The following is a 53,392-nucleotide window of genomic DNA, read 5'->3' as shown; positions in this document are numbered from 1 at the left end:
GTTCAGCGGACGCTTACGTTAATAGTAACTTTACGGAGAAGGTTAACATTCCTCAAATGCCTTTGAACATCTTGATAAGCTTTATTAGATATGGTTTCTCTTTGCTGATTCCTTTGAGCTGCTGGAAATTTAGCAATTTCTGAGTTTAAAAAATATTTACTCAAATTATCTTTTGAATAGGAATGATCGTATGCCATTTGAATTCATTATCATTAGAGATATAAAATAAATTATATTATAATTTCATATGTTTAGTTGAAAAATATATTTCTTTAGACCTTCTTGAAGATATAAAAATTATAAAGGTGATAAACATGAATCTTCAAAAATAGCAATTTTTATATCCTGTCTAATCTTCGGTATAGGTTTATTAGTCATCCGCATTGGTGAAACACGAAATATAGACCCACTATGTGGTTATGAAGAGGGCACGGAACTCTGTAATGGGCATCTATACGCAAAGGTTAATGAGCTAAAGTCAGTTGATAACTGCGATGATGAAGCCAATGATCCGGAAATGAATATTAATGATGAGTTCTTAAAAGGTTGTAGAAAATTTTTTACTCATGAAAAAGATTAGTAATTAGCATCTATACATCAATCTATCGAATAAGTCATAACTATTCGTTAAAACAAGAGAAATTATAGGCAACTTTTTGAAACTTATTGGGGAAATATAAGATCTTTCAAATCTGTTCAAAATTTACGAATAGTCTCCATAGAGTAGAACGCTTTTATTCTAAGACTTCGCTCATTTTAATCCATCTAACGAGACGTACCCGCTAGATGGATTGTTCCTGTTAAGAACAACGGCGTTCATACTCGTAGTCAATTTTATTTAATACACCTTGAGCGTTACCTTGGAAAAGTAATTGATCAAGCGGACTTCTTAAGTCAGTTTCCCAAGCATTTAGATCTTTATAAGGTGCTGTCCATCTTGCCATTGGACCGCAGAAATCCCCATTAGCTTTAGATGGATATTTCGAACGTGTAATAGCAATAGTTAAGCTACAGTGAGTATCACTAGAGAAGCAGTCTAAAGAAGCCATAGTAAACTTAAGATTATTCTCTCTCATGAATTTTTCTAGGTTACTCTTACCGTAGTTGACAGGTAAAAAATGGGCACCTTTTAAATTATTGTTTTGCATTCTTATGACATCATCACCGAGCTTTGCACGTTCTGGACTTGCATCGAATTCATCCCAACTGAAAGCTTTTTCTTTAATTGTTTTAATCTCAGTTTTTACAGTAGGTGAGACAGCTTTATCTGCGGAATTTACTTGAGGTTTTTCTATTGAATTTTGACTACTTGATTCACTCGCAATAGATTGGCTAGCTTGCGTAGAGACTTCCTTATCAATGTAAGATCTAGTGATTTCTCGACTAACTAAAGGTAATAATCCAATCATAAATAGGGTGATACCATATTTTTTAAGCTTGGTGAGCTTTATTACCTTAAAACCGATAATAAACAGTAGACATCCTAAAAGCATTAAAAGTGTGAAAAAACCCGCCATTTCAATCTCATTCATAGTTAGAAAGTACAACGGCGAGCATTTTATTTTGTGTGAAAAGTAAAATAAATTCAACCAAAGCTCTAAGTACAAAGCTTTGAGTATCTTCTAATGCTTTTAATATGAATATATAGCTCAATAGGTATTAGAGGAGTGTTCGTAAGAAAACCTATTTAATTTTATAAAAAATAAATACTTAAATAGGTTTTGTGCACTGCAATTATGAGGTGATTTTGACGACCTTAAAACTTCCTGCATAAATTGAATATCGCTTTAGAAACGATGCTATTCAACTCCGCATGAGTCTTAATTCCATATTCTAAGTTCCTTCTATTTCGGTTTACACTTCTCACTGCTCGTTCTTGCCCATAAGGCTTGATGCTTTCCTCATAGCTTGATCTAAATGTCTCATTTGCTTTCTGATCAAGCTCTGTAAATGTCAAAAATTTGAATCCTTGCTTAATGATGGTTTGCAGATTTTCGATTGAGCAATTGTTCTCTTTGAGAATAGATTGATCCAAAGTTACTTCAACTCGTAACCGATGTTCCTCTTTTGGTAAAGGTTGTTTATTGCTATCAGTCGTCTTTACATAAAGCCGATAACATAGTGGTGAGCCTTTTGGATTTACACCCAGACACCAGTCATGATTAAACCGTTTAAGAAGCATCAATGGCGAATGAGGAACAGGATTAAACTTATTTCTAATATCTACTTTTACATATTTGTAAATGCGAAAGTTATTTGCCGTTGCTTGGTATCGAAGAGATTTATGCAAAGCAGATAGTAAGCCTCTATTGTTCGCATTATAGAAATCTAGCGAAAGCTCAATATTGCGGATCTTCATTCTGAAAATTTCTGCACCGTATTGTTTCTCAAGTAGATCAGCAATCATCAGCAAGTCGGCTTTACTTTTGATGTCGTGAAGACGGACGGTAAAGATCAAGCCATCTTGATTGATATCACTCTCATCATGTTTCACATAATGCTTTTTCCCTGTCTTCATAGTTAGAAAGCTTTTAATATAGCTTCGGGCATTAGGCTTATGTGCGAAACTACAACGGCTTGGATCTACTTCAAAAGAAAGATCAAGCCAATCGATAACGGCTTTGATTTGGATTGGCTTAAAATGAATTGAATAACCGTTTTCCTGAAGCTCAGGATTTTTAAAGTCCATGTGTTTTTCAAAACTATAGCTAGAAATGTTGCTGTAAATTTCAGCTTCAATGGTTTCCGCAACATCAGCATTGATTTCTAAACGCCGTTGGTAAGCATCTAAGAAAGTATGAAGTTCGGTCGTTCCTGTTCTTTCTGAAAATGTTAAAGGTCTTCCTGATGAGTTCTGAAGCATATCCATCACAAGAAAGTTAAATAGCTTATCACCCTCGATATTGATTGCTCGTTCATCGCATGTTGCCATTGCTTCATAGAAGGATTCAAAGAGAATATTGCAGTATTGGTCTTGATTCATAGTTATTCCATGTTGCTCAACGGCGTATCTTTGAGCCGAGGAGACTTATTTGTAGCGGATCAGATGGAAAAGGGGATGCTTAGCATCCCCTTTGTTATTGGTTTGTTTGACAGGGCTTAGCTGACTTTCAATTGTTTTTGGAATTCATCGGTAACTTGTTTGGGATGAATATAGATACCAGTACTGATTTCTAGGTAATAAGCGATCATTTCACTTAAGGTCATGATGTCTTTAGCGTTGCTGAGATCATATTCATGAGTGATTTGAGCAATGGTATTTGTGACTTCAGAGCTAATAAGTGTATCTAGTACATCGACCGCAAGGGCTGTAGAGCCATCTTTCATGATGACTTCTGTTTTACTTAATGAACTCATGCTTTAACGTCCTGTTGTAACGAAGTAATTTTCAATGGCTGTATTAATCAGTACAGCCTCCTGACCCTGAAAAATTAAAAAGTAGGTTGTAGAAGCTGTGGATTCATATTTGTGAAGAATCTCATTGTCTTCTAACAATTCAGCCGACTGCTCATGAGAAATAATAGAAGACAGCATTAGATAATTTCTCCGTTATCTACTGGATGGTCTTCTACAGCGGTAATATGATATTGACCGCTCTCAAGTCCCTGTTGAAAGTGATATTCAATGAAGTAGTGAACTGCATGCTTAATTCCATCTACTGTAGTGAGATCAAATAAGCTTTGACCCTCATTCAGTAATGAGTTCAGTGTGTTTTGAACCAATGTATCTTTGAGCTGAGTCATTGTTTGTGTCATTTTTTCCATGTTGTATGTTCCTTGTTTGGCTCATTTGGTTTTGTTGAAATGAGCATTTACGAAAGCTGTAAGAACAGCAGTTGAGTATCGTCTCTCGCCGTTGATGACTTTGACATTGAGTTTGTATCCATCTTGATATCGATATTGAGAGGGATTAATCATCAGATACCGATACCAAGCCTTTTGAGAGCGTAGAGGTAGCCATTGGGCTAAAAACCTTGCGGATTCCCAAGTTGTAAATAATTCGTTTTGCATTACTGTTTCGACTCAAGCCATTCGATTAGGTCAGTGGTACGCCACGCACTCACACGTTCGCTCAAGCGTACAGGCGCAGGCATATCGCCTTTACGAACTAGGTCATAGATAGTTGAGCGACCTAACGGCAAGATGCCGACTGAAGGAGGGCGAGCTTTGATCCGTCGTTCCAAGCCTTTTGAGGTTTTATAGATACGTTCTTTGTGTTCGGCTGTTGTGGCGAGTTGGCAGATTCGCCAATAGTCACGCTCAAGTAAGCGTTTATAGATGTTTGGATCTTGTGGGGACATGAATTGCTCCTCATCGTTACGGTAGTGCTTCGTAGTGATAAGAAGATTAAAAAAGTGAAGATGTATAATCATCCTAACTAAGATTAATAAAATCTTAGTTAGGATTTTATTTATTTTAAATAATTGATTTTTTAAGTGTTTTTAAATAGGTATTTCTTAATTGATTTATTTGCCTGCGCAAAAATAGGTTCTACTGTATCGCTACTTAATCCTGCTTTTTCAATATCAATAGATTGAGCCATTAGGTCATATAAAGTATTTTGCTTTAAGCTTTTATATCTTTCGGAATTTTTCATACCTGCGAGCATTCCTCCAATGATTCTTAATAACTTTTGATTTTCTAAAGTTAAAGATTTTTCTGTTCTTGCTTCAATTAATTCATCTGTATTGAAAATACTTTCAAACTTTTCTTTTTCAATCAAAAAATCGAAACTATTGTATAACTGAGCATAAAATTCAATATCCAAAAAATCTAGGTTTGTTGGTAGATTTCTTAAGAGTGTGTAAGTTTCATCATTGATAGTTACATAGCTAATAGTAATAGGCTTCCCTTGAAGTAGTGAAACCACATCTTGATTGGTAATGTCATCTAAAGGTTCAACAAGTCCACGGAAAGGTTTAACAGAATCAACATAGTAGCCTTTGATTAAATTGGTATTTGAATCGATAGAGTTTCTTACGATAAAACCGCTATGCTTTAAATAAATTTTGATCTCTTTTGATGAATAAGCATCAATGAAATCATTCATATCAAATGATTTATGAGTGGTGAGCCTTTGCTGTACGTCTTTAAAAGTTAAATATTTCATTTAGATTAAGCCGCGCTATATTGAGTAAATTTGATTATGTTTCCGTCATTTGCAGGTTTAAATACAGATACGTCCCCACCTTGACGTAAAGTGTCCAAATAGTCCGCCCATAACTGTATAAGCTCACGTCTACGGCGTAAAAACTTAGTACGGTTGTAAGCTGTACCATTGGGATCACGTACCGTATGTGCTAATTGATGCTCAATAATATCGACTCGATATTCAAGCTCTTCACCTAAGATTGTGCGCGCCGTTGCTCGGAAGCCATGCGCCGTGTGCTTGCCTTTATAGCCAAGTCTATTGAGTGCTTGACGAATCGTATCCTCACTCATGCTTTCATGAGGTGACTTCACACTCGGAAAGACAAATGCTGAGGTTGTCCGCATATCTTCAAGCTGTTTCAAAATGTCAAAAGCTTGACGAGAGAGGGGAACGATGTGTTCTTGATGTGTCTTAGATGCACGAAAGCAAAGACGCTGATTCTCAAAATCGACGTGCTCCCATAGCAATTCACGGATCTCATTTGGACGTTGATAGATGTATGCTGAAAGCTTCAACGCAAGCTCTGTTCTTAAACGTGCACGAGGACTCTCCGCATGATATCGCCAAATCTTTTGGAGCAGTGTTTTAAGCTCTGATTCGCTTACTACGGCGTTATGATTACCTTTAATAGGTTTGGGTAAGGTAATGTCATAAGCTGGGTTATACGTGATCAGACGGCGTTTAAACGGAAGTTTTAAAACCATACCCATAATAGATTTAACACGGCGAGCCGACTCGAGTGCACCACGTTCTACAAGGCTATTCGTTACATCACGCTCAAGCTGTTCGACACTTAAATCAGTCACAGGTAATTTGCCAATGAACGGCAAAATATCACGATTGAGTTTGCGGATTGTTTCTCGGTCTACTTTGCCTTCAAGCTCACGAATCTTAAGCCACTCAAGGGCAAACTTTTCAAACGTATTCTCTAGCTTGGCTCTAAGTTCATCCCTATGGTGATTACGTTCCTCTGCGGGATCAATACCATCAGCAAGCATGCGCTTTACTTCATCACGTTTTAGACGTGCTTTCTCTAGGGTGACTTCATCATAGACGCCCAAGGCTAAGGTATTTCGTTTTTGACTGATTGGACGGCGGTAATCTAAACGCCAATATTTTGAGCCGTTCTTATGAATGAAAAGATACAGCCCACCACCATCAGCATGCTTATTACTGCTTTCAGGATCGTAAGCTAGATTCTTAACGGTTTTAGCTGTCAGTTTGTTGGATTGCTTAGCCAATTTTTAACCTCATTTGACGGTATAAATTTCAGGAAAAAACGAAACTCCCCTCATTAATAGTCGTTTTTAATGAGATACCGTCAAAAGTACCGACAAATATGTCGGGATACTACTGGACTGCGCCGTAGTGTACAGGCGTAAAAAAAAGGCTTAAACCCTTTAGATTTAAGCCTTTCGCACTACGGTAAAGTCCCGTAGAAATCAAATTTGGCGGTGAGAGAGGGATTCGAACCCTCGATACGCTATAAACGTATACACACTTTCCAGGCGTGCTCCTTCAGCCACTCGGACACCTCACCATGGCCGTGGATGATATAGAAAAAAAGCCAGTCTGCCAAGCTTGAAACAATTGATTTGCGGAAAAACTTTGAGCGCAATGCTATGATTCGCAAAAATGTTTGTTAAAAACGAAGACGATATATGCAAAGCACTGCACAGAAAGCAGCTCTCCCGGTAATTACGCTGGCTGCGCTTGGGGTTGTTTTTGGAGATATTGGAACCAGTCCATTGTATGCACTACGCCAATGTTTCCTGACGTCGCACCTTGCCATTAGTGAAGCTTCGGTGTTGGGCATTTTGTCCTTGATCTTCTGGTGCATCATGCTGACGGTGAGCTTCAAATACGTCACTATTATCATGCGTGCCGATAACAACGGTGAGGGCGGGATCATGTCCTTGCTGGCTCTCAACTTGCGAACCACACGCATTTCTGATGACAAGAAAATTTACCTGATTGCGCTCGGCTTTATTGGGGCATCGCTGTTTTTTGGTGACGGGATCATTACCCCGGCGATTTCCGTATTATCTGCAATTGAAGGGCTGAGTATTGCCACACCTGTGTTTAATCAATGGTTAGAGCCTTTATCGATCGGGATTATTGCGGGACTCTTTCTGGTACAACGTCATGGCACTGGAACCATGGGCAAATTTTTTGGTCCGTTGACTTTACTGTGGTTCCTGTCAATTGGTGGTTTCGGTTTGTGGAGTATTATCCAGACCCCGACAGTACTGGCCATGGTGAATCCATACTGGGCCTATCATTTTGTGGTCGATCAGCCTTTTGTAGCCTTCTTGACCATGGGCGCCGTGATTCTGACTATGACTGGTGGTGAAGCCATTTATGCCGATATGGGGCATTTTGGTCGCCTGCCGATTCGTCTGGCCTGGTTTATTATTGTGTTGCCCTGTCTGTTACTAAATTATGCTGGGCAGGGCGCGTTGTTGCTGCGCCGTCCTGAAGCACTGGAAAATCCTTTCTATATGCTGCTTCCGGAATGGAGCCTATATCCAATGATTGGTTTGGCAACGGCAGCTGCTGTGATTGCCTCACAGGCGGTGATTACCGGGGTCTTCTCCATGGTGAATCAGGCCATTCAACTGCGTTATTTGCCACGCCTGAGCGTAAAACATACCTCAGCCGAAGAGCGTGGTCAGATTTATCTACCCTTCATTAACTGGATGCTGTTTATTTCCGTGGTGATTCTGATTTTACTCTTTGAAAATAGCGCCCGCTTAGCAAGTGCTTATGGGGTCGCAGTCACTATGACCATGCTCTGTGGCACCATTTTAATCAGCATTCTGGCTTATGGTTTCTGGCGCTGGCCAATCTGGAAAGTGGTGTTATTTGCCACGCCATTCCTGATGCTGGATCTGGTTTTTGTAGCCTCAACGTCTTTAAAAATTGCCTCAGGTGGCTGGGTGCCGATCCTGCTCGGGGCGGCATTATTTACGATTCTGATGACCTGGAAAGATGGTCGTGCACTGGTCCTGAACCGTCTGGAAAAAGATGCACTACCAATTGACCTGTTTATTAAGAGTATTTCAATTGGAGGAGGCACCAAGTTTGTGCCGGGTGAAGCGATTTTCCTGACCGGAACTCCGACCATTGTGCCGCATGCGATGTTGCACAATATTAAGCACAACAAGGTGCTACATGAGCGCAATATTCTGGTAACAGTCATTACCCGGGATATTCCTTTTGTAGGCGATGAAGAACGGATTAAACTGGAAAAACTCAGTGAGCATTTTTATCGAGTGACAATGTATTACGGGTTTAAGGATCAGCCCAATATTCCGGAAGCATTGCAGCATGCGTATGCAGAATGGGGCTTTGAATATGACCTGATGCAGATTAGTTTCTTTATCTCCCGGGAACGGATTATGCATACGGTGGGAGAGGGAATGGCACCCTGGCGGGAAAAACTGTTTGTTTCCATGCAGCGTAATACCAGTCCGGTCAGCGACTTCTACCAGATTCCGACCAACCGGGTAGTTGAACTGGGTAGCCAGATCGAGATGTAAAAATAAAAAAACCAGAGCTAGGCTCTGGTTTTTTTAGGGGAGAGAATTTAGAAAGCTTTATAACAAATTATTGTTCTGTTGCTTCTGTCTCAACCGGCATTTCAGGGGCGGCGTTTAAAGGTGCATCTACCGCAGGATCAGCTTCAGCTTCTACTGCAATTTCAGTTTGCTCAGTCATCGCAGCCGCTTCAGGTGCAGCAGCTTGCTGTTCTTCAAGAGCTGGTTGCTCTACAGCTTCACCCATAGTCATTTCCTGTTCTGTAGCAGGGGCTGCTGGTTCAGACTCAAGATTGGCTGGAGCTGGATTGGTATCCGGCATTTCTGGTTGTGCAACAGGTGCATCAGGCATGCCTGGTGTTGGCATTGGCTGATTTGGCATTGATTGTTGTGGCTGCTGGCCTGGCTGAGCAGGTGCAGACATTGGCTGGTTTACCAGACGAATCTGTCCAGAGTTCACCAGGCTTTCCAGTGAGGCTTGCTGACCATTTACAGTGGTACTAATTTTAGCTTTAGATAAGCTTTCAAGTGTTTCACCCGCTTGTACAGGAGGCTCAGCGAATGCGCCGGCACTGATCACACTTGTAAATATTCCGAGACCTAATAACTTAGATAGTTTGGAATTCATAAATTAACTCCATTGCTAATAATTGTACGTAATTTGAGTAGTCAAATAGCTTTGCACACTCAAGACGAGGTCACAATCAAAGCTACTTAAAGGTTAAAAAACCGCGCTGAAAGCTCACTAAAAAAACGACACTTTGTTACAAGATTTAAGAATACAGGGGTGGATTGTGTAATTATTAGGCAAATAAAGAGGGTAAGATATACTTCATATACATGGCTTGTTAAGCTCGCAAAACCCCCGATTTTGATCTTAAAAGCACGTGTAGCATGGTAAAGAAGCAGCGTAAGTCGAAGAATTCAGTTTTTCAGTTTTTTAATGAAAATAGCGTGAAAGTGATCCTGGCAATGGTCGCTTCCGGGAGTTTTGCGATTGCGTTTGGCCAGGAAAAAATCAGTCAGTGGATTTCTCTGCCGTCTACATCGAATTCGAGCTGTCTGGAACAGTTTTACCGGGACATCCCGCCTTACTTAATGAAAGACAGCCTGAAAAAAGACAGTTATTCACTGTGTTTTAATGGCTTTAATGTGGGTTATTCTGGGGTATCCAAAACGCCACTTTGGGTGGCGGAGGCCTTAACACCGAAGCGTCTGAGCCAGAAAATTCCACGTGAAGACAACTTCCATGAAGAAACACGACTAAATGCTGCTCATCGTGCGACTTTGGCTGACTACCGGGGTTCAGGCTATGACCGAGGCCATATGGCGCCAAATGCGGATATGCCAAATAAAGCTGCACAGTCTGACAGTTTCTCGCTGGCCAATATGGTCCCGCAGGCACCAAAGAACAATCAGCAGGTCTGGCGCGAGCTGGAAGAAGCGACCCGTGCCATTGTGACCAAGCAGAAGCAGGACGTGTATGTAGTGACCGGGCCAGTCTTTGCTGCCAAAAAGCTGAAAACTATTGGCAAGGGTGTAATTGTACCAACTGCCGTGTATAAAGCGATCTACATGCCGAAAACTGGTGCCATTGGTGCCTACTATGCACCTAATGATAATTCGCTCAAGGTTCGCATTGTCAGTGTCTGCTATCTGGAAGAGCAGCTCGGCATTAACCTGTTTCCTCAGTTAACTGAAGAACAGAAACGCAATACCTATCATCTGCCGTTGACTGCAAATGCTGTGAAGGCCAACCAGAAAATTGCCTATTCGAATTGGGATGCAGAAAGCCAGTGTGCTGAAGATGTGCCTAAAGAAGATCTAGAAAAACTGCAGCGTGAGTTCAAACCGTTAGCCTCAAGTTCAGCCAGTACAAGCAATACCAGCTCATCAGTTAATAAGAACGGGATCGATCATGATACCCAGGACACGATTGTTAAACAGCTGATTGAGGCCTTACTGCAATACATCCTACAGCTGCTGAAATAGTGAAAAGGAGCTTGCTGTAAAAAGCAGGCTTCAGGTAGCATGCTGAAGACAGGTGAGTAAAAATAATAAAACAGAGTAGAAATTAATGTTTAAAGCATTTGAAAATGGAACCGAATCGCATGCGATTCATGATCTGACAGTTGAGAATGATCTGGACTGTGTCAGTCTGTATGGCAATCTGCAAATTACCAAAGACCAGGCTGGTCTCAAGGCAGCCAAAGTCTTGCAGGCACTGTTAAATGATATTGTGCAGCAGCTCGAAGAAACACCGGATCTGCCAGAAAAAATTGAACGCAATGATGCAGATGAAATTGAAAATCCATTTTTATAGAAATTTCTTAAATCACTATTCCGGCTAGAAAAAAGCTTCTTTAATGAGGAGCTTTTTTATTTTATTCAAATTTTTAAATCTGATATGGGACATTAATCTCTGCAGTAGCAGGATAGTCCAGAAATTTTTCCTGCACCTGGGTTTCCAGGTATTCTGAGCGCCATTGTTGTGGGGTCTGAACCGTCCACTGCTTGAAGGCACGCTGAAATGCGCTCTGCTCAGAATAGCCAAGCAGCATGCTGATTTCCTGCAGACTCAGATTAGGGTCTTTCAGATATTGCATGGCCATCATGCAGCGGATTTCCTGTATACGCTGCTGATAGGTCTGACCCTGTTTTTGCAGGTAACGTTGTAGCTGACGTACAGAAAAATTCATCTGTTTGGCGATATGTTCAATCTGGAACATATTTTTCTGCAGACCCACCAGAATCGCCTGTTGCAAGCGCTGATCAATCTGGGTGGAGTTCGGAAGTTTTTCCAGCACCGCTTCTGCCTGTTGCATCAGTAATTTCTGTAAGGTCTGATCACCTTTCTTTAAAGGCGTAGACATTTCACTCACAGGAATCAGTACCTGGTTTCTGGCCTGACCAAAACGGACCTTGCAGCGGAAATACTGTTCATAGACCGCAATATTTTTATTGACCGGATGTTGAAAATGGACTTCATGCAGATGCAGTTGATGCTGGTCAAGAATGCTTGAGCGAATAAATTCTGTCATGAGCGCGATAGCAATCTCATCTGTGAGTTGCGTACTCACTTTAAACGGAATCTCGCTCCAGGAAATGGACAGGTAATCTCGATCCAGACTGACCTGTAAAGGACTGCCATCATAGATCAGGCGATGATAGTCATGATAACGCATAAAGGCTTCGCCCAGCGTTTCACTGGATAATGCCAGATAGCCAATAATACCCAGATGTTTGGCCTGCACCAGTTGCGCGATTTCCAGGCCGAGTGCCGGCCGCTGCAACTCCTGGTCCAGCTGGCTGAGCAGATCACGCCAGAGAATATAATCAAAACGCTCCAGGTTCTGGATCGCAAACAATTTCTTGGGAATGTCCAGTTGTTTGAGCTGGTAATAGTCCAAAAGCAAATGTCCTAAACCACCATATACCGAACCGACATAATCTTGGGGAACGTGCATTTTTTAATTCTTTTGTTCTGTCGTTTTTTGTCAATGATATTGAAATTATCGGTCAATATCTAGCCCTTTGTTTGACCTATAGTGTAAACAAACAGGGAGGAAAAGATCATGTGGAAAGGCTTTCTAGCAGGACTGGTCGTAGCCAATGGCTTTGAATGGTTTGCGCATAAATATGTGCTGCATGGTACGCATCGAGCAGGGCAGACGCGTTATAGCCCAGTGCCGGACAGCATGCGTTCACATTGGGAACATCATCGTGAAGTTCGCAAGACCAGATTTTCTGATTATGCCTATGTGGAAGGTTTGAAAAACTGGCGAATCCGCAATGAAATCGGTTCACTGGCCGTCGCAGCAAGCGTATTCGGGCTGGCTTTTTATCCCTTGTCCAAAGGTATGTTTTTGGCCACGCTGTATAGTGCAGGCAATTATTTCTATATGCATCGGCGAGCACATCTGGAGCCAGAATGGGCCAGAAAAAAAATTCCCTGGCATTATGATCACCATATGAATAGTAACCAAGACGCCAACTGGTGTGTAACCAAGCCCTGGTTTGATTATTTAATGGGAACCCGGGTGATTTCCTCAGCAGATTTACAGGAGAAAAATCCCCTTGGTATTGTCTTGCCGGAACAGATCTCTATGCGCTTAACCCACTTAGCCCAGCGTTATTTCCCGGCTAAATGGGCTAAAGATCGTGATTAAATAACTTAAATTTCGAGTAATCTGCCACATAAAATGTTAACCATTTCTCACTTTGGTTAACCCTGTCGTGATTTGTCAATAAATTCTGCATATATTGTCAATATTGTGCTCAGGATTTCACCTATATTTGCGTCTGTTGATGATTGAAAGTCTTATCAACCTGCATACAGATTGAGTTATATTGTAAATGTCAAAGATACCAAGTGCTGTAGTTCTTCTTGGTTTTTATAGGGAGTCGCAAGACTCCTTTTTTTGTCCAGAATTTAAATGATTTCTAAGAATAATGCATAAAAAAAGAGCGTGATATTCACGCTCTTTTTCATTTGAAGGCTGTCGTTTAAAGACGCATTTCAATACCTTGAGCAGCTAGATAAGCCTTGGCCTCAGGAATGGTATGCTGGCCAAAGTGGAAAATAGAGGCGGCAAGTACTGCATCGGCACCACCATGGATAATCCCGTCAGCCAGATGCTGCAAGTTGCCTACGCCACCAGAGGCAATCGTTGGTACAGTGACGCGGTCATTGATAGCACGCATGAGTGGAATGTCATAACCTGCTTTGGTGCCATCGGCATCCATAGAGGTAATTAACAGTTCGCCTGCGCCGTAGCTGGCCATTTTTTCTGCCCATTCCAGGGCATCAATGCCGGTCGGTTTGCGTCCGCCGTGGGTAAAGATTTCCCATTTATTCTCGCCAGTTTTTTTGGCATCAATCGCTACCACGATACATTGCGCGCCAAAACGCTGTGAGGCTTCCTGTACAAACTCAGGGTTGAAGACGGCTGCCGAGTTGATGCTGACTTTATCCGCACCTGCATTTAATAGTAGACGAATATCTTCGACTTTACGCACGCCACCGCCTACGGTAAGCGGTACGAATACAGATTCAGCCATACGCTCAACGGTACGGTAAGTGGTGTCGCGTCCATGATGTGTAGCGGTAATATCAAGGAAAGTAATTTCATCGGCACCTTGTTCATTATAACGGCGTGCCACTTCTACCGGGTCACCCGCATCACGAATATCAAGGAACTGAACACCCTTGACTACGCGACCGTTGTCGACGTCCAGACAAGGAATAATACGTTTAGCTAGCATAAATTTTTCCAATTATTACAGCCGATTATGAAACTCACCCACGCAAGCGCTACACCTTGGTAGATGGAAACGGTATTCTAGCAAAAATATGTAAGTTTTTTCGCAGGTTTTCTATGTCGGTTTATACCACTTTGACTTTAAAGGAAGTTCAGGATTTCGCAGCACCCTATGGACTTGAGGTGATTGATCTGATTCCCATTCAAGGAGGTATCCAGAATACAAACTATTTTCTGGTCTGCGAAAACCAGCAATATGTGCTGACCGTTTTTGAAGATATGGATGAACAGGCCGCCGGAGAACTGGTGCCGGTCTTGCAGCATCTGGGGCAGGCAGGTCTGGCCGTACCGGTGCCTTTATCCCATTCAGGCAAAGCCATTCATACGCTAAAAAATAAGCCGGCACAAATTGCACCACGCATGATGGGCGAGCATCCGATGCCATCTACCGTTGCGCAGGCGGAAGCGATTGCCATTGCTCAGGCCAAAATGCATGTCGCACTGAAAGATTTTAAACTTGAGCGCGCCTTTGTCCGTGACCATGCCTACTGGTATAACGTAGCACAGGAAATTAAACCGAGTCTGAACGCAGCAGATAAAGTCTTACTGGGTAAACTTCTGGGCCTGTATGAAGCTTTAACCGCAGTATATCCGGATCGTCCACGTGGCTTTATCCATTCGGATCTGTTCCGTGACAATACCCTGTTTGAGGGTGACCAACTGAAAGGTATTCTGGACTTTTACGAGCTGAATAAAGATGAATTCCTGTTTGATATTGCAATTACTTTAAATGACTTCTGTACCAATTATCCGGAAGTTACTTTAAATGAAGAAAAGGCCAATGCCTTTTTAAAAGCCTATGAAACTGTGCGTCCATTGACTGAGGATGAAAAATCATGTCTGGAGCTTTACCTGGCAATGGCTGCGGGCCGTTTCTGGATGATGCGTTTACAGGTGGCACAGAAAAATGCTGCTGAAGGCCGCACCGGTGAAGATATTCTGCAAAAAAATCCGGAAGAGATGCGTAACATGCTGATTGAACGTTTAAAATTTGTGACAGCTTAAATTAAAAATAAACAGGAACAGGCAAAATGCGCGATCAGGGACGTTTGGTAGAATGGTTTGATGACAAAGGCTATGGCTTTATTCAGCCCAATGATCCGGCCAAAGATCGCGTGTTTTTGCATATCAAAGATTTTGCCCGTCCCGGTCCACGGCCAATTGTTGGTTGTGCGCTAGATTATCTGGTGATTCTAGATGAGCAGGGACGTTATCGTGCCCAGCAGGTTATGTACCTGAAAGCATCACAAACCAAAACGGCAAAAACAAAAACTAAAACATCAGGCCGAAGCCAGCCAGAAAAACTACAGCCGATGCAGGTTGCTTCTGTGGCCTATATTTTGGTACTGGCGGGACTCAGTTTAGCCGGATTGTTGAGTGGAATGATCCTGTTACTGGTGAGCCTGATGAATGTTCTCAGTTACTGGCTATATGCCCAGGATAAGGAAGCGGTACAACTGGGCAATCGCCGTATTCCTGAAAACACCCTGCATTTGGTAGCTTTTCTAGGAGGATGGCCGGCAGCCTGGCTGGCACAGCAAAAATTACAGCATAAAACACAAAAACAACCCTTCCGGCAAATTTATTTTTGTACTATAGCTTTTAACATCATTTTGATTATATGGCTGATTTCTCCCTTTAACAGCCTGAATATCTAGAAACAACCACAGGAGCGTAGATGAACTATTCAATTGATAAAGACTCAAATCGCACGCTAACCCTGATTCTTTATATCTTATATATTGTGGCCATTTTTAGTGGTGGCTTGCTGGCAGTGATTGCGCTGATTATTAACTATGTGAAGCGCTCGGATGTACGAGGCTCGATTTTTGAAAGTCACTTTACCTGGCAAATCCGCAGTTTCTGGTGGTATCTGTTCTGGAATATTGTGGCCTTTGTACCATTCCTATTCCTGTTCTTTACCCATGAAGATCCGGACCTGTTTGCAGGCGTCGCTTTTGGTGCATCTACTTTCTGTCTGATTGTAGTTTTTGTTTCCTGGATCTGGATTGTCTATCGCGCGATTCGCGGCATTATGCGTCTGAATGACAATCGACCGATGTATACCAAATAAGATTAGCTATATTTCTCTAGATAAAAAACTCCCCCTTTTCTAAGAGGGGGAGCTCATAAGCTTAGGAAAGATCTTCCTTCAACTCTTCTATTTTTTCTTTTCTGAAAAATTTTGGTTTCCATTCGCTGGCAATTACCCCAAGTACGACCATTAAGCCTCCCATAAGTGCTAAAGCAGGTAAGCGTTCTCCCGCCATATGTCCAAATAAACTTGCCCAGATCGGTTCACCGGCATAAATGATCGCAGCTTGAGAGGGATCTACCATTTCCTGTGCCCAATTCATCACCAGCTGAATACAGGCACTGGCAATACCGAGACCGACCAAAATACCTGCCAGATGCCAGTGAAAGTCAGGTAACTGAGATTCACCCAGTATCGGTGCCATCAGAAAACAAAATAGCGAGGCAAAAATGAGTTGTAGTACGGTGACACGCCGGGTATTCACCTTTGGAGCAAAATGACTGATAAAAATAATCTCAAGTGCAATGGCAATCGAGCCGAGCAAAGTCAAAGCTTGACCAAAATTCAGCTGGATGGCACCAAAGCCATTACCGGTTAAAAAGACCAGACCAAGAAAGGCAAACAGGGCACCGACCCAGGTCATGAAGTGCGGTTTCTTACGAAATAGCAGCCATAGCAGTAGCGGCACTAAGGGAACATACAGCGCAGTCAGAAAGGCTGATTCACTGCTACTAATCGTTTGCAGACCCACCGTTTGTGTTCCATAACCGATTGCAATCACCGCCCCGATGAGGGCACCCGCTGCCACTTCTTTAAGTGTCATGCCTTTCAAGTGCTTCAGCGACAGCAGAGTTACGGCAATTGCCGCCGCTGCAAAGCGTAATCCGACAAAGATCACCGGACTACTGAAATTCAGGCCATATTGTACAGTGATAAAGCTGCCACCCCAGATGATGGTAATCAGGATCAGAGCAAGTTGAGGAACTTTAGTTCTCCAGGTAGAGGATGTTTGGGAAACAGATGTCGACATGGGAGAGAGGATCAAAAAATTGAACAATAAAAAAAGAGGTCCACAGACCTCTTTTTCAGCAGACGCTATTATAGCGCTTCTTGTTCATCCAGCAATAATTGTGCTTCACGTAGATTTAAAGTGCCTTCATAGATCGCACGACCGGTAATCGCACCTAAAATGCCAGGCTGATCTTTCAGGTTACGCACGTCATCCATATTGGTTACACCACCTGAAGCAATTACAGGCAGACCTGAATATTGTGCCAGATGTACAGTTTGCTCAATGTTGACACCCTGCATCATGCCATCACGGGCAATATCGGTATAAACAATACTAGACACGCCTGCATCTGCAAAACGTTTTGCCAGATCAGTCGCTTTTACATCAGTCACATTCGCCCAGCCATCCGTTGCTACCATGCCGTTCATGGCATCGATACCCACAATAATGTGGCCTGCAAATTTTTTGCATGCTTCTTCTACAAATTCAGGATTTTGCACTGCTTTTGTACCAATAATCACAAAAGATACACCTGCTTCCAGATAATGCTCAATGGTTTCCAGTGAGCGGATCCCGCCACCAATCTGTATCGGCAATTCTGGCTGTGATTTGGCAATCGCCTCTACTACTGGCTTATGAATCGGTGTACCTGCGAAAGCACCATTTAAATCTACTAAATGCAAGCGGCGAGCGCCTTCATTTACCCAATGCTGTGCTGTTGCCACCGGATCGTCAGAAAATACGGTATCGTCTTCCATACGACCTTGTTTTAAACGGACACATTTGCCATCTTTCAGGTCAATTGCAGGGATGATCAGCATGCTTTCGCTCCTTGCTCAATCTTTAGAATGAATTTCAGTGAGTTCATCTTAGCAAATAAAGTCGAAATTTCTAACTCTTAAACGGTATGAAAAAAGAAAACCTGTCTGAAGATATGCTGGAATGACAGGATTTTATTCTTCAATTTTTTTATTCTTTGTAATACTCCTGAGGGGGTCTGATATCAAAATGATATTTCGCTAGAAAACTGATCTTCTGTTTGTTCAAATTTTTGAATGCGGGCGAATTTTCAATTTTAGTGAAGTATTGGGAACTTCCTTAGGACCCAAGCCACGGTGCAGCAATTCTTCAAAGACCAGTAAAGGTGCATAGGCATCTGCAGCCGCATATTCAATTTGTGCCTGACTGAGATGTTTTTTCGCCCAGTTCGATGTCGTAACCCGTTTTGATTTAGGAAAATTCACCTGAAATAGCAAAGCCATCGCATTTTTTAATCCAAGAGGATTTTTAATGCCGAACGCACCAAAGCACTTTGACAGTTCAATCACACTGTTCAGCTCAATGCCTCTTTTACGGAAAAGATGCGCATCATTTTTCAGGCCAAAACCAACTTTAATCTGGTCTCGATTGGCAAAAATCGGTTTCAGAAAATCCCAAATGGCAGTATTCATCTGAAACAGGTAGGCCTTTTCCAGAGTGGCCAGCTGAATCAGATGCGGACCAGTGGACACTTCACCAACCTTGAAGGTCGGTTTAGACTCAGTGTCCAGACCAAAGACTGCGATCTGCCCAAGTTCTTCGCGTAGAGCTTCACATTGCTGAATGCTGTTAATCACCACAATATTTTCAGGCGCGATATTTTGAAAAGGTGGAAAATTTGCTATTGCCTCTTTACTCGGCAGAATATCGTTAAGCTGGGTATCCATGATTAAAGCATCTTCCATTGATGAATATTCAGGTTGAATAGAGCATACCTTAGAGAAGGAAGCTTGGATGTGAATTATTTTTCAAAAATAAAATTTTAAGCTGTAGCCCATAAAAAAGCCCGCATGATGCGAGCTTTTTGAATGTATTGGATTAGATATTCCAATCCACAAAGTTTTTTAGCAATTGAAGGCCTGCAGTATGGCTCTTTTCCGGATGGAACTGAGTCGCAAACAGGTTGTCTTTATGCAGGGCAGTACAGAAATCAATACCATAGTTACAGGTCGCTGCCACGATACTTGGATCTTGCGGTTCCACATAGTAACTGTGCACGAAATAGAAACGTGCATCCTGAGCAATGTCTTTCCACATTGGATGGCTTGGATCGGCCTGATGTACTTGGTTCCAGCCCATATGCGGCACTTTTAAACCTGCCATTTCCGGGAAGTGTTTCACTTCACCTGCAAAAATGCCCAGTGCATCCGCACCGCCATTTTCTTCAGAGCGTTGCATCAGGGCCTGCATACCGACACAGATGGCCAATACCGGTTTGTTAAACACGGCATTACGTACCACTTCATCAATTCCGGCTTCATGCATGCCTTGCATGCAGTCACGCATTGCACCCACACCCGGAAAAACGATTTTGTCGGCTTGGGCAATCAGTTTTGGATCATTAGTCACATCTACCGTTGCACCGACGTGTTCAAGTGCTTTGGCTGCTGAGTGTAGGTTTCCCATGCCATAGTCAAGAAGGGCAATACGGGTCATTACAAGGTACCTTTGGTTGAAGCAACAGTATTCGCAGCACGTGGATCAACTTCACATGCCATACGCAGTGCACGGGCAAATGCCTTAAATACACTTTCGATCTGGTGGTGACTGTTTTTACCTTTCAGGTTGTCAATGTGTACAGTCATCAGCGAGTGGTTGACAAAGCCCTGGAAAAACTCAGAAAACAGGTCTACATCAAAACGGCCAATCATGGCACGGGTAAATGGAATGTCCATAAACAGACCCGGACGGCCAGACAGATCCACCACGACACGGCTTAAAGATTCATCAAGCGGCGCATAGAAGTGTCCATAACGGCGTAGGCCCTTTTTATCACCCAAAGCCTGAGCGAAGGCTTGACCTAAGGTAATACCACAGTCTTCTACGGTATGATGGTCATCAATTTCCAGATCTCCATCACAATGAATATCAATATCAAACAGACCATGTCGCTTGATTTGATCAATCATATGATCTAAAAATGGAATACCAGTGTTTAAAGTGCCTTGACCAGTACCATCGAGGTTCAAACGAACTCGAATTTTGGTTTCGTTGGTATTTCTTACCACTTCACTGATACGATCTGTCATAGACACGTTCCTCAAATACGTCAAAATGATTGATGTAGAAAATATTTTCGCCGTGACGACGTCACCGCATATTAGATTGCTCAGGAGGGTTTATCAATGCCTATTACCGTACATGCTTATACTTCTCTAGAAAACGACGAAGTGCGCAGCCAGCTTGAGCGACTGTATGACACTAGCCCTGAATTTAGTGATGGGGCAGATGCCATTGAACATCTAGAGCAAAACCTTGCACAGTATACCTTACTTTATACCGCAGAATTTAACACCAAAATCATCGGCGCCATCTGGTGCACGGGACAAGGCGAAAGCCGAACCCTGGAAAATATTGTGGTGCATCCGGCCAACCGTGGACGCGGGGTTGCAGAAAGGCTGGTGAGTGAGGCATGCCGTATGGAAGAGGAAAAAGGAGTAAAAGCATTCGTACCGGGATGCGGAGCCATTCACCGTTGTCTGGCAAATCTTGAAAAAATTTAGATACAGATAAATTCCAAGCAGCCTTCGGGCTGCTTTTTTTGTAAATACCGGATTCAATTTGTTTTATTAGTCAGGTATTTGCTGAGAATAGTGAAAATATTGCTGTATAAGCATGTAAATCGATGGAAAAGTAAACATTTGATGATTTTTATACGTTATGTACTTGACGATTAAGAGCTGAAACTGTTTAATACGCGACATCGGCGTGATAGCTCAGTTGGTAGAGCAACGGATTGAAAATCCGTGTGTCCCCAGTTCGATCCTGGGTCTCGCCACCATATTCAAAACGATTTTAAAGTTTTCAATCCCTGATCCCATCAGGGATTTTTTTTAGGCCAAAATTCAGACACTCAATCTTTTTTTTCATAATTTCGATTGACTAATGTGTCTAGATACGGCTTAATACACCGCATCGGCGTGATAGCTCAGTTGGTAGAGCAACGGATTGAAAATCCGTGTGTCCCCAGTTCGATCCTGGGTCTCGCCACCATATTCGAAAAAACCTCAAACAATGTTTGAGGTTTTTTTTCGCCTGTGATTTTTGATTCAGCCTAAGAATTAACTTGTTTTGCCATTCATCTGAGCAGGAATGAGTTCTCAAAATAATCAAGGTAATCTAATAGATAATTAAATACAGACTTTAGCAACCGATGAAGGCATTCAGGTTGTGAAATTTGAAGTAGGGGGAAAGCCCATGAATAGTATAAAAACATCTTTATTTGGGATTCTGTTAGGTACATTGAGCATAGCAGTACATGCAGAAGAACAGAAACCGGTACTTACCTTACCGACGATGACCATTATGGCTGAACCTGAAATGAGTAATGAGACTGGCTATGTCCCGTTTATTGAGAATGAAGCCAATCGTCTTGCCTTGCAGCATCAGGTAATCCGGGGAACTAAGGATGCAGAAAATTTTATGGTCAATCCAAATGTGCTGGCAAATCTCGATATCAAGCCGACCCAAGCTCCAGATTTGAGTTTACTGTCACCTGCACTGCAACAGTATGTGATGACCATTGCCCAGGGCTTACAATCTAGTGATCCAACCCAGGGGCTGTATACACTGCTGGAGAATGTCGGGATCGATCGAAGCAGCAGCATGCAGCCAGGGCGTGGTCTTCAACTACAGATTAATCTGGACAAGGTGAATCTGGGCTTATTAGAAAACTACAACAATCCATCTCCTGTAGCGCAATTTCCAAGATCTCCTTAAAGGACGAGCCAGTAATGCAAATCAATCCCCGTAAATCGGGGGTTTTTGCTTTTTTAAACTTAGCATCTGATTAATTTATATTTTTTAGGAGCTTTGTTCCTGATTTGCTGGTTGGCTTTATGAGGGTGTAATGGGTCCGATTGACCGTTTATCAAACTTAACAATAAGAAGCTGTATTACTTGTAAGATTTAATCTGACGCTTTCCCTTTTCCAACCGAGGGGTAATAAGATGAATCTCCTAAAATCCATTCAAAGCTTGGGCCTGATGCTGACCTGTACTGCTTTTACTCTCCCTGTACTGAGTCATGCAGCTCCTGCTCATTCTGAAGCAACGGTACTTCCCACCTTAACTGTCATGGCAGAGCCTGAAATGCGTGCTGTGACGGAAATAACGCCTTATCAGGAAGGTGCCAGCCAGCGTAAGGCTTTGCAGATGCGCCTGATGAAAATTGAACGCGATATCCAGGCTTATAGTGTCGATGGTGATGTCGTTGTAAATATTGACATGGGGGCAGCAGCGCCTAATCCAGATCTGGACAGTCTGCCTACTGTGTTCCGGGAATATGTACTGGCAGTAGCGCAAGGCTTGCAGTCCTCAGATCCAAGAAATGGAATCTATGTGATTTTGCAACCTTTTGGCATTGACCGGAATGCCACCAATGTCCAGATCGTCAGGGAGCAGTTTGATCCGAATCGGCTTGAGCTCAGTCTGCCTTTTGGTTCGCGCTAGCACACAATCCGATGGGTCAGGCTGATCAGGTCAGTCAGTTTCGGTATAGCCAGATCACGTCATGAAGAAAGGAAGTCTGAAAACTTATTTCCTTTCTTCAGGCTTTTTACTGGATTCATTTTTTCAGTATTGAGGAAGCACGTTCACAAATGTGAAAAGCTCTATGTCTTGAATTATGCTGGAAAAATAAGCATAGTGTAAAAAATCAACAAGATCTGGATGACAGACCTGGAGCGTGTAGATGCCCCGTGTTTTTATGATTATCGCTGGAGTGGTACTGGCAATTTTGATCTGGTTATTTTATCAAAATTCTGTAGAGCAGAAACAGCAGGCCGATTTGCAAGAATATGAAACGGTACTGGAAGAAAAAACTGGATCTATTTTGCAACAGGCACAGGATTGGTCTAAACCGATTCAGATTGATCTGGAAGATGATCGTCTGGATGGGGATTATGCCGTGATGGCCCAATTTATTCTGGGTCAGATGCGTGATCGTGCCGAGGCTCGCAATCAGTATTTACGTGACCTCAAAGCAGCGGACTGGGATCGTTTTCTGGACATTGACCGTTTAGCCAAAGATCAAGCCCAAGACTATAAAGAAACCGAAGCCATGCTGAAGCGTGTGCATGAAATTGTCGATGGTTATGAACAGACAATTCAACAGCGGGCAACCCAGCAGTTAGAGCAGGTGAAACAGCTGGACATTAAAAACCGCTATCGTCAGCAGCTGGCAGATAATCTGAAAGCCAATCAGCAGCAGGATAATGCCCATGCAATTTTTGAAATTGAAAAACAGAGTCTGGCCAAAGCAGACCAGCTATTTCTGGTGCTGAAAAACAATAAATGGGAAAAGAAAAACCAGACCTTTATGTTCTATGAAGATGCACCCTTAAAGCAATTCAATAAGCTGTATCAGGAAATAGTGCAGCTCAATCAGCAAATGACTCAAGTGGATCAGCAGGCACTTAAAGAGGCAGAGAACAAACTCTAAGTATAAGGATCTTATGATTTCTTATCTCTAAATGACATGATGTTTTTCTGTCAGAATTAGTCTTGTTGCATTGCTTACATCAAAGATGTGCCAGTTCTCATTGGTAAGAGAACCAGCTATGCTTAAGAAAAATGAATATCCAGAAGCATGTTTGCAGACGGAAAGCGAGAATAGGGAGCACAATCTTTTATGCAACAATTGAAATGTTATAAAGAATTTCCGGTCTGGATGCAGCAAGCTATCCCACAAGGGTTCAAGCAGCCACACAATACCAAAGCGGGCACTTGGGCAAAGCTGACTGTGCTCAAAGGTGAGCTGCATTTTGCCATGCTGGATCCGTCAGGTCATATACAGTCTGAACATGTATTTACGCCAGAGCAGCAACCACCGTTCATTGAGCCACAGGCATGGCATAAGATTATTTCTGCCAGTGAAGATGCAGAATGTCAGCTGCGTTTTTACTGCAAACCTGAGGATTACTTTAACAAGAAATATCAGCTAAGCCCGACCCATTCGGAAATTCTGGCAGCTATGCCGTATTTAAAGGGTGGTCGTGTGCTGGATGTCGGTTGTGGTTCAGGCCGCAATTCGTTGTATTTGAGTCAGAACGGTTTTGAAGTCGACGCCTGGGATGTGAATGAAAATAGTCTACAGACCTTAAGGCAGATCATTCAGAATGAAGAAATCGGGAATATTCAGGTTCAGCAACGGGATTTAAATCTTGACCCCAGTATTCAGGGTCAATATGACTTCATTTGCTGTACAGTGGTGATGATGTTCCTGCAGGCCGATACCATTCCACCACTTATTGCACAGATGCAGCAGGCGACAGTGCCGGGCGGTTATAACCTGATTGTCTGTGCGATGGATACCGATGATATTCCGGTACAGCCAGACTTTCCGTTTAGTTTTAAGCCGGGACAGCTTAGTGCCTATTATGAAGGCTGGAATCTGGTGAAATATAATGAAAATGTCGGTGAATTACACCGAGTAGATGAGCAGGGCAACCGGATCAAGCAGCATTTTGCGACTATGCTAGCCCGAAAGGTCTAATAAGAGATTTATAGGTCTTTATATTTTTGACTTTAAATCTGAAAGAGCCAAAAAACAAAAAAAATGTCACTCGGACATCTTTTTTTATGGATTTAAAATATCTTAAGCAGATTTTTTAAACCAAGAGAACCACCCTTTTTTCTCGGCTTTTACAGCTGCTTCGGCAGGTGCTGCTTTTACTTCTTCAGCTTTTGCTACAGTTGCTTCTTTTACTTCAGCAGTTTTTACAGCTGCATCAGTTTTCACGGCTTCTACTTTAGAATCCGCTACTTTTTTCATATCTGCAGGTGCAGCTTTTGCAGCTTCTACTTTTTGAGCCGCTTCAGTTTTTGCTGCTTCTTTAGTTTGAGCAGCTTGTTGTTGAGTTGCTTCTACTTTAGCGACAGCCGCTTGTTTCTCAGCAGTAGCTGTGGCAGCAGAGTCTTGTGCTTTAACAGTCGCAGTCGCTACTTTTGCTTGTGCAGGCGCAGTTGCTTGTTGAGCAGTTTGAGCGGCAACAGTTTTTGCTTGTTCTTTCATTGCAGCAACAGGAGAAACTGTTGCAGAAGCCATAGCAGAAGCTGAAGTTGCAACGATTGCAGTTGCTAGAAGTGTTTTAAGCATTTTCATGCATAACCCCATAAATAAAGGAGAGAAATGTGGGGTTATGATACGCCTGTCAAATATAAGTGGCTGATGGATAAGTTTTTATTGGTTGAATATTCAACTAAATTTACAAAGGGATAACATTCTTTTAAATAAAAAACCCTGTTATTAAACAGGGTTTTTTATTTATTTCTATTTTAAAGACCCAAAGGTTTTAGCATATTTGGTGTCGTTACGCTAACTGGGTCGGTCTGATAAAGTTTTCCATCGAATTTTTGATGCTTAGACCATAAAATTTGTTTCTTATCCAAATCAACATAAGAAAGTACATAGTATTGGCCTTCTGTAGGTACTGGATCATCTGCTACAACTACACCCATTGTTAAAACTGCGAAAGCAGCTGTGCCGGCAATATTACCAATCCGTTTTCCTAAAGAAGGCTGTTGTCCTAAGACCTGGATGATCAGAACCTTAGATGTGCCTAACACAGGCTTGAGATGGTCAGTTAGGCGATCTGTAATATCAATATCTACAGGTTGATAGTTATTGCTTAACGCATAACGCCCATGGCTGGCTTTAAAACTCTTTTGAAGCAGCAGTTGGATACTTGCACCATCCAGATCAGTAATTGCAGGTTGGTTGGCTGCCAAAACAGGATAAGTGCCTAAATATTCAGGTTGCGACTCTAAAGTATTACGTTTTTTATAAGTCTGAATGGTACGCTTTTCAAAGAAACCGCAATGTATTGGCTGGAAGGTTTTGGTCACTTGAACCGCATTCTGGTTTAACTGTTTTACCAATGATTGAGATATTGCTTCGGCAGTACGATTAGATTGATCCAGTAAAATATGACTGTCACCAAGTTCTTTACGTAGTAGGCAGGCATCTGTCAAGATAGCCACAGGTTGGGTTTTAAATTCTTTTTGAATTCTTGCAAAGTAATCAGATTGTGGTGCTTTTGGTGTGCTGGCACATCCTACCAAGCTTAGACTCAGAACTGTAAATGCTAAATATTTTTTCATAATTATTTTAAATTTATATTTAATATTCAACTTTATCATAAATAAGGCTATGTGTATTTTACAAAACTTTGAATGAATAGTTCGCAATAAAGAAACCCCGCAATAAGCGGGGTTTTTTGTCTCGAAGTATTTAAGAATTAAACACGTTCGATAATGGTCGCGATACCTTGACCCAGACCGATACACATGGTCGCAAGACCGATTTGAGTATCTTGCTGTTCCATGATGTTCAGTAGGGAAGTGGTAATACGCGCACCAGAACAGCCCAATGGGTGACCCAATGCAATCGCACCACCGCTCAAGTTCACAATGTCCTGTTTCTCGTATAGACCTAAGCCTTTAAGAACAGATAGACCTTGTGCAGCAAATGCTTCGTTTAACTCAACAGTTTGCATATCTTCAATGGTCAGACCAGCACGTTTCAATGCTTTTTGAGTTGCTGGAACAGGGCCATAACCCATGATTGCAGCGTCACAACCTGCAACCGCCATAGAGCGAATCACAGCACGTGGTTTCAAACCAAGCGCTTGAGCACGTTCAGCAGACATTAACAGCATTGCAGATGCACCGTCAGACAATGCTGAAGATGTTGCAGCAGTCACTGTCCCGCCTTTAGGGTCAAATACTGGACGTAAAGCACGGAAAGTTTCGATGTTGGCATCCGGACGGATCACTTCATCGATATCGCACAGAACTTTGTAACCGTCAGCATTATGACCTTCAATGCCTACGATCTCGTTCTGGAACAGACCATTTTCAGTTGCAGCCCAGGCACGGCGGTGAGATTCAACACCAAACGCATCCTGTTCTTCACGAGTAATGCCGTTCATGCGACCCAGCATTTCAGCCGTCAGGCCCATCATGTTTGATGCTTTTGCATAGTGCTTAGATGCAGCAGGGTTCAGGTCGATGCCGTGCATCATGCCTACGTGGCCCATGTGCTCTACACCACCGATGATGAAGATATCACCCTGGTTAGTCGCAATCTGTGCAGCCGCAGTGTGGATTGCCTGCATAGAAGAACCACACAGACGGTTAACCGTTTGACCTGCAACAGTCTTAGGAAGGTCAGCTAACAATGCGATGTTACGTGCAATGTTCATACCTTGTTCCAGAGTCTGGTTCACACAGCCCCAGATCACATCTTCGACTTCATTCGGGTCGAATTCGTTACGAATCATCAACGCACGGATAAGTTCAGCTGACATGCTGTCGGCACGTACATTGCGGAACATACCGTTTTTCGATTTGCCCATGGCAGTACGTACGCCATCAACAATCACAACGTCACGTGGATTTAAAGTAGCCATTCACGTCACTCCTTAACCGTAGAATTTTTTGTTGTTAGCAGCCATGTCGCGCAATGATTGCGGCGCTTCATAAGCCTTACCTAAGTGCGCGTATTTGTCGCAAAGTGCAACATACTCAGCTACACCAGTTTGGTCGATATAACGGCATGGACCACCACGGAATGGAGGGAAGCCTACACCCATGATCATCGCCATATCTGCTTCAGCCGGAGTTGCAACAATGTTGTCTTCCAGGCAACGAACAGTTTCGTTACAGAAAGCCAGCATCATACGGTCAATGATCTCTTGAGGATCAAATTCACGTTTTTCAGCAGTTGCAACAGATGCCACAAGCTCGTATGCAGTTGGATCAACCACTTTGGCTTTTTTGCCTTTACGGTCAAGTTCGTATTTGTAGAAACCAACATCATTCTTTTGACCCAGACGGTTGTTTTCGTACATCACTTGGATTGAACCTTTGAAATCAGGTTTCATACGATCCGGGAAGCCTTCAGCCATGACTTCTGCACCGTGAACGCCAGTATCGATACCGACCACGTCCATCAGGTAAGCAGGGCCCATAGGCCAGCCGAATTTTTCCATCACTTTGTCGATTTGCTGGAAGTCAGCACCATCTTTCAGTAACAGGTCAAATGCACCGAAGTAAGGGAACAGTACACGGTTTACCAGGAAGCCCGGGCAGTCATTCACTACGATTGGTGTTTTACCCATTTTCTGAGCAAGAACAACAGTCGTTGCAATTGCTTCAGCAGAAGTCTTCTCACCACGAATCACTTCCACCAATGGCATCATGTGTACCGGGTTAAAGAAGTGCATACCGACGAAGTTTTCAGGACGTTCCAGATTTTCAGCCAGACGCGTGATTGAAATCGTAGAGGTGTTTGACGCAATGATCGTGTTTTCACGTACTTTAGATTCAGTTTCTTTCAGTACGATACCTTTCACTTTCGGGTTTTCGGTTACCGCTTCGATCACGATGTCGACTTCTTTAAACTCGTCATAGCTTAAAGTAGGACGGATGCGAGCAAGGGTTTCACCCATTTGCGCCGGTTTCATTTTCTTGCGTTCAACCTGCTTGGTCAGCAGTTTATTCGCTTCAGACATACCCAGTGCAAGTTGCTGGTTACCGATGTCTTTCATGATGATTGGAGTGCCTTTGCTTGCCGCCTGGTAAGCAATACCACCACCCATGATCCCTGCGCCTAGAACGGCAGCCTGGTTCACTGGATGTGCACCTTGTTCATATTTTTTAGAAGTTTTCTTCACCACCTGGTCGTTCAGGAACAGACCGATTAACGCACCCGCTTGTGGAGTTACCGCTGCTTTCGCAAAGCCTTGAGCTTCAACTTTTAACGCTTCATCGCGGTGTAAGCTTGCACCTGCCTGAAGAGAATCAAGCAATAGTTTTGGCGCCGGGTATTGAGCAGGGTTTGCTTTTGCAAGAACCGCACCTTTCGCCGTATTGAACGCCATCATTTGCTCAAGCATGTTCAGCTTGATTGGATCCAGTTTTTCCTGGCGTTTTGCCTGCCAGTCTAAACGGCCATGGATCGCCTGTTTCACCAGGTCAATCGCAGCATCTTTCAGTTTGTCTGCAGCCACAACCGCATCAACAGCACCATCTTTCAGTGCAGCAGCCGGTTTTTTCGGAGTAGCCATGGCCATCCATTCAACTGCATTGTCGATACCGATCAGACGGCTTAAACGAACCGTACCACCGAAACCAGGGAAGATACCAAGTTTGATTTCAGGCAGGCCGACTTGCGCCTGTTCTGACATCACACGGTAGTCACAGACTAAGCACATCTCGAAACCGCCACCCAGCGCCATACCGTTAATCGCGGCAACTTTAGGAATGTCCAGGTCTTCGAAGCTGTTAAAAATTTCATGAACTGGTAGTGCCCAGTCAACAATTGCCTGTTCGCCTTGAGCAAAGTTATCGCCGAATTCAGTAATGTCAGCACCTACAATAAATGTAGACTTGCCTGAAGTCACGATTAAACCCTGAATGTCAGCAGCGGAAACTGCGTCAATCGCAGCCTTGAAATCTTCAATCGTTGCACGGTTGAATTTGTTAACCGACTCACCTTGTAAGTCAAAGCGGAATTCTGCAATTCCGTCCTCAAGCATTTGGACGGTAATGGCATTGCCAGCGTGGATCATGCCCTGATCTCCTTTATTTTGGAGGACTTCTAAGTTGATGTTGTGAAGCAAGCGCGCATTTCCCGCGCACTTTTTTACTTCGCTAATCTTACGATAACTATATCCAAAAAGAACAACACAAGTTGTATCAAGCCGTGACGCAAGGGTCATCAATTTTCATCGCTCAATCAAGGTGTTGTCATATCCGGAATACAGTGAACCGTTATCGCAGTGTAATGAAGTTATTGTTTCAATTTCACTTTTTTATTGCTGTCGCGCTGTTTTTATAACGCAAATTGACCAGATAGGGAATGTTTGCTGTGTGGTGTTTTGGTCAAAATAGTCAATTGAGATTCAAATTATTCGATACGGATGTAAGAAAATGTATGCAACGCTGTGTTCTACAAGCGGGTAGGGAGAGCAAAAGCAGCTTTGTTATAATGCGGCCCAGATGTGACTTTTTTATTTTTCCCCGTTCTTTTTTAGGGCTAGGATTTTTTGGGTATTGATATGCTTAAGTGGATTATTTTGGCCATCTTTGTCATCTCAGCGTTATATATTCAGCGACGTGGCACAGTTCGGCATTCTTTTTATCGCCAGTTTTTTGACCATTCGACCCTGTTTGCACCGATCAATTTTCTGATGTACGCCTTTTCACGTGTACCGAATCAGCCTTATATCGATACGCAGCATTTTAAAGACCTAAAAGTGCTGGATGAAAACTGGGAAATGATTCGTGATGAAGCACAGGCGCTCTATCAGAAAGGCGGCATCAAGGCATCGAGCAAATATGATGACCTGGGGTTTAACTCATTTTTTAAGACTGGCTGGAAACGCTTCTATTTAAAATGGTATGACTCGGCGCATCCATCTGCAGCAGAACTCTGCCCAAAAACTACGGCTTTGCTCAAAACCTTGCCAACTATTAAGGCGGCTATGTTTACCGAGCTGGCACCCGACAGCCGTCTGGTACGCCATCGTGACCCTTATGCCGGTTCATTGCGTTATCACTTGGGCTTAATGACCCCGAATGATGACCGCTGCTTTATCGATGTCGATGGTCAGCGTTATTCCTGGCGTGACGGCGAAAGCGTGGTATTTGATGAAACCTATATTCATTATGCCGAAAACAAGACTGACCAGAACCGGATCATTTTCTTTGCAGATGTCGAGCGACCTTTAAAAACCCGCTGGATGGAACGCTTCAATCACTGGTTTGGCAAAAAAGTGATGACGGCAGCTAGCTCACCGAATGAAGTTGGAGATCAGACTGGTGGCTTAAACAAGGCCTTTGGTTATGTCTATCAACTTCGGGTTAAGGCTAAGGCTTTAAAAGCACAAAACCGCCAGTTGTACTATTTCCTGAAATGGTTCTTGATGTTAGGTATTTTCTTCCTGATCTTTGTTCGTCCTTATCTGTTTGCTTAAGCTGCAACATAAAAAATAAAACGCCCACATGGGCGTTTTTTATTGTTTGCAGAGATTCACCACATCATTCTGATTTTGTGTAAGATAAAACAAATTAAGGGGAAGATGATGCGTGTATTTCGTTCCAAAAAAGACTGGTGGTTGCTGGCATTTTTAATCTGTATGAGTGGTTTGTTATTGCAATTACTACTGACCATGCAGGCCAAAGGGACGATGGCTCAATATCCAGTGCATACCGCAGTCTATATACTCACAATCCTCTTGGTCTGGTGGCCGGTCTGGAGTACCCGTTATATCGTGCAGGATGGGCAATTGACCATTAAAAGCCTATGGCTGAGCTGGCAAATTCCGCTCAGTTCAATTCAGAACATCCAGCCTACAGATCACTCAGAAATTGCACCTGCTTTGTCTTTCAAGCGTTTAAAAGTCAGCTATACGTTGGCAGATCAGCAAAAATATGTCCTGATTTCACCTAAAGACCCGGATGCATTGATTCAGGCGATTCAAGCACATCAAACAGTTTAATTGAAATTAGATGCTTGAGGTTGAACTAGCAATTGACCATTAATGCAGTCCAGATGGAGTTGCAGTTGCTCCGGATGGTTCAGGAAATAAATCGCTAAGATTGGTTCCAGTTCAGTCCGTATTTTCCGGCCCAGATGACGGGCGCCATAACGGATGTCATGACCTTGATAAAAATGAGCCTTGGCTGCATCAGTGAGGTGAATCTGTCGTTTCTGGTGTTGTAGACGTTGATTTAATTTATCCAGCTCAATCTCAACCAGTCGTGGCAGGGCATCATTTTGGACGGCCTGATAGTGCAAGGTACGGTCAATCCGGTTTAAAAATTCAGGATCGAACTTGCGCTGCATGACTTTTTCAATGATCTGCTGGGTCGGTACTTTTTTCAGACATAGTTGCTGCACTTTTTGCGGCAGATAACTGAGCTTTTCCAGATATTGCTGTGAGGCCTGTGCGCCGATATTACTGGTCATAAAAATCATGCAGTTACGAAAATCGATAGTTTTGGTACCAGCAGTCAACGTCAGTCGGCCGGTATCCAGTACATTCATCAGGCCACGAATGACTTCAGTACTGGCTTTTTCCAGTTCATCGAACAGCATGATGCCGGGACGGGTATGGCTTCCGGCAATAGCGGTTTCATCAAACAGGCTATGACCTTCTTTAGAGCCAACATAACCCGGAGGCGCACCAGTCAGTGCAGCTGCATAATGTTCCTGCGCCAAAGTATTCATATCAATCCGGCAGAAAGCATCAGGGCGGCCATAAATTGCTTCGGCAATCAGGCGCACAGTTTCGGTCTTGCCAACACCGGTCGGGCCAAGCATTAAGGTAACCGAAAGCGGACGTTCTGGACTGGAAAAGTCAGCCTTGACCACATGCAGCATTTTTTCAATTTCATTTAAGGCCACATCTTGACCGATGATCCGTTCCCGTAGCAACTGCATTACAGACTGAGGTTCAAAATGAAAACGCGGTTTCCCAATCAAACGGTCACGCTCAGACTGACTATGGCTAGAGGTGGCAGGTTGCACAACATGAATACCGGATTGGGAACTTGTCATCTTGGATCATCTCGAGATTGAACCTGTCGAGCATAGCAAAGTTAGTTCAGGCGACTTATAGCTTTTAGCAATCAGACCATATTGGGTTGCTTATAAATACGGCACTTTGAGCATAACCTGTTTCACTTTGGATGACAGTTCGGATGAATTTTGTGTCATCGCTTGAAAATGACACATTAAACATCACATATATCTGCATATTGCAGGTGAAAAATAGGTTTTAGGTGAACGAGAACGCACGCCCTCATAACGCACGCCCTCATATTGAAAAAATCTTGGCCAATATGACTACCTTACCCGGGGTCTACCGGATGTATGGCAAAGATGGCGAACTCTTATATGTGGGAAAAGCCAAGAACCTGAAAAATCGGGTCTCCAGTTATTTTGTCAAAACCCTTGATCATCCCAAGACTCAAGCTTTGGTAGCACGGATTTATGACATTCAAACCTTGGTGGTGCGTTCAGAAACTGAAGCTTTATTGCTAGAGCAAAACCTGATCAAACTGCATCGTCCGCCATATAACATCATGCTGCGTGATGACAAATCCTATGTCTATATTTTTGTCTCTGCAGACAAGCCTTATCCGCGGATTGCCAGCGGTCGTGGCAAGGGCAAACATCAGGTCGGCAAGTTCTTTGGACCTTATCCGAGTGCTTACAATGCCCGCGATACTTTGGTTATTCTGCAAAAATTATTCAACGTACGTTCCTGTGAGAACGGTTTCTTTGCCAATCGTACTCGACCTTGTTTGCAATATCAGATCAAGCGCTGTTCCGGCCCTTGTGTCGGCCTGATTTCGCCTGAGGATTATCAGGAAGATGTCAATAATTCGATTCGCTTCCTGCAAGGCGATACCAAAGAGCTGAATCAGGAACTGATTGCCAAGATGGAAGCAGCTGCAGAAAATCTGGAATTTGAAAAGGCGGTATTTTATCGTGACCGGATGGCGTTACTGCGTGATGTACAGGCCCAGCAGGCGATTTATAAAGTCAAAGGTGAGGCGGATATTCTGGCGATTGCCTATCAGGCAGGGGTGACCTGTGTGCAAATCATGCATGTGCGTAATGGCAAAATGCTCGGCGGTAAAGGCTATTTCCCGGATATGCTGAGTGATGATCTGGGGCAAATGCTCTCGGATTTTATTGCCAATTTCTACTTCCAGGTTGCCGATGAAATTCCTTCTGAACTGATCGTAAATATTGAAATGCCAGATCGGAAGGAGCTGGAAGCCGCACTTTCTCAACATTTTGACAAGAAAATTCAGATCAAGTCCAAAGTCCGGGAAACCCGTGCCGAATGGCTGGAACTCGCTCAGATGAATGTGCAACATGCCATTCAGGGCAAGCTGGCCAATCACTTTGAGCTGAATGAACGTTTCCATCAGTTAGAGGAAGTCGTGGGACGACCTGTAGATCGGATTGAGTGTTTCGATATCTCGCATACTATGGGTGAAGATACGGTTGCCTCCTGTGTGGTGTTTGACAGTGGTGGTGCACGCAAACGTGATTATCGCCAATTTTCTATCAATGATATTCAGGCGGGGGATGACTATGCCGCGATGCGTCAGGCCTTAACCCGCCGTTATAAAAAAGCCATGCTGCCAGATTTGCTGCTGATTGACGGTGGTAAAGGGCAATTGCATATGGCGATGGAAGTCATGCAAGAACTTGGACTGGATGCCTTTATGGTTGGTGTGTCTAAAGGCGAAGGGCGTAAGCCAGGTCTGGAAACCCTGCATTTTACCGATGGCAGCAAGATTCAGCTTCCAGAAGATCATAAGGCCCTGCATCTGATCCAGCAGGTACGTGACGAAGCTCACCGTTTTGCCATTACCCGCCATCGGGCCAAACGCGATAAAAAACGGGGATCATCGGTACTGGAGGTTATTCCGGGACTGGGGCCGAAGCGCCGTCGTGATTTATTGACCCATTTTGGCGGGATTCAGGGCGTGCTTAAAGCTTCTGAAAAAGACCTGCAACTGGTGCCGGGTCTGGGTTCGGTGATGGCCCGGATGATTTATAAAGTTCTGCATGAGTAATCGTTTTATATCAATTACAAGTGCAGAAATGCACATTGACCTTCGAGTCAAAGGCCATTTCTATTCATAGATTTTTCCAGCAATATATCGGTTCATCAGACAAAGTTGAAGGATCGATATGTCGTTGCAAGCACTGTACGCACAAATTGCGCAGCAAGAATGGATTGAAATGCCGACAGGCTGGGGGCAGGGAAGAACCATCTACGGTGGACTTGCAGCTGCAGTCATGATGCAAAAAGCCGTGGTGACGATCAATGATCCTGCTAAACGTCTGCTGAGTACCAGTGTGACTTTTGTTGGCCCGGTACAGGAAGGCAAAGCACGCCTGACTGCGGAAATTCTGCGTGAAGGCAAATCGGTCACTACCATCGAAGTGCGTCTATGGCAGGATGAGGCTGTTCAGAGCATTCTGATTGCCAGTTTCGGTGTAGCGCGTGATTCTAGCATTCAGGTACATCAGGAAATGCAGGCTCCGGATTATGCTCCTCCTGAAACCCTGTTCCGGATTCCTGCACAGTTCAAGCTTCCAAAGTGCTTTGATCATTTCGAACTCAGATGGGCAGACCTGAATCTGCCGTGCAGTTCAAGTGTACGTCCTGATTTTGAAGGCTGGTGCCGCTTCCACCCCGATCTACATTCTGACCGTGAATTTCAGTTAGCTGACCTGATGGCCATTTTTGACATCTGGCCACCTGGGGTGTTGCCGATGTTTCAGACACTGGCCCCGGCGAGCAGCCTGACCTGGACTGTAACCTATGTGCATCCAGTGCAGCATCAGCTACATGATTGGTTTAAATATAAAGTGATTACCGACCATGCGGCTGACGGTTATTCAACAGAACATGCCTATCTGTGGGATGCAGAAAATCGGCTGATTGCGATGGCCAGACAGACAGTGACGGTGTTTGCCTAGTGACACTTCAAGTCAATTCGTATAAAGTGAAGCTTATTAATGATGGATTAAACCTCGAAAAAAGTGTGCATTTTCATCGTACATGAGGGGAACAATTGGCGGTGTCTATGACTACAGGTCGTATCCTGAATATTCCAAATATCTTGACCTTGGCTCGTATTATCCTGATTCCGGTTTTTTTATTGGTCGCATATTGGCCACCGGCAATGGGATTTAATGAAACCAGTCCTGATGTGACGCGGCATATTATCTTAACGACAATTTTTGTAGTGGCTGCAGTCACTGACTGGTTTGATGGTTATCTGGCGCGTACTCTGAATCAGACGTCTGCTTTTGGTCGTTTTTTGGATCCAGTTGCAGACAAGTTGATGGTCGCTGCTGCGCTTATTGTCTTAGTGCAATGGCAACCTTCGATCTCGATGGCTTTTGCAGCGATTGTGATTATTTCACGGGAAATTACAGTTTCAGCTTTACGTGAATGGATGGCTGAACTCGGTGCGCGTACCAGTGTGGCGGTGTCGACAGTGGGTAAATACAAAACCGCGTTCCAGATGATCGCAATTACGGTTTTCCTGCTGAACTGGCCACCGCTAGAAATGCTGGCTTATGCTTTGCTATATACAGCTGTGGTACTGACCTTATGGTCAATGTTTATTTATCTAAAAGCAGCCTGGCCATATCTGAAACAGCCTTAATCAATAAAAGCTCCTTAAAGGGGCTTTTTTTTATAGCTGAAATAGGAAATATAAAAATAGCAGGCAAAAAAATACCCAGCCTTTGGGGGAAGAACTGGGATGAAATCGGGGGTATTTCTCAGTTATTATTATAGTTATTCAAAGATATCTCATCTTCTTGCTGGTCATTATAGGGAACACCTTCCACAAAATCATGTGGTTTCTTGTAGCTGAATGTTGTGTTTTGTGAGAGCAATGTATACAGAATTTACAATTGATTATTTTGATACAAATCTGATTGCTTTTCAGTAAGATAATGGCTGCTTAAATTTAAAAAACACGGTAGGAAAATGACAGGTTTTGAGCCTGTTTTTTAGTTCAATAATTTTCGATTTCATGAAAGCTAGAATAATTTTTAGAGTGCTTTTAAGGGAAATAGAGTATCTATAGAAAAAGAATATCCGAGGAGTCTCTTGCCTGGTATTTAACTCATGATCTGATGAAGAAGTAATTTTCAAATTAAAAAGGGAATTCTTTTTATAGATTAATTTTTTATAGCATTCGAAGTTATATGTTTCGCTTAATTTACGTAAAAGAAAAGCTTGAGCTTAGATAAAAAAATTTCTATGTAAGGAGTTTTTTTATTCTATGAACTCATAGCTGCTTGTCTTGTGCAAGGGCAGAGCAGTGTTTTTGATATAAGAAAAGCCCCGTTTATGGAGCTTTTCAAATGTTGACCTACGCGCACCTTCGGTGCTTGTCTTGAAGAAAAATAAGGCAGCGCCTTATTTTTCTTCAGGCTTTAGACCTTCAGCTTTTTCCAATGATTCATCATTGTTAAAGAACTTCTCGCGTTGCTCTTCAAGGAACTTTTTCGCATCCGGTTCAAACACGTTTAAACGCTTTTCATTGATCAGCGTGGTCTGGTGTTTCAGCCATTCTTGCCAAGCCTGTTTAGATATCGTATCAAACAGTTCCTGACCCTTTGCACCCGGGAATGGTGCAAAGTCTAAACCTTCCATTTCTTGTTGATACTTACGGCAAAAAACTTGTCGAGACATATCAATACTCCAATTTAAAGCGAAAGCAATTAAGCGTAAAGTTTCTCTAGGCGAGCATGCGCACGTTCGATCGCAGCTTCAACCTGTGCAGGTGCAGTACCACCGATGTGATTACGTGCATTCACAGATGCTTCTAAGGTCAGGGCTTTTTCGAATACATCTGCCTGAATCAGATCAGAGAACTGTTGCAGTTGCTCAAGTGTCAGTTCAGACAGGTCTTTACCTTCCTGTACACCCAGAGCTACCGCTTTACCCACAATTTCGTGTGCATCACGGAATGCTACGCCATTTTTTACCAGATAATCTGCCAGGTCAGTGGCCGTTGAGAAGCCACGAAGTGCTGCTTCACGCATAATTTCGATGTTTGGTACAAGCGCAGGAATCATATCCGCAAATGCCATTAGTGAACCACGGACGGTATCGATCGCATCAAATAATGGTTCTTTGTCTTCCTGGTTATCTTTGTTGTAAGCAAGCGGTTGACCTTTCATTAGGGTCAACAAGCTCATCAGATCACCATATACACGGCCAGTTTTACCACGGATCAGTTCAGGTACATCCGGGTTTTTCTTCTGCGGCATAATAGATGAACCAGTACAGAAACGGTCTGGAATATTTACGAACTTGAACTGAGCCGATGTCCATAGGATCATTTCTTCAGACATACGTGACAGGTGCATCATAATTAAAGATGCCGCAGCATTGAATTCAATACCGAAATCACGGTCAGAAACAGCATCAAGTGAGTTTTCAGCAACAGCTTCAAAACCTAGAAGCTCAGCGGTATAAGCACGGTCAATCGGGTAAGTCGTACCTGCCAGAGCAGCAGAACCGAGTGGCATACGGTTAACACGTTTACGGCAATCAATCAGACGCTCAGAGTCACGTACCAGCATTTCAAACCAAGCCATTAAGTGATGACCAAAAGTCACTGGCTGTGCAGTTTGCAGATGGGTAAAACCTGGCATGATGGTATTGGTGTTTTTAGCTGCCAGACCCAGGATGCCTTTTTGCAATTTTTTCAGTAATTCCAGGATGGCATCAATTTCATCACGGACATACAGACGGATATCTGTGGCAACCTGGTCATTACGGCTACGGCCCGTATGCAATTTTTTACCGGTGATGCCGATACGCTGAGTCAGGCGCGACTCAATGTTCATATGCACATCTTCAAGGTCAATGCGCCATTCGAAGTTACCTGCTTCAATATCTGCTTTAATGGCAGTCAGACCTTCGATAATGTCATCACGTTCCTGTTCGGTCAGTACGCCAACTTTTGCCAGCATGGTTGCATGTGCAATCGAGCCTGCAATGTCTTGTTTATAAAAACGTTGGTCAAATTGAACAGATGCTGTAAATTCAGCAACAAAAGCATCAGTCGCTTCAGAGAAACGACCGCCCCACATACCCGAAGTCTGGGCTTGTGATGGATTTGAGGAATTAGAAGATGTGGTCATGTCGGCTCAATCAGATTAAAAGCAGTAGAACGAAAAAGAGTATAACAAATTCAAAGCCCGTTGCCGAAGTCCAAGTCGATCAATCTTTTACATCTCCGACCGGATCAGTGCAAAGCTCTTATTTTTTTAGCCAGATCGGCAAGCTGCACTATTTGCTGGAAATGTTTATTGGCGGCAATGTGCTGGCCATGGTCTTAGCCTTGGCAAAAGCACAGTCCTGGCAGGCACTCAATCTGGCAGATCTGCTTCAATATATGCTGTATATCAACTGGATACTGTTATGTTTTGCAGCGCTAGTCGAGCTTTTTCATCAGCACTTTCAACGTATGGGGATTAAGCTGGCATTAATCTGCGGATTTTTGCTATTACAGGCGATTGTTTTGGTAACTACGACCAGTCTGAATGTGCTGACTTATTTTGGCAGCAATTTGAATTTTCAGGGACTGAGTCTGGCAGTCGCACTGGATCAGGTCGGCCTACATCTGAGTTTTGGTATCCTGTTAGGCATGTTCTGTTTTCGCTATCTGTATTTGCGTGAACAATGGGAGCAGCAGCAGCACAGTGAATTACATGCACGGATTCAGGCCATGCAGGCCAGGATTCATCCGCATTTTCTGTTTAATAGTCTCAATAGCGTGATTAGCCTGATCAGTATTGACCCGGACAAAGCCGAACAAATGTTGCTGAATTTGTCCCGTTTATTTCGGGCCAGTTTTCAGGAATTGAAACTGGTCAAGTTGCAGGAAGAAATTGAACTCTGCCAGCGCTATTTGGAGATTGAACAGATTCGTCTGGGAGAGCGTTTACAGGTCGAATGGAAATTAGAAAACAAAGACTTATACTCACAAGTCCAAATTCCATTATTGACTTTACAACCCCTAGTGGAAAATAGTATTTTCCATGGAGTTGAAAAAATTTTGACAAAGAGTACCATAAGCATATTGATTGAAATCTTGCAAAATCAAATTAATATCATCATAACAAACCCCTATACGCAGGATAATAAAACATTAAAAAAGGGACATGGTATTGCAATTGAAAATGTCAGACAGCGTCTGGAAGCTTATTACGGACCTACGATGACGTTTCAAACTTTCGCCGGTGGAGGGGTGTTTACCACGGTTGTGCAATATCGCTATAAATAAAAAGAAATCAAGGAAATCACAGTTAACTTATAATCAAATGAATAATGTTGACTGGATTAAGGAGGAGAAATGGACGTCCTGATTTGTGACGATGAGCCTTTGGCTGTCGAGCGACTATCACGTTTAGTCTCTCAACTGGGGCATGATGTGGTTGCAACAGCTACGCATGGTCGTCAAGCAATTGATCTGGCTCACCAGCATGAACCTGATGTCATCTTATTAGATATTCAAATGCCTGAAATGGATGGTTTGACCTGTGCGCAGCATTTGCGTCAGCTCGACCCGATGCCGGCTATTGTCTTTTGTACGGCCTATGACCAACACGCGCTGGATGCATTCAAGTCTAATGCAGACGGCTACCTGCTTAAACCGGTGATGCAACAGGAATTGGCACAGGTTTTAGAGCATCTAATTAAACTTACCCAAGCTCAAATGAGCCAACTAAAACAAAAAGAAAATATGGAAGAAATCAATATCAGCCGCCATCAAATTGCGGCAAAGACCTATCGCGGGGTCGAATTGGTGCCAGTTGAAAATATCTATTATTTTCTGGCGGATCAAAAATATGTGACCGTACGCCATAAAAACGGCAGTGTCCTGATTGATGAAACCCTGAAGGAGTTGGAACAGGAGTTTGGACATCAGTTCATCAGGATTCACCGTAATGCACTGGTTTCGGTTCACTATCTGGAAGGCTTGGAAGTGGTGAGTTCCGGCCAGTATCAGGTGCGTTGTCGTGAACTGGAAGAGCGTCTGGCGGTCAGTCGGCGTCATTTGCCATTCTTGCGGGAACGGATTCAGAAACTCTAAACGGATCAATGAGTTCGTCTGGACCAGTATTGAAACTTGCATAAATTCGCTTGCATTTTCAAGTGAGCAGGTTAAGTTTAGACTATTGTTCTCATTGACTGTTTATTGAAATTTATGAAGACCCTAAAAATTGCTACTCGACAAAGTCCACTTGCGCTCTGGCAGGCGGAACATATCCGTGCACGCTTACAGGACCTGCATGCTGGACTTCAGGTCGAGTTAGTCACTTTTGTTACACAGGGTGATAAAATTCTTGATACGCCATTGGCTAAAATTGGCGGTAAGGGCTTATTTGTAAAAGAATTAGAAGCAGCCTTACTAGATGGTCGTGCTGATCTGGCAGTCCATTCAATGAAAGATGTGCCAATGGCTTTGCCTGAAGGCTTATCTTTGGCAGTCATCTGTGAACGTGAAGATCCACTGGATGCTTTTGTCTCAAATACTTATGCCAGTTTTGACGAATTGCCTCAAGGTGCCAAAGTTGGAACTTCCAGCTTGCGCCGTAAAACCCAGATTTTAAAACAGCGTCCGGACCTTGAGATTATCGATTTACGCGGTAATGTTGGTACACGCTTATCCAAACTGGATGCAGGTCAGTATGATGCAATCATCCTGGCCAGTGCCGGTTTAAAACGCTTGGGCCTTGCAGATCGTATTCGTCATAGTATTGTGCCTGAAGTAAGTTTACCCGCAGTAGGACAGGGTGCACTGGGCCTGGAATGCCGGAGTGGAGATCAAGCAGTATTAGATTTAATCCAGCCTCTGTTACATGTAGAAACTGATGCCTGTGTCCGTGCCGAACGTGCCTTTAATGCCTATCTGGAAGGTGGCTGTCAGGTGCCAATCGCAGGCTATGCCACTTTAAATGAAGGTGTCATTTCGATTGAAGGCCGGGTCGGTAGCGTAGATGGCGCAACTTTGCTACGTGCACAGCAGAGCGGAAACATGGCAGATGCAGAACAATTGGGCGTGCAGCTGGCTAAAGATCTGCTAGATCAGGGCGCAGGCGAGTTACTGAAAGCCCTTTATTCAAAATAATGTTGTTCATTAATACCCGTCCGAGTGATCGTGCTGCAAATTTAACGCAAGCCCTACAGACAGCGCAGATTCCGGTGATAGAGTTACCCTTGCTAGAACTGCTACAGCAGCCTTATACGGATGAGCTGGCCAGTTTATTTAGGCAGCTACCCCAAGCAAAACTGATCGTCGTCGTGAGTCCGACCGCTGCCCAGATGGGCATGCAATATTTGCAGCAGGCAGGTCTATCATTGAGTGATCTTGGAAGTGTCCAGTGGGTCGCTGTAGGTAAAGCTACCGAGCAGGCTTTAGCAAGCTACGGTATCCAGAGTTATGTGCCTGATGTGGAGACTTCGGAAGGGATGCTGCAATTGCCTGCGCTACAGCAGTTAGCTACCGGATCAACTGTCGCCTTTTGGCGAGGTGAAGGTGGGCGTCAATTTATGATGCAGCATTTAAAGGATCAGCAAATTCATATATTGAATTTCATTTTATATGATCGTCAGTGTCCGCCAGTTACTTCCGAGATATTAGCTAAACATTTGACGAGCCTTGAAGCTAATCCCCGTTATGCAGTCTTGGTCAGCAGTGAAGCGAGCTGGCTTAACTGGCTAGCCTTGATGCAGCCGTATCCGCATCTCATCAATCGGGCATTGTATTTGGTTTTGGGGCCGCGTTTGGCTGCCATGCTTGGGGAATATCAACAGCAACATCAGGCTGGTTTCCAATTCGCTCAGTTAGAGGACTTAAGCGGATCGACGATTTTGCAGCAGCTACTGATGTACTAGGAAACGCATGAAAAAATTATTCATTGTTTTTTTCATCTTGAGCTTGGCGTGGATTGCCAAGCTGAGCTATGACCTGTTTGGCTTAAATTCAGTACAGACTGAATTGACCCAGAATTTTAAGCAGCTGCAACAGCAGAATGCCAATCTGAATGATCAGCTGGTGGCCTTAAAGCGTCAGGTTGCTACGGGCCAAACAGCAAACCCTGAAACACCGAACAAGGGGACAGTTCAGGATACTCCTAGGGCTGACTTGCAGGATGATCTACCTTTAGTCGAGCAATATCTGGATCTGGTTGAGTTTGCCTTGCAGCAGCAACAATATGCAATGGCTATGGAAAAGTTGAACCAATTATCCAATCAGCTTGAACATCTAGAACTGGCACCTGCTCTTCTGGGTAGCCTGAATCAGGCGATTGACAAGGATCGGGAAGTCCTTAAGCAGTTCATCAATAATCGTTTAGTACAACAGAATAAATTAAAAGAATTACTGCAACAGATTGATGTTGAAATGGAAAAGGAAATCCAGGTGCAGCATCAGAATCGCGCTACATCCCAAAGCTCATTCTGGCAGCGCTGGATTCAGATTGAATCAGTCGAGAAGCCGAGTGCAGTCTTAATGCAGCGTAATCTGGTCTTAAAAGAAGCTCAGCTGCGTTTACTGATTGCAGAAAATAGTGTGCAACAAGGACAGCAGGTAGCTTTCCAGCAAGCCCTGAAAAGTGTGATCGAGGTATTGGCTCAACTTCCGGATGCGCAAAGCAAACAATGGATTCAGCGACTGGAGCAAATCAAGGCGGCACCTCAAACGCCTACTCCTCAGCTCAATACGCGTACCCTGATCGGTTAATTGCTTATGAAACAGATTTTACTTGCTTATTTACTGGTTGGTTTGCTGGGCTTAGCGATCTTGAGCGTACTGAGCTATGGTTATGGTGCGGGCTATGTCTATCTGTATTGGCGCGAACTACAGATCCAGACCACTTTCTGGTTTCTGGTGGGCTTGCTTATCGTAATCAGCTTCATGATGCATATGCTGTGGTATGCGACCAAGCGTTATCTCAGCTTTAAACGGCGTAAACATGAAACGGTATTCAGCTTTGCCCGCCTGCATCCTTATGAGCAGTTAGCTGTGGTTTGGTTATTAAATGCTGCACAGGATCAACGGGATTTTATCCAGCAGTCTTTTAATCAGTCAGGATTGCTCAAGCATATTATTGATGCCCGATTATCCTGGGGACAGCAACAATATAGCGAAGCATTAAGTAGTTTAAATCAGTCTAATCCAATGGCATTTGAACTGGCAGAATTACAGCGGATTGAAATCTATTTATCACAGCAAGATGGTCAGCAGGCATTAACACATTTAGAGTTTTTAAATCAGCATGAGTTATCTCCCTGGTTAAGACGAGTCAAAACCGCTTATGAGCAGCGTTTAAATGCTTTATGGGGACAATTTGCCTTACAGTTTCCCTGGTTATATTTACGTTCAACCAAATATGGTCATTTAGACCAAGAAGTAAAAAAAATATGGCTGCAGCAATTATTAATAGCTTATGACCAGGCTACTGAAGATGATTTGGAATATTTAAAACAACGTTATCTTGATTTAAAACAGGATATATTTAATCGTGACTATGAAGTCAAGCTATTATGGTTGAAACTGTTATTTAGAATGCCGGAAATGAGTGTTGAGCATGAATGCCTTGCTAAACACTTACTGGAACTCCAATTTAATCAGGATGTATTTTATTTATGGTTCCAGCAGCAGTTATTAAAGCAGTTTCCAGATTATGCAGATATTGAGCAGCAGATCTCAGTTTGGGATGCAAAATATACTGCACTGCCAATATTAAGTTTTGCCAAATGGCATATTCTACAGGCGACTGGCCGGGTAGAAGAAGCTCAGCAATTGCTGGATCTCTATCCAGATGACATTCGCATGAGCTATTTGAGAATTAAATCTGTATTACAGGGAAGAGAGGATTTAATACAGCAGTTAAATGCCGTATTTGAATCGAATGTTAATTTTATCGAAATCAGAATTTGAGGAAATAATGTCAGAATTACAACAATATCCGGTGATTTATTCGCAAACTGTTGCATGGGGAGACATGGATGCGTTTGGGCATGTTAATAATGCCATGTATTACCGTTATATAGAAAGTGCCCGTTTGGCTTATTTGGGTAAATTAAATATCTTTGATGAAGATATTTTAACAGTAGTGGCTTCAAATCAATGCCGTTATTTAAAACCTGTGGTTTATCCAGATCAATTAAAAGTGGCGGCACGAATTGATGAAATTCGGAATAGTGCAGTCAGAATGCATTATTTATTATGGAGTGAACAGCAGCAAAGTATCGTAGCTACTTCAGAAGCAGTAATTGTATGTTTAAATAAAAATATGCAGAAAACTGAAATACCTGAACATATTCGAGAAAAAATAAAATCGCTGGAATTAACTGTACAACATGAAATTTAATACTAGCGTTGCATCTCTAATTTAATGATTAATTTTGTAATGACCCTTAAGTTTATTGTTATACATTTAAAATTTTATATTGAATATTACACTTAATATAAATATCATGGGTTCGTTATTTATTAAAAGAAATAATGCTATTTATTGGAGAACATGATGCCAGACATTACAAATTTATCAGTTGAAGAGTTAAAACGTTTACAAGCAGAAGCTGAGTCTTTAATTGCTTTGAAAAAAGATCAGGAAATTGAAGATGCTTATCATCAGGTATTGGATATTGCCGACAAAGTAGGCTTAACGATTGAACAGCTTCTTGAGTTTGGTGCTTCTAAACGTAAAAAAACTGCACGTAAGTCTGTAGAGCCACGTTATCGCAGTAAAAGCAATCCGGAAGACACCTGGACTGGTCGCGGTAAACAGCCACGCTGGTTAGTTGCTGAATTAGAGAAAGGCGCAAAACTGGAAGATTTTGTGATCTAATCCTTTTTCCTCATTATTCATCATCAGGCTGGTATGCATACGGCCGGTGATTGATCAGCCAAGCATATCCTGCTTGGTTTTTTTATGCCTATGAATTGGCGTCAGAGAAAAAGTGTGCATAATGGGATTATAAAATGACAAAACTATAAATTTAGGGGTTTCGATTGGATAGGTTGGTCGTGGCGGGATGAGCAATAAGCCGAAAACATTAAAATGGTTGATATTTGCAATTCTAGCCTTTTTTGTCTTTGTGATTCTGCAAGTACCTGCAGCTTGGTTAATTTCAAAATTTTATAAAAATAATCAGGTCTTACATAATGTAAGCGGGAATATCTGGCAGGGAAGTGCGGACTGGAAAAAAGGTAATCTTCGGGGAAGTCTGAACTGGCAGGTTCGTCCTTTGGACCTGTTATTGCTGAGATTAGGAGCGAATATTGATCTGCATAGCGGTAATACCCAGTTTTCGGGTGTGATGGGCTATGGTCTGAATAAAACTTTAACCGTCAAAAATCTTGAGGGACAGCTTGCACCTGAAACTTTAAAGAAGATTGCTGACTGGCAATGGCCAACCAACCCGATTCAGTTTAAAGAACTCGATTTTAAATATAAAAAAGAGCAAGGCTTTAGCCATGTAGATGGCCAGATGCAGTGGAGCGGTGGTGAACTGATTTACACGTTTGCCCAGCGTCAGGAGCGTATGAATGTACCGGTTCTGAGTGGTCAGTTATCCGATGAGAATGGGCAGCTGCTGTTGGACGTACGCGACAATCGTGATCAACGTATGTTGAATATTAAACTGGATCCAAGCTTGATGCTGGATATTCAGCTGACACAGCGTTTTCTATTGAATGCTCCTTCTTATACGGGTAAAGCTGGACTGGATACTTACGTGATTAGTACCCGTCAGCCTTTAATGGGGGGCTTTAACTAATGGCAAGCCCACTCGATTATTTTAAAAATATTGATTTGAAGCAGACAGAGCGTATCGCTCCGATTTTATTGTTCCTGCTGATTCTGTATTTATGCTGGAAATTGGCCGCCTTATTCTGGCTTCTGGTGGCTCCGCCACAAGCGATGCAGATTGATCAGGTAGAACTGGGGTCACAACAGGCTCAAGTGCCGAACATTAGTGTCTTTTCATTATTTCAGGAAAATACTTACGCAGCGAACACTGCTGAAACTGCCAATATTGTCTTGCAGGGAGTTGTGGTGGCGAGCCCAAGCTATAACTCTTCAGCAGTCTTGAAAATTAATGACCAGTCTGACCGTTATCGGGTCGGAGAAGTATTGGGGAATAGCGGTTTTACGCTGGCTGAAGTGTATTGGGACCGGGTGATTTTGCGTAAATCAAGCGGTGCGACCCAAGAAATCCTGTTTAAAGGGTTGGAAAATGGTTTAAACCAGCCAATCGTGCCGGATACCTCAGCATCTTCAAATCCGATGCCTCCGATGCATACGGAAAGTGGTATGCCTGAGCAACCTTCACCGCAGAGTGAAATCAATCGGGCTATCCAGCAGATGCAGGAAAATAAGGACCAGTACTTACAGAATATGGGGGTAAGTGCAGCAGAGGGTGGTTATGAAGTGACTTCACGGACACCGGCTGCACTGCGTAATCGCTTGGGATTAAGACCGGGAGACCGGATTTTGTCTTTGAATGGTCAGACCCTGTCGCAGGGACAAACCGAAGCACAGTTACTGGAACAGGCTCGACGTGAAGGTCAGGTCAAACTTGAAATAAAACGTGGTGATCAGGTGATGACCATACAACAGGATTTGAAGTGATGTGTCATCACGCATAGGGTTAGGAAACACAAAAGTTTATGGCTTTATTTAATAATAATCGATCAGCATGGGCATTCTGTGTGGCCGCACCATTGGTTGCTATGGTCAGTACGGCAAGTTATGCGCAAACCTGGAAAATCAATCTCCGGGATGCAGACTTAACCGCCTTCATTAATGAAGTGGCGGATATTACCGGTAAAAATTTTGCGGTAGATCCTCGGGTTCGAGGTAATGTCACGGTCATTTCCAACAAGCCACTGAATAAAAACGAAGTTTATGACCTGTTTTTAGGGGTCTTGAATGTCAATGGTGTAGTGGCCATTCCTTCAGGAAATACCATCAAGCTGGTTCCAGACAGCAATGTCAAAAGCTCCGGGATTCCCTATGATGCACGTCATCGTGCGACTGGTGACCAGATTGTCACTCGCGTGATCTGGCTGGAAAATACCAATCCGAATGACCTGATTCCGGCCCTGCGTCCGTTAATGCCACAGTTTGCCCATTTGGCTGCCGTTCCGGGCACCAATGCACTAATTGTGTCGGACCGAGCCACTAATATCTATCAGCTGGAAACCATCATCCGTAATCTGGATGGCACGGGCCAGAATGATATTGAAGCCATTAGCCTGCAATCCAGTCAGGCCGAAGAAATGATCGAGCTGATTGATTCAATGGCAGCAACAGGCGCGGCTAAAGATTTGCGTGGTTCGCGGGTGCGGGTCATGGCAGATGTGCGTACTAACCGGATTTTGATTAAGGGTGATCCGGCAACACGCAAGCGAATTCGTCAGATTATCGAAACGCTGGATGTACCTGCAGCAGACCGTCTGGGTGGTTTAAAAGTCTTTCGTTTGAAATATGCCAGTGCCAAGAATCTTTCGGAAATTTTGCAGGGGTTAGTGACAGGGCAAGCAGTCAATACGAGTTTGGATAATTCTTCTTCTAGTTCGTCTTCATATAATTCGACTAATAACCTGAATAACAATAATACCACTAGCTCAAACAGCTTAGGTGCATCCAATATACAGCTAAATACTGGCATGAAAACCGAGCAGGGCGGGATCAGCAGCTTTAATGCCAATGGCGTCAGCATTATTGCGGATGCCACGCAGAATTCTCTGGTGGTTAAAGCAGACCCGCAACTGATGCGTGAAATCGAATCTGCCATTGGTCAGTTAGATGTACGCCGTCAACAGGTTCTGATTGAAGCAGCAATTATTGAAGTAGAAGGGACAGATGCAGATCAGCTGGGTGTGCAATGGGCCTTAGGTGATATCAGCAGCGGAATTGGTCTGATCAATTTTGATAATTTTGGTACTAGTCTGAAAAATATTGCAGCAGGTTATCTGACTGGCGGTGGTGCAGGTGCGGCAAGTACTGTAGGTGCAGGCAGTTCACTGGTAATCGGTGATTATCGTGAAGGTAGTGATGGTTCACGCCGTTTATACGGCGCGATGATTCAGGCCTTAAAAGAAACCACCAAGTCTAATCTGTTGTCTACACCATCCATTGTGACCATGGACAATGAAGAGGCTTACATCGTTGTCGGTGAAAACGTACCCTTTGTGACCGGTTCAGTTTCTACGGGAGCCGCAGGTGTTGCTAATCCTTATACCACTATTGAGCGTAAAGATGTCGGTGTAACCTTAAAAGTTGTACCGCACATTGGTGAAGATGGTACTGTACGTCTCGAAGTTGAACAGGAAGTCTCAGATGTAAAAGCCAATAAAGGCCAAGCACAAGATTTGGTCACCAGCAAACGTGCGATCAAAACCTCGATTCTGGCAGAACATGGACAAACGATCGTATTAGGTGGCTTGATTTCGGACAATACTAGTTATGGACGTCAGGCAGTACCCGGTCTAGGGGCAATTCCAGGGGTGGGACGTTTGTTCCGCTCAGAAGGTAAATCTAATCAGAAACGAAACCTGTTGATCTTTATCCACCCAACGATTGTGGGTGATAGAAATGAAGTGCGTAAACTGACTCAGCAACGTTATGGTCAGCTGTACAGCCTGCAATTGGCACTCGATTCAGACGGTAATTTTGCCAAGTTGCCGGAAAGTGTTGAAGATGTGTATCAGCAGCGTATTCCAGTTTCTAAGACACCACTGACGAATTCGACCTACCAGAATGTCCCAAGTGCCCCAGCACCAACGCCGTCAGCTACAGCAGTAGCTACACCGGTAGCAATTGAGCCGGGGATTCAGCGACAAGTGGTACAGCAGCCAGTCCAGCAGGTTGAAAAAAGTAGAAATACCGTTACAACAACCACACTTAGACCCAAAAGCTAGACCATTCGCATTTGCATACAGCATGTTATGATAATGTCAAAGAAAATAGAGAAGTAGATTTCATGACTTGGAAAATACAGGCAATTACCGATGACTTGACCGGACAGGAAATAGCAATCGAACGTGACATGCTGGTAGGGCGTCATCAGGCGGCTGATATTGTGCTGCAGGCTGCGGAAATCTCGCGTAAGCATGCTGCTTTTCTGCTGAAAAACGATGCACTATGGGTACAGGATCTAGGCTCATCTAATGGCACTTTCGTGAATGACTTGCGTATTGAGCAGGAAACGCGATTAAAACAAGACGATGTAGTCCAGTTTGCCAGCTTGAAATTTCTGGTTCTTGAACCTGTAGCGCCTGTTGAAGTGGCGCCAGAAGTTGAAGAAACAGCAGAGCAAGTGGTTGAAGAAATCGAAACGGTTGAGAAAACTCCTGCCCAGCAGATGAATGAGCAGGGCATTCCAGAATTGAAAGAGCGTGATGCTTCAGTCAACTTGACCCGTGATGGTATGCCGACCAATGTTGGTATTCCAAAACCTGCGCCTATTGCTGAGGGTGTAGACCTGAGCTCAGTTAAGCCAGAACCCGCTCCAATTCCGGTGGAACAGCCTGTTTCTCGTGTAGAGCAGGAAAAAGAAGCACAGAAAAATGCATCTATTGGACTGATTTCGCTAATCGTTCTGATTATTTTAGCGATTATCGCCTGGGTGTTGTTTAAATAAGCCCATGATTGGTTACAATCGAGGCATGCATCACGCATGCCTTTTTTATGGCTGCAAATAAAGAAAATGAGGGGCAGGATGTCAATTGCACAACTGGAACAACGTAAGCTGATTTTATTCGATCTGGATGGTACCTTGGTGGATTCAGCCCATGATCTGTATCGAGCCATGAATATGAGCCTGAATGTCTTGCAGCTACCACTGGTGACTGAGGAGCAGGTGCGAGTCTGGATTGGTAAAGGGACGTCCAAGTTCTGTGAAAGCGTACTCCAGCATCTGGTGGGAGAAGTATTACCTGCCCAACATCAGGAATTACTTACGACGTTCCTGGAAATTTATAATGCCGATCCTTGTGTAGATACCAAGCCATTTGACGGAATTATCGAGTTTCTGGAATGGGGTAAGGCTAACGATAAAAAACTGATCTGTGTGACCAATAAACCAGAAGAACCGGCACGCAGTATTCTGGATATTCTGGAAATGGCGAAATACTTTGATGACACCATTGGTGGTGATCGCTTTGCCGAGCGTAAGCCAGATCCGCGTCAGTTGTTGCATTGTGTGGAGCATTATGGCGTGACCAAAGATCAGGTACTGATGATCGGGGACTCAGTCAATGACATCGAAGCTGCGCGCCGTGCGGGTATAGATTGTATTGTAGTCAGCTATGGCTATAATCATGGTGAAAATATAGCAGACTGTGATCCTCAAGAAATTGTTGATGATCTACGTGAGTTGCTTGCTTAAATAGGGTACGAAGGAAATAAGATGAATAGTTGTAAGGTTTTTCGATGGCGTCGCTCAGTCCAATTCCATTTTCATACTGAGTAACCCCAATTTAAAGAGAAAAACCGAATGACAACTTCAGCTCAATTCCAGCAACTTGCATCTCAAGGCTTCAACCTGATTCCTGTATACCGTCAGCGTCTGGCTGATACCGATACTCCTTTATCTATCTTTGCCCGTCTGAAACAACACCAACAGGCTTATCTGTTCGAATCTGTGGAAGGGGGGGAGAACTGGGCACGCTATTCAATTATCGGTCTGGGTGAATCCACTGTATTCTCCTGTAATGCGGGTGAACTGACTGTTCAGCATCCAGATGGCTCTATTGAAAAACAGCACTGTGCCGATCCATTCCAGTATATCCGTGACTTTCAAGCACAGTTTAAAGTACCTACTCAGGTGGAACTTCCAGCCTTACCAAGCTTTACTGGTGGTCTTGTCGGTTATTTTGGTTATGACTCAGTACGTTATATCGAACCTAAGCTAAAAAATGTGCCTGAAGCCGATCCTGTAGGCTTGCCAGATATCTGGATGATGCTGTCCAAAACCGTCATCGTATTCGATAACTTGAAAGATACCCTGTTCCTGATTGTACATGCCGATGCAGCTGATCCGGCAGCTTATGATAAAGCACAGCAGCAGCTGGATGAACTGGAAAATATTCTGGCGACACCGGTAAGCCTGAAAGCAGAAAAACATACAGCACCGCATTTTGAGTCTTTAACTGGACATGACGACTTTATTGCCTCTATTGAAAAGGTAAAAGAGTACATCCGTGCCGGAGATGTGATGCAGGTGGTGCCAGGTCATCGTATGGTTTCTGATTTCGATGGTGAGCCTTTACAGGTCTATCGCGCATTACGTCACCTTAATCCATCGCCTTATTTGTTCCTGGTACAAGGGCAAACGCTTGGTAATAACACACCATTCCATATTGTGGGTTCTTCGCCTGAAATTCTTTCTCGTCTGGAAAATGGCATTGCGACTGTTCGTCCATTGGCGGGTACGCGTCCACGTGGTAAAACCAAAGAAGAAGATCTGGCACTGGAAAAAGATCTGCTTTCTGATGAAAAAGAAATTGCCGAGCATTTGATGCTGATTGACTTGGGCCGAAATGATGTTGGTCGCGTGTCAAAAATTGGTAAAGTACAAGTCACTGATCAAATGGTGATCGAACGTTACTCGCATGTGATGCACATTGTGTCAAATGTACAAGGTGAAGTACGTGATGATGTCGATGCACTGGATGTTTTTAAGGCAACTTTCCCGGCTGGAACACTTTCTGGTGCGCCAAAAATCCGTGCAATGGAAATTATTGACGAAGTGGAGCCAGTAAAACGCGGAATTTTTGGCGGCGCTGTTGGTTATTTAGGCTGGCATGGTGAAATGGACATGTCGATTGCCATTCGTACCTGCGTGATTCGTGAAAATAAGGTCTATGTTCAGGCCGGAGCAGGGCTGGTTGCGGACTCAAATCCTGAGTCAGAATGGAATGAAACCCAAATAAAAGCTCGCGCAGTGATCAAAGCGGTTGAATTATCATCAAACGGATTAATTTTGTGAGTTTTTGGCGTTTTTTTTGAAAAAAACACTTGCATGGATTCTGAGTTTTGCTAAACTGCACACCGTTCCGATACGAAACGTACGAAACACTAAGAAACGCCGGCATAGCTCAGTTGGTAGAGCAACTGACTTGTAATCAGTAGGTCCACAGTTCGAATCCGTGTGCCGGCACCATCTTAGAGAGTTTGGAGTGCGAAGTAAAGAACGACACTGATGTAAGTGTAAAAATGGTGAGGTTCCCGAGCGGTCAAAGGGGGCGGACTGTAACTCCGCTACGAAAGTTTCGAAGGTTCGAATCCTTCCCTCACCACCAATTTTAAGACTTCAAAGTGGTAAGTACCAACATCGTGCGGGAGTAGCTCAGTTGGTAGAGCGGCAGCCTTCCAAGCTGCATGTCGCGAGTTCGATCCTCGTCTCCCGCTCCATTGTTTGAAGTGCTAATATTTGCTCTTATAGCTCAGTGGTAGAGCACTCCCTTGGTAAGGGAGAGGTCTCGAGTTCAAATCTCGATAAGAGCTCCAGATTACAGTTTGGCAACGTGGTTGCAAAAATATTTCAAAAGCAGGCTATTTAGTCTGCTTTTCAAGTATTTGGTGTTTGGTTTTTTTTAAACGATATGTCGGAGCTGGGTTTTACTCAGAATTGTGTTCGACGTAAACGAGGAAGATTAACATGGCTAAGGCTAAGTTTGAACGTAATAAGCCACACGTT

At 43.4% G+C, this 53,392-nt stretch carries 54 protein-coding genes and 7 tRNA genes; 37 read left to right on the top strand and 24 right to left on the bottom strand.

The window, feature by feature from the left end:
- Positions 1 to 800 precede the first annotated feature (800 nt).
- The 9 genes from B3Q46_RS11325 to B3Q46_RS11285 all read right to left on the bottom strand — a co-directional run bounded on the left by B3Q46_RS11325 (position 801) and on the right by B3Q46_RS11285 (position 6,691).
- Positions 801 to 1,532 carry a hypothetical protein gene (locus B3Q46_RS11325; RefSeq protein ID WP_228715703.1) on the bottom strand — a complete coding sequence of 244 codons (732 nt, stop codon included), beginning with the start codon at positions 1,530 to 1,532 and terminating at the stop codon, positions 801 to 803.
- A gap of 224 nt (positions 1,533 to 1,756) precedes the next feature.
- The gene (locus B3Q46_RS11320) at positions 1,757 to 2,983 is read right to left on the bottom strand and encodes a hypothetical protein (protein ID WP_286715514.1); all 1,227 of its coding nucleotides are present in this window, start codon (positions 2,981 to 2,983) and stop codon (positions 1,757 to 1,759) included.
- A 116-nt stretch (positions 2,984 to 3,099) separates the two neighbouring features.
- A complete protein-coding gene (locus B3Q46_RS11315) occupies positions 3,100 to 3,357 on the bottom strand; it encodes a hypothetical protein (RefSeq protein ID WP_087540182.1) in 258 nt (85 codons plus the stop codon).
- A gap of 3 nt (positions 3,358 to 3,360) precedes the next feature.
- Positions 3,361 to 3,534, bottom strand: coding sequence for a hypothetical protein (locus B3Q46_RS11310; protein ID WP_171488065.1), 174 nt, complete (start codon positions 3,532 to 3,534; stop codon positions 3,361 to 3,363).
- Positions 3,534 to 3,764 carry a hypothetical protein gene (locus B3Q46_RS11305; RefSeq protein WP_087540183.1) on the bottom strand — a complete coding sequence of 77 codons (231 nt, stop codon included), beginning with the start codon at positions 3,762 to 3,764 and terminating at the stop codon, positions 3,534 to 3,536. The genes B3Q46_RS11310 and B3Q46_RS11305 overlap by 1 nt, the downstream gene beginning before the upstream one ends.
- A 245-nt stretch (positions 3,765 to 4,009) precedes the next feature.
- Positions 4,010 to 4,300, bottom strand: a complete 291-nt coding sequence (locus B3Q46_RS11300; protein WP_075167317.1) for a helix-turn-helix transcriptional regulator — start codon at positions 4,298 to 4,300, stop codon at positions 4,010 to 4,012.
- Positions 4,301 to 4,431: 131 nt separating this feature from the next.
- Positions 4,432 to 5,109, bottom strand: coding sequence for a hypothetical protein (locus tag B3Q46_RS11295; protein WP_087540186.1), 678 nt, complete (start codon positions 5,107 to 5,109; stop codon positions 4,432 to 4,434).
- A gap of 5 nt (positions 5,110 to 5,114) precedes the next feature.
- Positions 5,115 to 6,392: a tyrosine-type recombinase/integrase gene (locus tag B3Q46_RS11290; RefSeq protein ID WP_286715506.1), complete on the bottom strand. Its 1,278-nt coding sequence runs from the start codon at positions 6,390 to 6,392 to the stop codon at positions 5,115 to 5,117.
- Between the two features lie 208 nt (positions 6,393 to 6,600).
- Positions 6,601 to 6,691 (bottom strand) — tRNA-Ser (locus B3Q46_RS11285).
- A gap of 121 nt (positions 6,692 to 6,812) precedes the next feature.
- Between B3Q46_RS11285 and B3Q46_RS11280 the strand changes: the two genes are divergently transcribed.
- Positions 6,813 to 8,693, top strand: a complete 1,881-nt coding sequence (locus B3Q46_RS11280) for a potassium transporter Kup (RefSeq protein ID WP_286715503.1) — start codon at positions 6,813 to 6,815, stop codon at positions 8,691 to 8,693.
- Between the two features lie 67 nt (positions 8,694 to 8,760).
- Here B3Q46_RS11280 and B3Q46_RS11275 read toward each other — a convergent pair whose 3' ends face one another.
- Entirely contained in the window at positions 8,761 to 9,318 is a 558-nt protein-coding gene (locus B3Q46_RS11275) for a hypothetical protein (protein WP_180052761.1), read from the bottom strand.
- A gap of 266 nt (positions 9,319 to 9,584) precedes the next feature.
- On the opposite strand from B3Q46_RS11275, the gene B3Q46_RS11270 reads away from it, so the two are divergent.
- Together B3Q46_RS11270 and B3Q46_RS11265 are read left to right on the top strand one after the other, a co-directional pair.
- Positions 9,585 to 10,682 (top strand): DNA/RNA non-specific endonuclease, encoded by a 1,098-nt coding sequence (locus tag B3Q46_RS11270; RefSeq protein WP_286715499.1) that lies wholly within the window; start codon positions 9,585 to 9,587, stop codon positions 10,680 to 10,682.
- A gap of 85 nt (positions 10,683 to 10,767) precedes the next feature.
- Positions 10,768 to 11,013 carry a hypothetical protein gene (locus B3Q46_RS11265; RefSeq protein ID WP_004781584.1) on the top strand — a complete coding sequence of 82 codons (246 nt, stop codon included), beginning with the start codon at positions 10,768 to 10,770 and terminating at the stop codon, positions 11,011 to 11,013.
- Between the two features lie 73 nt (positions 11,014 to 11,086).
- On the opposite strand, the gene B3Q46_RS11260 is transcribed toward B3Q46_RS11265, so the two are convergent.
- A complete protein-coding gene (locus B3Q46_RS11260; protein ID WP_286715495.1) occupies positions 11,087 to 12,157 on the bottom strand; it encodes an AraC family transcriptional regulator in 1,071 nt (356 codons plus the stop codon).
- A 108-nt stretch (positions 12,158 to 12,265) separates the two neighbouring features.
- On the opposite strand from B3Q46_RS11260, the gene B3Q46_RS11255 reads away from it, so the two are divergent.
- Positions 12,266 to 12,859, top strand: a complete 594-nt coding sequence (locus tag B3Q46_RS11255; protein ID WP_286715492.1) for a hypothetical protein — start codon at positions 12,266 to 12,268, stop codon at positions 12,857 to 12,859.
- Between the two features lie 337 nt (positions 12,860 to 13,196).
- Here B3Q46_RS11255 and hisF read toward each other — a convergent pair whose 3' ends face one another.
- Positions 13,197 to 13,955: an imidazole glycerol phosphate synthase subunit HisF gene (hisF, locus tag B3Q46_RS11250; protein ID WP_004781588.1), complete on the bottom strand. Its 759-nt coding sequence runs from the start codon at positions 13,953 to 13,955 to the stop codon at positions 13,197 to 13,199.
- 113 nt (positions 13,956 to 14,068) lie between these two features.
- Here hisF and B3Q46_RS11245 point away from each other — a divergent pair, with 113 nt between their 5' ends.
- From B3Q46_RS11245 to B3Q46_RS11235, 3 genes are read left to right on the top strand one after another with little or no spacing between them, the layout of a single operon-like run.
- Positions 14,069 to 15,016, top strand: a complete 948-nt coding sequence (locus B3Q46_RS11245; protein WP_034170208.1) for a homoserine kinase — start codon at positions 14,069 to 14,071, stop codon at positions 15,014 to 15,016.
- A 26-nt stretch (positions 15,017 to 15,042) separates the two neighbouring features.
- Complete coding sequence (locus B3Q46_RS11240; RefSeq protein ID WP_286715488.1) at positions 15,043 to 15,669, top strand: DUF1294 domain-containing protein; 627 nt, start codon at positions 15,043 to 15,045, stop codon at positions 15,667 to 15,669.
- A 20-nt stretch (positions 15,670 to 15,689) separates the two neighbouring features.
- On the top strand, positions 15,690 to 16,085 hold the full coding sequence (locus B3Q46_RS11235; RefSeq protein WP_200229498.1) for a DUF4870 family protein: 396 nt from the start codon (positions 15,690 to 15,692) through the stop codon (positions 16,083 to 16,085).
- Positions 16,086 to 16,146: 61 nt separating this feature from the next.
- Here the strand turns inward: B3Q46_RS11235 and B3Q46_RS11230 are convergent, their stop codons facing one another.
- From B3Q46_RS11230 to hisB, 5 genes are all read right to left on the bottom strand, one after another.
- The gene (locus tag B3Q46_RS11230) at positions 16,147 to 17,076 is read right to left on the bottom strand and encodes a DMT family transporter (protein WP_286715482.1); all 930 of its coding nucleotides are present in this window, start codon (positions 17,074 to 17,076) and stop codon (positions 16,147 to 16,149) included.
- 68 nt (positions 17,077 to 17,144) lie between these two features.
- Entirely contained in the window at positions 17,145 to 17,879 is a 735-nt protein-coding gene (hisA, locus tag B3Q46_RS11225; RefSeq protein ID WP_005232592.1) for a 1-(5-phosphoribosyl)-5-[(5-phosphoribosylamino)methylideneamino]imidazole-4-carboxamide isomerase, read from the bottom strand.
- A 222-nt stretch (positions 17,880 to 18,101) separates the two neighbouring features.
- The gene (locus B3Q46_RS11220) at positions 18,102 to 18,782 is read right to left on the bottom strand and encodes a 3'-5' exonuclease (RefSeq protein ID WP_373687750.1); all 681 of its coding nucleotides are present in this window, start codon (positions 18,780 to 18,782) and stop codon (positions 18,102 to 18,104) included.
- Positions 18,783 to 18,915: 133 nt separating this feature from the next.
- Positions 18,916 to 19,533 (bottom strand): imidazole glycerol phosphate synthase subunit HisH, encoded by a 618-nt coding sequence (gene hisH / locus B3Q46_RS11215; protein ID WP_004781601.1) that lies wholly within the window; start codon positions 19,531 to 19,533, stop codon positions 18,916 to 18,918.
- On the bottom strand, positions 19,533 to 20,126 hold the full coding sequence (gene hisB, locus B3Q46_RS11210; RefSeq protein WP_005232589.1) for an imidazoleglycerol-phosphate dehydratase HisB: 594 nt from the start codon (positions 20,124 to 20,126) through the stop codon (positions 19,533 to 19,535). Before hisB ends, hisH begins: the two co-directional genes overlap by 1 nt.
- Positions 20,127 to 20,222: 96 nt before the next feature.
- On the opposite strand from hisB, the gene B3Q46_RS11205 reads away from it, so the two are divergent.
- From B3Q46_RS11205 to tehB, 7 genes are all read left to right on the top strand, one after another.
- Entirely contained in the window at positions 20,223 to 20,600 is a 378-nt protein-coding gene (locus tag B3Q46_RS11205; RefSeq protein WP_004781604.1) for a GNAT family N-acetyltransferase, read from the top strand.
- A gap of 202 nt (positions 20,601 to 20,802) precedes the next feature.
- Positions 20,803 to 20,878 (top strand) — tRNA-Phe (locus tag B3Q46_RS11200).
- 136 nt (positions 20,879 to 21,014) lie between these two features.
- A tRNA-Phe gene (locus tag B3Q46_RS11195) sits at positions 21,015 to 21,090 on the top strand.
- A 204-nt stretch (positions 21,091 to 21,294) separates the two neighbouring features.
- The gene (locus B3Q46_RS11190; RefSeq protein ID WP_286715475.1) at positions 21,295 to 21,816 is read left to right on the top strand and encodes a hypothetical protein; all 522 of its coding nucleotides are present in this window, start codon (positions 21,295 to 21,297) and stop codon (positions 21,814 to 21,816) included.
- Between the two features lie 230 nt (positions 21,817 to 22,046).
- The gene (locus tag B3Q46_RS11185; RefSeq protein WP_286715472.1) at positions 22,047 to 22,547 is read left to right on the top strand and encodes a hypothetical protein; all 501 of its coding nucleotides are present in this window, start codon (positions 22,047 to 22,049) and stop codon (positions 22,545 to 22,547) included.
- A gap of 241 nt (positions 22,548 to 22,788) precedes the next feature.
- Positions 22,789 to 23,538, top strand: a complete 750-nt coding sequence (locus B3Q46_RS11180) for a hypothetical protein (protein ID WP_159123719.1) — start codon at positions 22,789 to 22,791, stop codon at positions 23,536 to 23,538.
- Between the two features lie 189 nt (positions 23,539 to 23,727).
- Entirely contained in the window at positions 23,728 to 24,591 is an 864-nt protein-coding gene (gene tehB / locus B3Q46_RS11175) for an SAM-dependent methyltransferase TehB (protein ID WP_286715469.1), read from the top strand.
- Between the two features lie 102 nt (positions 24,592 to 24,693).
- On the opposite strand, the gene B3Q46_RS11170 is transcribed toward tehB, so the two are convergent.
- From B3Q46_RS11170 to fadB, 4 genes are all read right to left on the bottom strand, one after another.
- Positions 24,694 to 25,200, bottom strand: coding sequence for a hypothetical protein (locus tag B3Q46_RS11170; RefSeq protein ID WP_286715467.1), 507 nt, complete (start codon positions 25,198 to 25,200; stop codon positions 24,694 to 24,696).
- 173 nt (positions 25,201 to 25,373) lie between these two features.
- A complete protein-coding gene (locus B3Q46_RS11165; protein ID WP_286715465.1) occupies positions 25,374 to 26,198 on the bottom strand; it encodes a hypothetical protein in 825 nt (274 codons plus the stop codon).
- Between the two features lie 137 nt (positions 26,199 to 26,335).
- Complete coding sequence (gene fadA, locus B3Q46_RS11160) at positions 26,336 to 27,508, bottom strand: acetyl-CoA C-acyltransferase FadA (RefSeq protein ID WP_159123724.1); 1,173 nt, start codon at positions 27,506 to 27,508, stop codon at positions 26,336 to 26,338.
- 12 nt (positions 27,509 to 27,520) lie between these two features.
- The gene (gene fadB, locus B3Q46_RS11155; protein ID WP_005232577.1) at positions 27,521 to 29,671 is read right to left on the bottom strand and encodes a fatty acid oxidation complex subunit alpha FadB; all 2,151 of its coding nucleotides are present in this window, start codon (positions 29,669 to 29,671) and stop codon (positions 27,521 to 27,523) included.
- Between the two features lie 489 nt (positions 29,672 to 30,160).
- Here fadB and lpxO point away from each other — a divergent pair, with 489 nt between their 5' ends.
- Together lpxO and B3Q46_RS11145 are read left to right on the top strand one after the other, a co-directional pair.
- Positions 30,161 to 31,078: a lipid A hydroxylase LpxO gene (gene lpxO / locus B3Q46_RS11150; RefSeq protein WP_286715460.1), complete on the top strand. Its 918-nt coding sequence runs from the start codon at positions 30,161 to 30,163 to the stop codon at positions 31,076 to 31,078.
- 108 nt (positions 31,079 to 31,186) lie between these two features.
- Positions 31,187 to 31,603 carry a PH domain-containing protein gene (locus B3Q46_RS11145; RefSeq protein ID WP_286715456.1) on the top strand — a complete coding sequence of 139 codons (417 nt, stop codon included), beginning with the start codon at positions 31,187 to 31,189 and terminating at the stop codon, positions 31,601 to 31,603.
- Here B3Q46_RS11145 and B3Q46_RS11140 read toward each other — a convergent pair.
- Positions 31,600 to 32,664, bottom strand: a complete 1,065-nt coding sequence (locus B3Q46_RS11140) for an AAA family ATPase (RefSeq protein ID WP_286715453.1) — start codon at positions 32,662 to 32,664, stop codon at positions 31,600 to 31,602. The genes B3Q46_RS11145 and B3Q46_RS11140 overlap by 4 nt on opposite strands.
- A 224-nt stretch (positions 32,665 to 32,888) precedes the next feature.
- On the opposite strand from B3Q46_RS11140, the gene uvrC reads away from it, so the two are divergent.
- The 3 genes from uvrC (at position 32,889) to pgsA (ending at position 36,311) form a co-directional block, all read left to right on the top strand.
- A complete protein-coding gene (gene uvrC, locus B3Q46_RS11135; RefSeq protein ID WP_286715450.1) occupies positions 32,889 to 34,703 on the top strand; it encodes an excinuclease ABC subunit UvrC in 1,815 nt (604 codons plus the stop codon).
- A 118-nt stretch (positions 34,704 to 34,821) separates the two neighbouring features.
- Positions 34,822 to 35,616, top strand: coding sequence for a thioesterase family protein (locus B3Q46_RS11130; protein ID WP_208462590.1), 795 nt, complete (start codon positions 34,822 to 34,824; stop codon positions 35,614 to 35,616).
- A gap of 107 nt (positions 35,617 to 35,723) precedes the next feature.
- Positions 35,724 to 36,311: a CDP-diacylglycerol--glycerol-3-phosphate 3-phosphatidyltransferase gene (gene pgsA, locus B3Q46_RS11125; protein ID WP_004781631.1), complete on the top strand. Its 588-nt coding sequence runs from the start codon at positions 35,724 to 35,726 to the stop codon at positions 36,309 to 36,311.
- A 764-nt stretch (positions 36,312 to 37,075) separates the two neighbouring features.
- On the opposite strand, the gene B3Q46_RS11120 is transcribed toward pgsA, so the two are convergent.
- Positions 37,076 to 37,351, bottom strand: a complete 276-nt coding sequence (locus tag B3Q46_RS11120) for an oxidative damage protection protein (protein ID WP_004781637.1) — start codon at positions 37,349 to 37,351, stop codon at positions 37,076 to 37,078.
- A gap of 29 nt (positions 37,352 to 37,380) precedes the next feature.
- Positions 37,381 to 38,811, bottom strand: a complete 1,431-nt coding sequence (gene argH / locus B3Q46_RS11115; RefSeq protein ID WP_051065353.1) for an argininosuccinate lyase — start codon at positions 38,809 to 38,811, stop codon at positions 37,381 to 37,383.
- Between argH and B3Q46_RS11110 the strand changes: the two genes are divergently transcribed.
- The 18 genes from B3Q46_RS11110 to B3Q46_RS11025 all read left to right on the top strand — a co-directional run bounded on the left by B3Q46_RS11110 (position 38,802) and on the right by B3Q46_RS11025 (position 53,202).
- A complete protein-coding gene (locus tag B3Q46_RS11110) occupies positions 38,802 to 39,956 on the top strand; it encodes a sensor histidine kinase (RefSeq protein ID WP_208462591.1) in 1,155 nt (384 codons plus the stop codon). The genes argH and B3Q46_RS11110 overlap by 10 nt on opposite strands.
- Positions 39,957 to 40,025: 69 nt before the next feature.
- Positions 40,026 to 40,766 (top strand): LytR/AlgR family response regulator transcription factor, encoded by a 741-nt coding sequence (locus tag B3Q46_RS11105; protein ID WP_005232557.1) that lies wholly within the window; start codon positions 40,026 to 40,028, stop codon positions 40,764 to 40,766.
- 114 nt (positions 40,767 to 40,880) lie between these two features.
- Positions 40,881 to 41,804, top strand: coding sequence for a hydroxymethylbilane synthase (hemC, locus tag B3Q46_RS11100; protein WP_286715441.1), 924 nt, complete (start codon positions 40,881 to 40,883; stop codon positions 41,802 to 41,804).
- Positions 41,804 to 42,571: a uroporphyrinogen-III synthase gene (locus tag B3Q46_RS11095; RefSeq protein WP_208462593.1), complete on the top strand. Its 768-nt coding sequence runs from the start codon at positions 41,804 to 41,806 to the stop codon at positions 42,569 to 42,571. The genes hemC and B3Q46_RS11095 overlap by 1 nt, the downstream gene beginning before the upstream one ends.
- A 7-nt stretch (positions 42,572 to 42,578) precedes the next feature.
- Positions 42,579 to 43,418, top strand: a complete 840-nt coding sequence (locus B3Q46_RS11090; RefSeq protein ID WP_208462594.1) for a hypothetical protein — start codon at positions 42,579 to 42,581, stop codon at positions 43,416 to 43,418.
- 6 nt (positions 43,419 to 43,424) lie between these two features.
- Positions 43,425 to 44,618, top strand: coding sequence for a heme biosynthesis protein HemY (locus B3Q46_RS11085; RefSeq protein ID WP_180057924.1), 1,194 nt, complete (start codon positions 43,425 to 43,427; stop codon positions 44,616 to 44,618).
- A 7-nt stretch (positions 44,619 to 44,625) separates the two neighbouring features.
- Complete coding sequence (locus tag B3Q46_RS11080) at positions 44,626 to 45,051, top strand: acyl-CoA thioesterase (RefSeq protein ID WP_004781650.1); 426 nt, start codon at positions 44,626 to 44,628, stop codon at positions 45,049 to 45,051.
- 153 nt (positions 45,052 to 45,204) lie between these two features.
- A complete protein-coding gene (locus B3Q46_RS11075) occupies positions 45,205 to 45,531 on the top strand; it encodes an H-NS family nucleoid-associated regulatory protein (RefSeq protein WP_079281036.1) in 327 nt (108 codons plus the stop codon).
- Between the two features lie 187 nt (positions 45,532 to 45,718).
- Positions 45,719 to 46,462, top strand: coding sequence for a type II secretion system protein N (gene gspN, locus B3Q46_RS11070; RefSeq protein WP_004781653.1), 744 nt, complete (start codon positions 45,719 to 45,721; stop codon positions 46,460 to 46,462).
- Positions 46,462 to 47,316 (top strand): type II secretion system protein N, encoded by an 855-nt coding sequence (locus tag B3Q46_RS11065; protein ID WP_208462596.1) that lies wholly within the window; start codon positions 46,462 to 46,464, stop codon positions 47,314 to 47,316. Before gspN ends, B3Q46_RS11065 begins: the two co-directional genes overlap by 1 nt.
- A gap of 38 nt (positions 47,317 to 47,354) precedes the next feature.
- On the top strand, positions 47,355 to 49,610 hold the full coding sequence (gene gspD, locus B3Q46_RS11060) for a type II secretion system secretin GspD (RefSeq protein WP_208462597.1): 2,256 nt from the start codon (positions 47,355 to 47,357) through the stop codon (positions 49,608 to 49,610).
- A 62-nt stretch (positions 49,611 to 49,672) separates the two neighbouring features.
- Positions 49,673 to 50,332 carry an FHA domain-containing protein gene (locus tag B3Q46_RS11055; protein ID WP_208462598.1) on the top strand — a complete coding sequence of 220 codons (660 nt, stop codon included), beginning with the start codon at positions 49,673 to 49,675 and terminating at the stop codon, positions 50,330 to 50,332.
- A 78-nt stretch (positions 50,333 to 50,410) separates the two neighbouring features.
- Entirely contained in the window at positions 50,411 to 51,079 is a 669-nt protein-coding gene (gph, locus tag B3Q46_RS11050; RefSeq protein ID WP_180013261.1) for a phosphoglycolate phosphatase, read from the top strand.
- 108 nt (positions 51,080 to 51,187) lie between these two features.
- Positions 51,188 to 52,681 (top strand): anthranilate synthase component I, encoded by a 1,494-nt coding sequence (gene trpE / locus B3Q46_RS11045; protein ID WP_208462599.1) that lies wholly within the window; start codon positions 51,188 to 51,190, stop codon positions 52,679 to 52,681.
- Between the two features lie 98 nt (positions 52,682 to 52,779).
- Positions 52,780 to 52,855 (top strand) — tRNA-Thr (locus B3Q46_RS11040).
- Positions 52,856 to 52,910: 55 nt separating this feature from the next.
- Positions 52,911 to 52,994 (top strand) — tRNA-Tyr (locus tag B3Q46_RS11035).
- Between the two features lie 36 nt (positions 52,995 to 53,030).
- Positions 53,031 to 53,106, top strand: a tRNA-Gly gene (locus tag B3Q46_RS11030).
- Between the two features lie 21 nt (positions 53,107 to 53,127).
- Positions 53,128 to 53,202: transfer RNA gene (locus B3Q46_RS11025), tRNA-Thr, on the top strand.
- Positions 53,203 to 53,392 lie beyond the last annotated feature (190 nt).

The sequence above is a fragment of the Acinetobacter sp. UBA2581 genome (assembly GCF_002339435.1).
GTDB classification, from domain to species: Bacteria; Pseudomonadota; Gammaproteobacteria; order Pseudomonadales; family Moraxellaceae; genus Acinetobacter; species Acinetobacter variabilis.
Note: the sequence above shows the minus strand (reverse complement) of the source record. Positions and strands in the feature narration are given on the sequence as shown.

What these genes read in the sequence shown, in the direction of transcription:
- B3Q46_RS11170 (WP_286715467.1), bottom strand. Translation starts at nt 25,200, where the DNA reads ATGAAAATGCTTAAAACACTTCTAGCAACTGCAATCGTTGCAACTTCA.
- B3Q46_RS11185 (WP_286715472.1), top strand. Translation starts at nt 22,047, where the DNA reads ATGAATCTCCTAAAATCCATTCAAAGCTTGGGCCTGATGCTGACCTGT.
- B3Q46_RS11080 (WP_004781650.1), top strand. Translation starts at nt 44,626, where the DNA reads ATGTCAGAATTACAACAATATCCGGTGATTTATTCGCAAACTGTTGCA.
- B3Q46_RS11265 (WP_004781584.1), top strand. Translation starts at nt 10,768, where the DNA reads ATGTTTAAAGCATTTGAAAATGGAACCGAATCGCATGCGATTCATGAT.
- B3Q46_RS11280 (WP_286715503.1), top strand. Translation starts at nt 6,813, where the DNA reads ATGCAAAGCACTGCACAGAAAGCAGCTCTCCCGGTAATTACGCTGGCT.
- B3Q46_RS11110 (WP_208462591.1), top strand. Translation starts at nt 38,802, where the DNA reads ATGTGGTCATGTCGGCTCAATCAGATTAAAAGCAGTAGAACGAAAAAG.
- gspN (WP_004781653.1), top strand. Translation starts at nt 45,719, where the DNA reads ATGAGCAATAAGCCGAAAACATTAAAATGGTTGATATTTGCAATTCTA.
- B3Q46_RS11230 (WP_286715482.1), bottom strand. Translation starts at nt 17,076, where the DNA reads ATGTCGACATCTGTTTCCCAAACATCCTCTACCTGGAGAACTAAAGTT.
- B3Q46_RS11180 (WP_159123719.1), top strand. Translation starts at nt 22,789, where the DNA reads ATGCCCCGTGTTTTTATGATTATCGCTGGAGTGGTACTGGCAATTTTG.
- hisH (WP_004781601.1), bottom strand. Translation starts at nt 19,533, where the DNA reads ATGACCCGTATTGCCCTTCTTGACTATGGCATGGGAAACCTACACTCA.
- B3Q46_RS11140 (WP_286715453.1), bottom strand. Translation starts at nt 32,664, where the DNA reads ATGACAAGTTCCCAATCCGGTATTCATGTTGTGCAACCTGCCACCTCT.
- hisB (WP_005232589.1), bottom strand. Translation starts at nt 20,126, where the DNA reads ATGACAGATCGTATCAGTGAAGTGGTAAGAAATACCAACGAAACCAAA.
- B3Q46_RS11315 (WP_087540182.1), bottom strand. Translation starts at nt 3,357, where the DNA reads ATGAGTTCATTAAGTAAAACAGAAGTCATCATGAAAGATGGCTCTACA.
- B3Q46_RS11120 (WP_004781637.1), bottom strand. Translation starts at nt 37,351, where the DNA reads ATGTCTCGACAAGTTTTTTGCCGTAAGTATCAACAAGAAATGGAAGGT.
- trpE (WP_208462599.1), top strand. Translation starts at nt 51,188, where the DNA reads ATGACAACTTCAGCTCAATTCCAGCAACTTGCATCTCAAGGCTTCAAC.
- pgsA (WP_004781631.1), top strand. Translation starts at nt 35,724, where the DNA reads ATGACTACAGGTCGTATCCTGAATATTCCAAATATCTTGACCTTGGCT.
- B3Q46_RS11260 (WP_286715495.1), bottom strand. Translation starts at nt 12,157, where the DNA reads ATGCACGTTCCCCAAGATTATGTCGGTTCGGTATATGGTGGTTTAGGA.
- argH (WP_051065353.1), bottom strand. Translation starts at nt 38,811, where the DNA reads ATGACCACATCTTCTAATTCCTCAAATCCATCACAAGCCCAGACTTCG.
- B3Q46_RS11165 (WP_286715465.1), bottom strand. Translation starts at nt 26,198, where the DNA reads ATGAAAAAATATTTAGCATTTACAGTTCTGAGTCTAAGCTTGGTAGGA.
- B3Q46_RS11305 (WP_087540183.1), bottom strand. Translation starts at nt 3,764, where the DNA reads ATGGAAAAAATGACACAAACAATGACTCAGCTCAAAGATACATTGGTT.
- tehB (WP_286715469.1), top strand. Translation starts at nt 23,728, where the DNA reads ATGCAACAATTGAAATGTTATAAAGAATTTCCGGTCTGGATGCAGCAA.
- B3Q46_RS11320 (WP_286715514.1), bottom strand. Translation starts at nt 2,983, where the DNA reads ATGAATCAAGACCAATACTGCAATATTCTCTTTGAATCCTTCTATGAA.
- fadA (WP_159123724.1), bottom strand. Translation starts at nt 27,508, where the DNA reads ATGGCTACTTTAAATCCACGTGACGTTGTGATTGTTGATGGCGTACGT.
- B3Q46_RS11065 (WP_208462596.1), top strand. Translation starts at nt 46,462, where the DNA reads ATGGCAAGCCCACTCGATTATTTTAAAAATATTGATTTGAAGCAGACA.
- B3Q46_RS11300 (WP_075167317.1), bottom strand. Translation starts at nt 4,300, where the DNA reads ATGTCCCCACAAGATCCAAACATCTATAAACGCTTACTTGAGCGTGAC.
- B3Q46_RS11295 (WP_087540186.1), bottom strand. Translation starts at nt 5,109, where the DNA reads ATGAAATATTTAACTTTTAAAGACGTACAGCAAAGGCTCACCACTCAT.
- B3Q46_RS11145 (WP_286715456.1), top strand. Translation starts at nt 31,187, where the DNA reads ATGCGTGTATTTCGTTCCAAAAAAGACTGGTGGTTGCTGGCATTTTTA.
- lpxO (WP_286715460.1), top strand. Translation starts at nt 30,161, where the DNA reads ATGCTTAAGTGGATTATTTTGGCCATCTTTGTCATCTCAGCGTTATAT.
- gph (WP_180013261.1), top strand. Translation starts at nt 50,411, where the DNA reads ATGTCAATTGCACAACTGGAACAACGTAAGCTGATTTTATTCGATCTG.
- B3Q46_RS11095 (WP_208462593.1), top strand. Translation starts at nt 41,804, where the DNA reads ATGTTGTTCATTAATACCCGTCCGAGTGATCGTGCTGCAAATTTAACG.
- B3Q46_RS11090 (WP_208462594.1), top strand. Translation starts at nt 42,579, where the DNA reads ATGAAAAAATTATTCATTGTTTTTTTCATCTTGAGCTTGGCGTGGATT.
- B3Q46_RS11235 (WP_200229498.1), top strand. Translation starts at nt 15,690, where the DNA reads ATGAACTATTCAATTGATAAAGACTCAAATCGCACGCTAACCCTGATT.
- B3Q46_RS11055 (WP_208462598.1), top strand. Translation starts at nt 49,673, where the DNA reads ATGACTTGGAAAATACAGGCAATTACCGATGACTTGACCGGACAGGAA.
- hisA (WP_005232592.1), bottom strand. Translation starts at nt 17,879, where the DNA reads ATGCTGATCATCCCTGCAATTGACCTGAAAGATGGCAAATGTGTCCGT.
- B3Q46_RS11310 (WP_171488065.1), bottom strand. Translation starts at nt 3,534, where the DNA reads ATGCTGTCTTCTATTATTTCTCATGAGCAGTCGGCTGAATTGTTAGAA.
- gspD (WP_208462597.1), top strand. Translation starts at nt 47,355, where the DNA reads ATGGCTTTATTTAATAATAATCGATCAGCATGGGCATTCTGTGTGGCC.
- B3Q46_RS11085 (WP_180057924.1), top strand. Translation starts at nt 43,425, where the DNA reads ATGAAACAGATTTTACTTGCTTATTTACTGGTTGGTTTGCTGGGCTTA.
- B3Q46_RS11075 (WP_079281036.1), top strand. Translation starts at nt 45,205, where the DNA reads ATGATGCCAGACATTACAAATTTATCAGTTGAAGAGTTAAAACGTTTA.
- B3Q46_RS11130 (WP_208462590.1), top strand. Translation starts at nt 34,822, where the DNA reads ATGTCGTTGCAAGCACTGTACGCACAAATTGCGCAGCAAGAATGGATT.
- B3Q46_RS11245 (WP_034170208.1), top strand. Translation starts at nt 14,069, where the DNA reads ATGTCGGTTTATACCACTTTGACTTTAAAGGAAGTTCAGGATTTCGCA.
- B3Q46_RS11190 (WP_286715475.1), top strand. Translation starts at nt 21,295, where the DNA reads ATGAATAGTATAAAAACATCTTTATTTGGGATTCTGTTAGGTACATTG.
- B3Q46_RS11325 (WP_228715703.1), bottom strand. Translation starts at nt 1,532, where the DNA reads ATGAATGAGATTGAAATGGCGGGTTTTTTCACACTTTTAATGCTTTTA.
- B3Q46_RS11255 (WP_286715492.1), top strand. Translation starts at nt 12,266, where the DNA reads ATGTGGAAAGGCTTTCTAGCAGGACTGGTCGTAGCCAATGGCTTTGAA.
- B3Q46_RS11220 (WP_373687750.1), bottom strand. Translation starts at nt 18,782, where the DNA reads ATGGAAGATGCTTTAATCATGGATACCCAGCTTAACGATATTCTGCCG.
- B3Q46_RS11275 (WP_180052761.1), bottom strand. Translation starts at nt 9,318, where the DNA reads ATGAATTCCAAACTATCTAAGTTATTAGGTCTCGGAATATTTACAAGT.
- B3Q46_RS11240 (WP_286715488.1), top strand. Translation starts at nt 15,043, where the DNA reads ATGCGCGATCAGGGACGTTTGGTAGAATGGTTTGATGACAAAGGCTAT.
- B3Q46_RS11105 (WP_005232557.1), top strand. Translation starts at nt 40,026, where the DNA reads ATGGACGTCCTGATTTGTGACGATGAGCCTTTGGCTGTCGAGCGACTA.
- B3Q46_RS11270 (WP_286715499.1), top strand. Translation starts at nt 9,585, where the DNA reads ATGGTAAAGAAGCAGCGTAAGTCGAAGAATTCAGTTTTTCAGTTTTTT.
- B3Q46_RS11205 (WP_004781604.1), top strand. Translation starts at nt 20,223, where the DNA reads ATGCCTATTACCGTACATGCTTATACTTCTCTAGAAAACGACGAAGTG.
- hemC (WP_286715441.1), top strand. Translation starts at nt 40,881, where the DNA reads ATGAAGACCCTAAAAATTGCTACTCGACAAAGTCCACTTGCGCTCTGG.
- fadB (WP_005232577.1), bottom strand. Translation starts at nt 29,671, where the DNA reads ATGATCCACGCTGGCAATGCCATTACCGTCCAAATGCTTGAGGACGGA.
- hisF (WP_004781588.1), bottom strand. Translation starts at nt 13,955, where the DNA reads ATGCTAGCTAAACGTATTATTCCTTGTCTGGACGTCGACAACGGTCGC.